The sequence below is a fragment of the Metabacillus sp. cB07 genome, assembly GCF_016839225.1.
Lineage (GTDB): Bacteria > Bacillota > Bacilli > Bacillales > Bacillaceae > Bacillus_P > Bacillus_P indicus.
In genome coordinates, this window is the sequence record NZ_CP069296.1 from 1,086,913 (window position 1) to 1,143,428 (window position 56,516).

At 44.1% G+C, this 56,516-nt stretch carries 59 protein-coding genes (2 of these 59 only partly in view); 47 read left to right on the forward strand and 12 right to left on the reverse strand.

Annotated elements, in window-relative coordinates:
- Window positions 1-630, forward strand: partial view of an AraC family transcriptional regulator gene (locus tag JOJ89_RS05455; protein WP_242524665.1) — the 3' portion only. The gene continues 228 nt to the left of window position 1, outside the view; 630 of the gene's 858 nt are visible here — the last part of the coding sequence; the start codon falls outside the window, past its left edge; it ends in the stop codon at window positions 628-630.
- 78 nt (window positions 631-708) lie between these two features.
- On the opposite strand, the gene JOJ89_RS05460 is transcribed toward JOJ89_RS05455, so the two are convergent.
- Window positions 709-1,047 carry a hypothetical protein gene (locus JOJ89_RS05460; protein ID WP_035318952.1) on the reverse strand — a complete coding sequence of 113 codons (339 nt, stop codon included), beginning with the start codon at window positions 1,045-1,047 and terminating at the stop codon, window positions 709-711.
- Between the two features lie 260 nt (window positions 1,048-1,307).
- Here JOJ89_RS05460 and JOJ89_RS05465 point away from each other — a divergent pair, with 260 nt between their 5' ends.
- Together JOJ89_RS05465 and JOJ89_RS05470 are read left to right on the forward strand one after the other, a co-directional pair.
- Window positions 1,308-2,156: an STAS domain-containing protein gene (locus JOJ89_RS05465; protein WP_035318955.1), complete on the forward strand. Its 849-nt coding sequence runs from the start codon at window positions 1,308-1,310 to the stop codon at window positions 2,154-2,156.
- 106 nt (window positions 2,157-2,262) lie between these two features.
- Window positions 2,263-2,880: a DedA family protein gene (locus JOJ89_RS05470; protein ID WP_203289778.1), complete on the forward strand. Its 618-nt coding sequence runs from the start codon at window positions 2,263-2,265 to the stop codon at window positions 2,878-2,880.
- Window positions 2,881-2,952: 72 nt separating this feature from the next.
- Here the strand turns inward: JOJ89_RS05470 and ftsW are convergent, their stop codons facing one another.
- The gene (ftsW, locus tag JOJ89_RS05475) at window positions 2,953-4,125 is read right to left on the reverse strand and encodes a putative lipid II flippase FtsW (protein WP_203289779.1); all 1,173 of its coding nucleotides are present in this window, start codon (window positions 4,123-4,125) and stop codon (window positions 2,953-2,955) included.
- A gap of 296 nt (window positions 4,126-4,421) precedes the next feature.
- Between ftsW and JOJ89_RS05480 the strand changes: the two genes are divergently transcribed.
- From JOJ89_RS05480 to JOJ89_RS05525, 10 genes are all read left to right on the forward strand, one after another.
- On the forward strand, window positions 4,422-6,011 hold the full coding sequence (locus JOJ89_RS05480; RefSeq protein WP_203289780.1) for a long-chain-fatty-acid--CoA ligase: 1,590 nt from the start codon (window positions 4,422-4,424) through the stop codon (window positions 6,009-6,011).
- Between the two features lie 47 nt (window positions 6,012-6,058).
- Complete coding sequence (locus tag JOJ89_RS05485) at window positions 6,059-6,808, forward strand: hypothetical protein (protein WP_203289781.1); 750 nt, start codon at window positions 6,059-6,061, stop codon at window positions 6,806-6,808.
- Window positions 6,808-7,440 (forward strand): NUDIX hydrolase, encoded by a 633-nt coding sequence (locus tag JOJ89_RS05490; RefSeq protein ID WP_203289782.1) that lies wholly within the window; start codon window positions 6,808-6,810, stop codon window positions 7,438-7,440. Before JOJ89_RS05485 ends, JOJ89_RS05490 begins: the two co-directional genes overlap by 1 nt.
- Before the next feature lie 49 nt (window positions 7,441-7,489).
- On the forward strand, window positions 7,490-7,690 hold the full coding sequence (locus JOJ89_RS05495) for a hypothetical protein (protein WP_029282463.1): 201 nt from the start codon (window positions 7,490-7,492) through the stop codon (window positions 7,688-7,690).
- Between the two features lie 41 nt (window positions 7,691-7,731).
- Window positions 7,732-8,886 carry an FtsW/RodA/SpoVE family cell cycle protein gene (locus tag JOJ89_RS05500; RefSeq protein WP_203289783.1) on the forward strand — a complete coding sequence of 385 codons (1,155 nt, stop codon included), beginning with the start codon at window positions 7,732-7,734 and terminating at the stop codon, window positions 8,884-8,886.
- Window positions 8,887-8,901: 15 nt separating this feature from the next.
- Window positions 8,902-9,288, forward strand: a complete 387-nt coding sequence (locus JOJ89_RS05505) for a hypothetical protein (RefSeq protein ID WP_203289784.1) — start codon at window positions 8,902-8,904, stop codon at window positions 9,286-9,288.
- 263 nt (window positions 9,289-9,551) lie between these two features.
- On the forward strand, window positions 9,552-10,202 hold the full coding sequence (sigH, locus tag JOJ89_RS05510; RefSeq protein WP_029282458.1) for an RNA polymerase sporulation sigma factor SigH: 651 nt from the start codon (window positions 9,552-9,554) through the stop codon (window positions 10,200-10,202).
- Window positions 10,203-10,306: 104 nt separating this feature from the next.
- Entirely contained in the window at window positions 10,307-11,095 is a 789-nt protein-coding gene (locus JOJ89_RS05515; protein WP_029565193.1) for a DUF4240 domain-containing protein, read from the forward strand.
- Window positions 11,096-11,204: 109 nt separating this feature from the next.
- The gene (locus tag JOJ89_RS05520) at window positions 11,205-12,053 is read left to right on the forward strand and encodes a VOC family protein (RefSeq protein ID WP_203289785.1); all 849 of its coding nucleotides are present in this window, start codon (window positions 11,205-11,207) and stop codon (window positions 12,051-12,053) included.
- 275 nt (window positions 12,054-12,328) lie between these two features.
- Window positions 12,329-12,829 carry a DoxX family protein gene (locus tag JOJ89_RS05525; protein WP_029282451.1) on the forward strand — a complete coding sequence of 167 codons (501 nt, stop codon included), beginning with the start codon at window positions 12,329-12,331 and terminating at the stop codon, window positions 12,827-12,829.
- Between the two features lie 510 nt (window positions 12,830-13,339).
- Here JOJ89_RS05525 and JOJ89_RS05530 read toward each other — a convergent pair.
- Window positions 13,340-13,834: a DinB family protein gene (locus JOJ89_RS05530; RefSeq protein ID WP_347401517.1), complete on the reverse strand. Its 495-nt coding sequence runs from the start codon at window positions 13,832-13,834 to the stop codon at window positions 13,340-13,342.
- A gap of 218 nt (window positions 13,835-14,052) precedes the next feature.
- Between JOJ89_RS05530 and desA the strand changes: the two genes are divergently transcribed.
- The 3 genes from desA to JOJ89_RS05545 all read left to right on the forward strand — a co-directional run bounded on the left by desA (window position 14,053) and on the right by JOJ89_RS05545 (window position 16,912).
- Window positions 14,053-15,072: a Delta(5) desaturase DesA gene (gene desA / locus JOJ89_RS05535; protein ID WP_203289786.1), complete on the forward strand. Its 1,020-nt coding sequence runs from the start codon at window positions 14,053-14,055 to the stop codon at window positions 15,070-15,072.
- A 119-nt stretch (window positions 15,073-15,191) separates the two neighbouring features.
- On the forward strand, window positions 15,192-16,316 hold the full coding sequence (locus JOJ89_RS05540; protein ID WP_203289787.1) for a sensor histidine kinase: 1,125 nt from the start codon (window positions 15,192-15,194) through the stop codon (window positions 16,314-16,316).
- Window positions 16,313-16,912: a response regulator transcription factor gene (locus JOJ89_RS05545; protein WP_203289788.1), complete on the forward strand. Its 600-nt coding sequence runs from the start codon at window positions 16,313-16,315 to the stop codon at window positions 16,910-16,912. The genes JOJ89_RS05540 and JOJ89_RS05545 overlap by 4 nt, the downstream gene beginning before the upstream one ends.
- A gap of 430 nt (window positions 16,913-17,342) precedes the next feature.
- On the opposite strand, the gene JOJ89_RS05550 is transcribed toward JOJ89_RS05545, so the two are convergent.
- Window positions 17,343-17,828, reverse strand: coding sequence for a DinB family protein (locus JOJ89_RS05550; protein WP_203289789.1), 486 nt, complete (start codon window positions 17,826-17,828; stop codon window positions 17,343-17,345).
- A 127-nt stretch (window positions 17,829-17,955) separates the two neighbouring features.
- Here JOJ89_RS05550 and JOJ89_RS05555 point away from each other — a divergent pair, with 127 nt between their 5' ends.
- The 10 genes from JOJ89_RS05555 (at window position 17,956) to JOJ89_RS05600 (ending at window position 31,732) form a co-directional block, all read left to right on the forward strand.
- Entirely contained in the window at window positions 17,956-18,768 is an 813-nt protein-coding gene (locus tag JOJ89_RS05555; RefSeq protein ID WP_029282437.1) for a GNAT family N-acetyltransferase, read from the forward strand.
- Between the two features lie 21 nt (window positions 18,769-18,789).
- Entirely contained in the window at window positions 18,790-19,329 is a 540-nt protein-coding gene (locus tag JOJ89_RS05560) for a DinB family protein (protein ID WP_203289790.1), read from the forward strand.
- Window positions 19,330-19,427: 98 nt separating this feature from the next.
- Entirely contained in the window at window positions 19,428-21,287 is a 1,860-nt protein-coding gene (locus tag JOJ89_RS05565) for a sensor histidine kinase (RefSeq protein ID WP_029565199.1), read from the forward strand.
- Between the two features lie 16 nt (window positions 21,288-21,303).
- Window positions 21,304-22,845, forward strand: coding sequence for a response regulator (locus JOJ89_RS05570; RefSeq protein WP_029282431.1), 1,542 nt, complete (start codon window positions 21,304-21,306; stop codon window positions 22,843-22,845).
- A gap of 120 nt (window positions 22,846-22,965) precedes the next feature.
- On the forward strand, window positions 22,966-24,318 hold the full coding sequence (locus JOJ89_RS05575) for an extracellular solute-binding protein (protein WP_203289791.1): 1,353 nt from the start codon (window positions 22,966-22,968) through the stop codon (window positions 24,316-24,318).
- Between the two features lie 176 nt (window positions 24,319-24,494).
- A complete protein-coding gene (locus JOJ89_RS05580; protein ID WP_203289792.1) occupies window positions 24,495-25,493 on the forward strand; it encodes a carbohydrate ABC transporter permease in 999 nt (332 codons plus the stop codon).
- Between the two features lie 14 nt (window positions 25,494-25,507).
- Window positions 25,508-26,827 carry a carbohydrate ABC transporter permease gene (locus tag JOJ89_RS05585; RefSeq protein ID WP_203289793.1) on the forward strand — a complete coding sequence of 440 codons (1,320 nt, stop codon included), beginning with the start codon at window positions 25,508-25,510 and terminating at the stop codon, window positions 26,825-26,827.
- Between the two features lie 40 nt (window positions 26,828-26,867).
- On the forward strand, window positions 26,868-27,968 hold the full coding sequence (locus JOJ89_RS05590; RefSeq protein ID WP_203289794.1) for a Gfo/Idh/MocA family protein: 1,101 nt from the start codon (window positions 26,868-26,870) through the stop codon (window positions 27,966-27,968).
- Between the two features lie 113 nt (window positions 27,969-28,081).
- Window positions 28,082-31,084 (forward strand): glycoside hydrolase family 2 TIM barrel-domain containing protein, encoded by a 3,003-nt coding sequence (locus JOJ89_RS05595; protein WP_203289795.1) that lies wholly within the window; start codon window positions 28,082-28,084, stop codon window positions 31,082-31,084.
- A gap of 141 nt (window positions 31,085-31,225) precedes the next feature.
- Window positions 31,226-31,732 (forward strand): GNAT family N-acetyltransferase, encoded by a 507-nt coding sequence (locus JOJ89_RS05600; RefSeq protein ID WP_203289796.1) that lies wholly within the window; start codon window positions 31,226-31,228, stop codon window positions 31,730-31,732.
- Window positions 31,733-31,748: 16 nt separating this feature from the next.
- Here the strand turns inward: JOJ89_RS05600 and JOJ89_RS05605 are convergent, their stop codons facing one another.
- Together JOJ89_RS05605 and JOJ89_RS05610 are read right to left on the reverse strand one after the other, a co-directional pair.
- Window positions 31,749-32,009, reverse strand: a complete 261-nt coding sequence (locus JOJ89_RS05605) for a hypothetical protein (RefSeq protein WP_203289797.1) — start codon at window positions 32,007-32,009, stop codon at window positions 31,749-31,751.
- A gap of 725 nt (window positions 32,010-32,734) precedes the next feature.
- Window positions 32,735-33,490: an alpha/beta hydrolase gene (locus tag JOJ89_RS05610; RefSeq protein WP_029282418.1), complete on the reverse strand. Its 756-nt coding sequence runs from the start codon at window positions 33,488-33,490 to the stop codon at window positions 32,735-32,737.
- A gap of 159 nt (window positions 33,491-33,649) precedes the next feature.
- On the opposite strand from JOJ89_RS05610, the gene JOJ89_RS05615 reads away from it, so the two are divergent.
- Window positions 33,650-34,882: an MDR family MFS transporter gene (locus JOJ89_RS05615; protein WP_029282416.1), complete on the forward strand. Its 1,233-nt coding sequence runs from the start codon at window positions 33,650-33,652 to the stop codon at window positions 34,880-34,882.
- Window positions 34,883-34,949: 67 nt separating this feature from the next.
- Window positions 34,950-35,486 carry a hypothetical protein gene (locus JOJ89_RS05620; RefSeq protein ID WP_029282414.1) on the forward strand — a complete coding sequence of 179 codons (537 nt, stop codon included), beginning with the start codon at window positions 34,950-34,952 and terminating at the stop codon, window positions 35,484-35,486.
- A gap of 23 nt (window positions 35,487-35,509) precedes the next feature.
- On the opposite strand, the gene JOJ89_RS05625 is transcribed toward JOJ89_RS05620, so the two are convergent.
- Window positions 35,510-36,247, reverse strand: a complete 738-nt coding sequence (locus JOJ89_RS05625) for a YwaF family protein (protein WP_203289798.1) — start codon at window positions 36,245-36,247, stop codon at window positions 35,510-35,512.
- A gap of 141 nt (window positions 36,248-36,388) precedes the next feature.
- Between JOJ89_RS05625 and JOJ89_RS05630 the strand changes: the two genes are divergently transcribed.
- From JOJ89_RS05630 to JOJ89_RS05650, 5 genes are all read left to right on the forward strand, one after another.
- The gene (locus tag JOJ89_RS05630; protein WP_242524666.1) at window positions 36,389-36,910 is read left to right on the forward strand and encodes a helix-turn-helix domain-containing protein; all 522 of its coding nucleotides are present in this window, start codon (window positions 36,389-36,391) and stop codon (window positions 36,908-36,910) included.
- Window positions 36,911-36,932: 22 nt separating this feature from the next.
- Window positions 36,933-37,712, forward strand: coding sequence for a CPBP family intramembrane glutamic endopeptidase (locus tag JOJ89_RS05635; protein WP_203289799.1), 780 nt, complete (start codon window positions 36,933-36,935; stop codon window positions 37,710-37,712).
- Window positions 37,713-37,736: 24 nt separating this feature from the next.
- Entirely contained in the window at window positions 37,737-38,660 is a 924-nt protein-coding gene (locus tag JOJ89_RS05640; RefSeq protein WP_203289800.1) for an ABC transporter ATP-binding protein, read from the forward strand.
- Window positions 38,629-39,456, forward strand: a complete 828-nt coding sequence (locus JOJ89_RS05645) for an ABC transporter permease subunit (RefSeq protein WP_029565208.1) — start codon at window positions 38,629-38,631, stop codon at window positions 39,454-39,456. The genes JOJ89_RS05640 and JOJ89_RS05645 overlap by 32 nt, the downstream gene beginning before the upstream one ends.
- 721 nt (window positions 39,457-40,177) lie before the next feature.
- A complete protein-coding gene (locus JOJ89_RS05650) occupies window positions 40,178-40,825 on the forward strand; it encodes a cysteine hydrolase family protein (RefSeq protein WP_242524699.1) in 648 nt (215 codons plus the stop codon).
- A 102-nt stretch (window positions 40,826-40,927) separates the two neighbouring features.
- On the opposite strand, the gene JOJ89_RS05655 is transcribed toward JOJ89_RS05650, so the two are convergent.
- Window positions 40,928-41,695 carry a SurA N-terminal domain-containing protein gene (locus tag JOJ89_RS05655; RefSeq protein ID WP_203290264.1) on the reverse strand — a complete coding sequence of 256 codons (768 nt, stop codon included), beginning with the start codon at window positions 41,693-41,695 and terminating at the stop codon, window positions 40,928-40,930.
- Window positions 41,696-41,897: 202 nt separating this feature from the next.
- Between JOJ89_RS05655 and JOJ89_RS05660 the strand changes: the two genes are divergently transcribed.
- The 5 genes from JOJ89_RS05660 (at window position 41,898) to JOJ89_RS05680 (ending at window position 47,095) form a co-directional block, all read left to right on the forward strand.
- Window positions 41,898-42,266 (forward strand): VOC family protein, encoded by a 369-nt coding sequence (locus JOJ89_RS05660; RefSeq protein WP_203289802.1) that lies wholly within the window; start codon window positions 41,898-41,900, stop codon window positions 42,264-42,266.
- Between the two features lie 3 nt (window positions 42,267-42,269).
- On the forward strand, window positions 42,270-42,779 hold the full coding sequence (locus tag JOJ89_RS05665; protein ID WP_203289803.1) for an acyl-CoA thioesterase: 510 nt from the start codon (window positions 42,270-42,272) through the stop codon (window positions 42,777-42,779).
- 9 nt (window positions 42,780-42,788) lie between these two features.
- Window positions 42,789-43,331: a GNAT family N-acetyltransferase gene (locus JOJ89_RS05670; protein ID WP_203289804.1), complete on the forward strand. Its 543-nt coding sequence runs from the start codon at window positions 42,789-42,791 to the stop codon at window positions 43,329-43,331.
- 144 nt (window positions 43,332-43,475) lie between these two features.
- A complete protein-coding gene (locus tag JOJ89_RS05675) occupies window positions 43,476-43,943 on the forward strand; it encodes a MarR family winged helix-turn-helix transcriptional regulator (protein WP_203289805.1) in 468 nt (155 codons plus the stop codon).
- Window positions 43,940-47,095, forward strand: coding sequence for an MMPL family transporter (locus JOJ89_RS05680; protein ID WP_203289806.1), 3,156 nt, complete (start codon window positions 43,940-43,942; stop codon window positions 47,093-47,095). The genes JOJ89_RS05675 and JOJ89_RS05680 overlap by 4 nt, the downstream gene beginning before the upstream one ends.
- 56 nt (window positions 47,096-47,151) lie before the next feature.
- On the opposite strand, the gene JOJ89_RS05685 is transcribed toward JOJ89_RS05680, so the two are convergent.
- Entirely contained in the window at window positions 47,152-47,493 is a 342-nt protein-coding gene (locus JOJ89_RS05685; RefSeq protein ID WP_029282390.1) for a YflT domain-containing protein, read from the reverse strand.
- Between the two features lie 168 nt (window positions 47,494-47,661).
- On the opposite strand from JOJ89_RS05685, the gene JOJ89_RS05690 reads away from it, so the two are divergent.
- From JOJ89_RS05690 to JOJ89_RS05705, 4 genes are all read left to right on the forward strand, one after another.
- Window positions 47,662-48,378 (forward strand): YebC/PmpR family DNA-binding transcriptional regulator, encoded by a 717-nt coding sequence (locus JOJ89_RS05690; RefSeq protein ID WP_203289807.1) that lies wholly within the window; start codon window positions 47,662-47,664, stop codon window positions 48,376-48,378.
- 145 nt (window positions 48,379-48,523) lie between these two features.
- On the forward strand, window positions 48,524-49,870 hold the full coding sequence (locus JOJ89_RS05695; protein WP_203289808.1) for a copper amine oxidase: 1,347 nt from the start codon (window positions 48,524-48,526) through the stop codon (window positions 49,868-49,870).
- A gap of 113 nt (window positions 49,871-49,983) precedes the next feature.
- Window positions 49,984-50,952 (forward strand): class F sortase, encoded by a 969-nt coding sequence (locus JOJ89_RS05700; protein WP_203289809.1) that lies wholly within the window; start codon window positions 49,984-49,986, stop codon window positions 50,950-50,952.
- A gap of 154 nt (window positions 50,953-51,106) precedes the next feature.
- Window positions 51,107-52,573: a phospholipase D family protein gene (locus JOJ89_RS05705; protein WP_203289810.1), complete on the forward strand. Its 1,467-nt coding sequence runs from the start codon at window positions 51,107-51,109 to the stop codon at window positions 52,571-52,573.
- Between the two features lie 420 nt (window positions 52,574-52,993).
- Here JOJ89_RS05705 and JOJ89_RS05710 read toward each other — a convergent pair whose 3' ends face one another.
- Together JOJ89_RS05710 and JOJ89_RS05715 are read right to left on the reverse strand one after the other, a co-directional pair.
- A complete protein-coding gene (locus tag JOJ89_RS05710; protein WP_029282377.1) occupies window positions 52,994-53,260 on the reverse strand; it encodes a YiaA/YiaB family inner membrane protein in 267 nt (88 codons plus the stop codon).
- Between the two features lie 121 nt (window positions 53,261-53,381).
- A complete protein-coding gene (locus JOJ89_RS05715) occupies window positions 53,382-53,774 on the reverse strand; it encodes a DUF948 domain-containing protein (protein WP_051826979.1) in 393 nt (130 codons plus the stop codon).
- A gap of 355 nt (window positions 53,775-54,129) precedes the next feature.
- Here JOJ89_RS05715 and JOJ89_RS05720 point away from each other — a divergent pair, with 355 nt between their 5' ends.
- From JOJ89_RS05720 to JOJ89_RS05735, 4 genes are all read left to right on the forward strand, one after another.
- Entirely contained in the window at window positions 54,130-54,264 is a 135-nt protein-coding gene (locus JOJ89_RS05720) for an FbpB family small basic protein (RefSeq protein WP_203289811.1), read from the forward strand.
- An 11-nt stretch (window positions 54,265-54,275) separates the two neighbouring features.
- A complete protein-coding gene (locus JOJ89_RS05725; RefSeq protein ID WP_203289812.1) occupies window positions 54,276-54,671 on the forward strand; it encodes a sporulation protein in 396 nt (131 codons plus the stop codon).
- Between the two features lie 3 nt (window positions 54,672-54,674).
- Window positions 54,675-55,448 carry a TerC family protein gene (locus JOJ89_RS05730; RefSeq protein ID WP_203289813.1) on the forward strand — a complete coding sequence of 258 codons (774 nt, stop codon included), beginning with the start codon at window positions 54,675-54,677 and terminating at the stop codon, window positions 55,446-55,448.
- Window positions 55,449-55,568: 120 nt separating this feature from the next.
- Window positions 55,569-56,156 carry a YdcF family protein gene (locus tag JOJ89_RS05735; RefSeq protein WP_203289814.1) on the forward strand — a complete coding sequence of 196 codons (588 nt, stop codon included), beginning with the start codon at window positions 55,569-55,571 and terminating at the stop codon, window positions 56,154-56,156.
- Here JOJ89_RS05735 and JOJ89_RS05740 read toward each other — a convergent pair.
- Complete coding sequence (locus tag JOJ89_RS05740) at window positions 56,141-56,344, reverse strand: hypothetical protein (protein ID WP_203289815.1); 204 nt, start codon at window positions 56,342-56,344, stop codon at window positions 56,141-56,143. The two genes, JOJ89_RS05735 and JOJ89_RS05740, sit on opposite strands and share 16 nt — an antisense overlap.
- Before the next feature lie 166 nt (window positions 56,345-56,510).
- Here JOJ89_RS05740 and JOJ89_RS05745 point away from each other — a divergent pair, with 166 nt between their 5' ends.
- A protein-coding gene (locus JOJ89_RS05745) for a DUF1206 domain-containing protein (RefSeq protein ID WP_203289816.1) crosses the window boundary here: on the forward strand, window positions 56,511-56,516 show its start. Its footprint extends 843 nt past the window's final position; only the first 6 of its 849 coding nucleotides appear in the window; it begins with the start codon at window positions 56,511-56,513; its stop codon lies beyond the right edge, outside the window.

The following is a 56,516-nucleotide window of genomic DNA, read 5'->3' on the forward strand; positions in this document are numbered from 1 at the left end:
CTTGCTTTGAAATATGGCTATGACACTCCTGAATCGTTTGCTAAGGCTTTCAGAAGGCAGCACGGAATTTCCCCGAGCGAAGCTAAAAAAGCCTCATGCTGTTTTACAAGCTACAGCCGCCTGGTAATTCAGGTGAGTTTGAAAGGAGCAGATCCGATGAAGTACAGAGTGGAAGAAAGAGAGAGTTTTCCTGTTATAGGGGTAAAGAGAAGCTTTTCCTGTGCAAATGGGGAGAATCTGATTGGTATTCCGCAATTGTGGAAAGACATTCATGAGAACGGAACCAATGACAGGCTGCTTGCGCTGAATAACGGCGGTATTAAAGGGATCATGGGAATATGTGAACCGGGTCCTGACAGTATGATGACGTATTGGGCTGCATGCAGCTACAGCGGCGAAACTCCGGAAGGACTTGCTTCAACGACGGTCCCTGCTTCAAAGTGGGTGATCTTTGAAGTAAGAGGCGCGATGCCCGATGCGATGCAGGAGGCGTGGAAAAAAATCTATTCAGAGTGGTTTCCGGCAAGCGGCTATGAACATGCAGGAACCCCGGATCTTGAAGTTTATACGGAAGCTGATGCATACAGCAGCGACTATTATTCAGAAATTTGGATTCCGGTAAAAAAGTAAGGCATGACAAAAAACACTCTTGATGAGTGTTTTTTGCGTTTTGACGAAAAGGCGGGATAACCTTATTTTGATGAATGGTTAGTTTTCAAACCATCTTTGCCATAATTTTGGCTTTGGAGAATCTTCAAGGCCTGCCGCAGCCGCAGCCACAGTTTCTGCAGCCTGCTCAGCGAGCGGTTCCAGTACACCAGGATCACCTTGACTGCCAATGTCTACAATAGCGCTCAGCTGGTTCGCATTTTTACCGTTTGCCCCTGCAATCTGGCCGCCCTGATTTGCATTCTGCCCCTGATTTCCTGAGATTTGACCGCCGCCTTCTGCTTTTACCTTGTTTGCAGCAAAGCTTCCACCAGTCGCAGTGACAATATTAATGTCTTTAACAGAGACTTTTACATTGACTTTTACTTTAATGCTCAATGTTTTCCCTCCTTTATGTTTTGTTAGTACATGTTATGTACATGCTTGAGATTCCGATTATGTTCTTGTCCACGTATAGATAACCATTTTTACAGAATTCGACATTTTTCTTGGTGAAGACAGCCGGACATATGAAAAATGAATGTTTATACATGACTAAGATGGTAATATTTTTTGAAGTGAATTGGCATAAATGGTTTGAGATTCTAACTAAAACGTACTATCCTTAATAAAAGAATATTGTTTTGGAAGGGAGAACCATGCAAACAAAAAACAATTTAGTAGAAACCCTGAAAAAAATAAATGAAAAAGTAATAGATGAAAAACAAGTCCTAATTAACGCAATAAAAAAAGAAAGAACGATTAAATATCCGAACAGCATTCAATCAAACAGCACAGAAGTTGCGGAGTGGAGAAACAAGCTGATTGATGTTTATGCAGAATCGTTAACACTTCCAAAAGAGAATGCAGTGGGTCTGATTAATAATTGGGGAAGAGAGACGGCTAATCTTCTGGTTACGATTCAGTTTCCCCTTGATCTTGCTGTTGAGGAGATCAGGTTCTACAGGGATCTTATCGGAGAAATGATCAAGGATCAGGCTTCAGCAGACAATCTTTCTTTAGATGAGTTTTATTTGCTGCTTTCGGCGTTTGATTATGTAGTGGACCACGCTATCCATTTAATCAGCGTTTTTTACATGAAGAGCTATTCAGCCAACATTGATTCTGCTAAAAGTGCGGTAGATGAATTATCTGTGCCGATTGTGAATGTTTCTGAAAAGACAGGCGTTCTTCCGCTGATAGGAGATCTTGATACACAGCGTGCCCAGGTGTTAATGGACGTTGCTTTAACAAAGAGCGCTGAGTGCGGCTATGAATATTTGATCATTGATTTATCAGGTGTTCCGGTTATCGATACAATGGTTGCCAATCAAATCTTCAAAGTGCTCGATGCCCTCTCACTTCTTGGCGTTGATACAAAACTCAGCGGAATCCGCCCTGAGATTGCTCAGACAATGACAAGTCTTGGACTTGATTTCAAAGGAACAGAATCATATTCAAGCCTCCATCTGGCACTGAAATCGATTGGTTTTGAACAGGTGAACTGAAAAAATGGCATCTCTTTACAGAGGTGCCATTTTTATAATGACGTTTTAAAAGGTGATTCAAAGGGAAGGATTTTATCAAAAAAGCTTCACGAGAGGAGCAGTCGTTTTGGAAAACTGGATTACAGATTTTATGGAGCAATACGGTTATTTTGGCATTTTTCTGATGATTGCTCTTGAAAATATTTTCCCTCCCATTCCTTCTGAGGTCGTTTTGCCTTTTGGAGGATTTATGACAACCAATTCGGATTTGACGATTCCGGGTGTCATTCTTGCTGCCACAGCAGGATCTGTTGTCGGTGCGGTCATTCTGTTCTGGATTGGCCTTCAGCTTGATGTTGAGCGCCTTGAAAAAATCATCGACAAGTGGGGGCATATCCTACGGGTAAAGAAAAAAGATGTGCACCGGGCAGATGCCTGGTTTGACAAGTACGGCATTTGGACCGTTTTTTTCTGCCGGATGGTCCCTCTGCTGCGAAGCCTGATTTCCATTCCGGCCGGGATGTCCAATATGAACTTTGTAAAGTTTCTGCTCTTTACGACTGCCGGAACCCTGATCTGGAACATAGCCCTTGTGCTGCTTGGAGCATCCTTAGGCGAAGCATGGCCCAAGATCAATGATTACGTAGGTGTTTATTCATCCGTGATCTACGCTGTGCTCGGAGTCGCAGCCGTTGCGGTGATCATTTGGTTTGTGCGCAAAAGAATGACAAATCGGACGAGTTAACAGGAAAAGCCAGATCCATTGCGGATCTGGCTTTTTTTAGACGGGTCTAAACGGGCGGTTCCGCATTTCAGGTCAGGCAGCCGTTCTTTCCTCAACATAAGTCTCTTTAAATTTATTCATCATGGAAATATTCACAAGCATGCCGGCTGCTATGCAAAGCAGGATGAGGGATGAGCCTCCGTAGCTGACAAAAGGAAGAGTCACGCCGGTAATCGGAAGAAGCCCTGCTACGGCACCGAGGTTAATGACAGACTGAATGCCAATCATCGAAGAAATGCCGATGGCAAGCAGCGAACCGAACGGATCTTTGCACGATCTGCTTATCAAGAATCCTTTTAACACAATAAAAGCAAGTAGTCCAATAACAATCAGCACTCCAATTATCCCTAACTCTTCACTGATGACCGCCATGATGAAGTCAGTATGGCTTTCCGGGAGATACCCATATTTTTGGATGCTGTTTCCAAGACCAAGTCCTGTAACACCTCCGCTGCTGATGGCAAAATAGGAGCTGACAAGCTGATAGCCGGAATCGGCCATATTTTCAAAAGGATCCATAAATCCAGTAAACCTTGAGATCCTCTCGGGTGAAAACACGTCTGCCAGTTTATCCGACACATATAAAAGCAAAAGTCCGAGACCTGCAGCCGCGATGGAAAATACGAAAAGTCTCATAAAACTTCTAAACGTCATTCCCGAGCACAGAAGAACAATGAATGCGTTCAAAAGAAGGATCAGGGCCGTTCCGAAATCAGGCTGTATCAGGATAAGGACAAACACAATCACGACAAAAATGACGGGGGGCAGAATCGCATGCCCGAAATCATCCATGTACCGCTGTTTTTTAGCAAGCAGGGCTGAAAGGTAAATGATGACCCACATCTTGGCAAATTCAGCAGGCTGAATGGCCATTCCTCCAAGCTTGATCCAGCTCTGGGCATTGCCGGCCGTATGTCCGAAAACAAAAACAACGAGCAAAGACCCGATGGTTCCATAGAATAAAAGCTTGATGATCCCTTTTTGGAGAAACAGCTTATAAGGGATGATGGCTATAACGATAAAAGCGGCCGTTCCGATAAAAAGAGACAGACTCTGCTTTTGAAAGAAATAGCTGCTCGTAACTTCGTACCGCAGGATGGATGTAATCATACTTGAACTGTATACCATGACAAGGCCGAAGGCACTCAGCGCGAATACAGCGGCAATCAGGGAATAATCGTAGGATTTTACTATTCTGATGAACATGGTGCAGCTCCTTAAGGTTTCATAATGACCAAGATTGTATACCCAAAAACGTTCTGTCACTAACAAGTTTTAAGAAAAAAAGTGATCCTTCTTTTGTATCGGCACGGTGGAACAGCATTTAAGGTAATTGTAAGGAATGCAAACAATTAAATAGGAATTTTTGTAATCATAGCCAGGTTTATGGATTTTCTTTCGATTTTCAGTAAGGCTGAAACCTTGTTATATAACACATTTGAGCACTTATGGTATACTAGCAGTGTAAAATATTGAATATTTCGACAAAGGGGATGCGGACGATGAAGGTGCCTTTGCTGCTGGCAGATTTTCTGGATCGGGCTGTAAAGCTTTACGGGGGGAAGACAGCCATCATTGATGATGGGAAAGAGTTTACATATGCACAGGTTGGAGAGAGGGTAAACCGGCTTTCACGGGGACTTGCAGATTTAGGGGTGCAAAAAGGGGACCGGGTTGCGTATCTTGCGCCGAATTCATCTGAGATGTATGAAGGTTTTTATGGTGTCCTGCAGCTTGGGGCTGTGATGGTGCCTCTGAATACACGGCTGATTCCGGATGATTATGTGTACATTTTAAATCACAGTGAAACAAAAGTATTGTTTGTTGATCAAGAATTATATGCTCAAATTGAACCAGTCCGGGACCAATTGAAAACGGTTAAATCCATTCTTGTCCACGGGCTTGAAACCGGGAATGACAATACGTTTGCTTATGAGGAATGGCTCAGTTTATATGAGAGCAGCGATATCGGCCGCCCGGAAATGGATGAAGAGGACCTCGCCACTCTTTTATACACAAGCGGAACGACCGGCAAACCTAAAGGTGTCATGCTGACTCACCGCAGTAATTACCTGCATGCGCTGACCTCTATGCATCATCTCAGAGTGTCGGACAGAGATGTGCTGCTGCACGTGCTCCCGATGTTTCATGTTAACGGGTGGGGATCTCCTTTTTACTACACGGCAAATGGGGCAGTACAGGTTTGCCTGCGGAAAGTACAGCCCGCAGACATTTTCAAAAAGATCAATGCCTATGGTGTAACGGTCATGCATATGGCACCGACGGTCTTAAACAGCCTGCTGCAGTATGCAGATGCTCATGGCTATGAAAAACAGGCGCAGGAAATGAGAATTGTTGTCGCAGGCTCTGCTCCTCCTCCTGCTTTTGTCAAAAGAGTGGAAGAAGAGCTGCAGTGGGAATTTATCCAGGTGTATGGCATGACGGAGGCTTCACCGCTCATTACTACGTCCATCATCCGGGATACTCAAAAGCACTTGGAGCCTGAAGCAAAATACCGTTTGAAAGCAAAAGCGGGCTATGCGTTTATAGGCAGTGACGTGCGTGTTTTTACCGAGACCGGTGAAGAGGTGCAGCACAATGGCCGTGTGATCGGGGAAGTGGCAGTCCGCGGGAACGGCGTCATGGAAGGGTACTGGAACAACCCGGAAGGAACGGCTGAAGTCATCCGGGACGGCTGGTATTTTACAGGGGATATGGCAGTGGTTGATGAAGATGGCAATATTGAAATTGCTGACAGGAAAAAAGATATTATCATAAGCGGAGGCGAAAACATTTCGTCCATTGAAGTGGAAGGCGTCTTATATGATCATCCTGCCGTGCAGGAAGCTGCCGTTATCTCCGTGCCTCATGAAAAGTGGGGAGAAACGCCGCTTGCCATCGTTGTTATTAAAGAGGGACTGCTCACAAGCGAAGAAGAGCTGATTGCCTTCTCACGCAGCAAACTGGCTCACTTCAAGGCGCCTACAAGAGTCATATTCGCAGACGAGCTCCCTAAAACCGCCTCAGGAAAAATTCAAAAAGTGCATCTGAGGAAGGAATTTTGGAGAGAAAAAGAGAAATTTGTCAATTGAGACATACAAGAACCAGGGAAGCCTGGTTCTTTTTCAGGAGGAAAAAAATGAAAGCACCAAACGAAATCATACAAGTATGGAGAAAATTTGACGGTTTTCCGATGGAAACACTCACCAAGGTCTGGCACCACAGGAGAGCAGGCCGGAAAAAACAGCGCTCCCTTTCAGAGATGAAAGAGCACAGGGACCAGTACGGCATCTCAGGCAATTGCTTTGATTTATCCATCTGGCTGCTTGATGAATTCGACAGGGCGGGAATAGAAGCGTATCCGATTGGCCTTGACCACGGTGCGGTGATAGCACGCGATCAAAATGGCAGGCGCTTCCTGTGTGACCTCGGGGATCAGTGGCTCATGCCGATTTTAATAGACACGGATGACGAACAGTTCACAAATGCACGATTGAAAGAGTTTTTTCCGGGTGCAGAAATATCAGTGGAGCCTGCGGATGACGGGGTGAAGATCACCTATCACCGCCCGAACGGAAAATACTCATCCCAGATCTATCAGACGGCACCGCTTGACCGGAATGAGTTTCTTGCTGCAGCCGAGCATTCCCAAAATACCATTCACCCTAAGCCGCTTGTTGAGACACGCGTGCAGCTGCCCGGAGAAACCGCACACTGGGAGTTTTATGACTGGAGGAGCTTCTTAAGCACAAACTCCGGTCTGGTGCATGACAGGGATGCAGATTCCCTTGAAGAATGGACAGAAAGAATTTGCGCAAAAACCGGGTATGATGAGGCATTCGTGACAGAGGCCCTCTCAATCTATGAAAAAATGACAGGAGAAAAATAATGGAACAGGAACTGCTTCGCATATTTAATGAAAATAGAGAGCCAGTGGGTACAGCCCCGCGGGAAGAAATACATAGAAAAGGCTATTGGCATGAAACCTTTCACTGCTGGTTTGCTAAAGAAGAGAACGGGAAAATCTTTCTTTATTTTCAGCTTCGAAGCGCAAATAAAAAAGATTATCCAGGCATGCTCGATATTACAGCCGCCGGACATTTGCTGGCAGATGAATCTGTGAGGGATGGCATTAGGGAGGTAGAGGAAGAAATCGGTGTCAAACTGATGTTTTCAGAGCTGAAATTGCTGGATATCGTTGATTATTCTGTTACAAGCGGTGAACTCCGCGACAATGAAATTGCCCACGTCTTTTTGTATCACTTTCATGGAGCAAGCTCTGACTTTGTTCTGCAGAAAGAAGAAGTATCGGGGATTTACAGAACAGAACTGGCCGCGTTTAAAGAGCTGATTGAAGGAGTCAGAAAAGACATTGTCATAGATGGGTTTGAAGAGGACTTAGATGATAACCGGTGCGACAAGCAAATGACTGCAGGGATGAAACGGTTTGTTCCGCATGAAGATTCATATTATAAGAAGGTTTTAACTTTAATTGAGCAAAGAATGGCTGGTGTTCTTTGAAACTTTTTATCCTGAATATTCGTATGTAATGATAGGGAGGTGCATGAAGATGATTCCAATGTGGGCTGTCATACTAAGTGTAGTGATTCCGGCCATTCCGGTGTTTTATTTTGGCAGAAAAGTAATGGACCAGCTCTATGATGTGAAGCCGGTTATTTGCCAGGGCTGCGGAACGGCCATTGTTCAGACTCAGAATTATATAAATGCCCCCGGTAAAAGAGACTGCGGCAAGTGCGGTACGTCGTACTGACAGAATTGTAACAGCTCTGCATGCGAAAGGATTTGCAAAGTATGGAGAAAAATGAACATCCTTTTGATTTTAGTCTTGTCTTTATTATTTTCCTGTTTTCCATCATCAGCTTTCTCTCAATCAGCACGGCTCAGGAATTTGGGCAGTATAACGAAAATTTCCTTGTGAAACAGATTGCGTGGTATATAGTCGGATGCATCATCATTTTAACCGTTATGTATTTTGATATGGAGCAAATACAGCGGATTCAATGGTTTGCCTACGGATTTGCGATGCTTCTTCTGATCTTTCTTATAGTGGCACCCGAATCCATTGCAAGGCCGGTCAATGGGGCGAAAAGCTGGTTTCAGATTCCCGGAATCGGTTCCCTCCAGCCCTCGGAATTGTCGAAGATTGCTTTGATCCTGGCCCTCAGCCATCTCATTTCAGCTCATCATGAAAAAATAGTATTCAGCGACTGGAAGAGCGATCTGCAGCTGTTTGCAAAAATGCTGCTGGCAACGTTTGCCCTTATTGCCGTCATCATGCAGCAGCCTGACTTGGGAACATCGCTTGTCCTGCTTGCCATTTTCAGCGGAATGATTCTCGTTTCGGGCATTACATGGAAATTGATTGTGCCCATTTTTCTGTTCATGCTCTCAGCGGGAAGTCTGATCATCTACCTCATCGTCTTTCAGCCGGACATGCTCAGCATCATCGGTGTCAGGCAGTATCAGCTCGGAAGAATCTATGCATGGCTTGACCCTGAGACATTCAGAGACGGTGAAGGCTATCATCTTTATCAGTCTATGCTTGCCATCGGGTCCGGATTGATTACGGGAAAAGAAGCGGGGCTTGGCAACGTGCATTTGCCTGAGAGGCACACTGATTTTATTTTCAGTGTCATTGGAGAAAAATACGGCTTTGCCGGCGCAAGCTTTGTGATCAGCCTCTATTTCCTGCTGATCTACCGGATTGTCAGTTTGTCGCTGGATGTGAAAGATCCGTTTTCTTCTTACGTTTGCACAGGAGTCATTTCCATGATTGCGTTTCACGTCTTTCAGAATGCGGGAATGACAATCGGACTTTTGCCGATCACGGGGATACCGCTGCCGTTCATCAGTTACGGCGGAAGCTCGATGATCAGTAACATGCTCGCAATCGGACTTGTTTTCAGCATAAGCTTCCGCAACAAAAAATATTTTTTTGATTCGTAGGAAAAGAGGTTCATTATGAAAGTAGTCCTGGGTATCATGAAATTCTTTGTCTTCCTGGTTCTTTTCGGGATGCTGCTGTTTTCAGGGTTGATGGCTTATGAATCCGTTTTGCTGGGAGATCATTTTGAAGCTGTGTTTTTCTCCCTGACCGCCATATGCTGCATGTATTTTCTCGGCATGCTGATGGAGAGGTCAAACTTTGACGACGGTCTCGGCATTGGCGATATTGGGGCTGCCATTGCTTTTATTCTATTCGTTCTCCTCGGCGGACTTGTGTATCACGGAATAAATGCAGCGGGGAAAAACCTGTACTGGATGTTTTTTCCCGGAAGGAAGCCCCAGCCGTCAAAACATAGAATGAGCCATCAAAAACCTTACAGACAAAAGGGAAAAAACCGGTGATGCAGTCAAAACTCGAAAAATCCAAACTCTAAACCTCTTTCGTATACAAAATAGCGACATTTCATCCATTTGTTCTGCACCATTCGACAGCTTTTTTATCATTTCTTGCCTTGTTTTCTATTTTTATGGCTCCCGCTGTAAACAACAGTCGATAACTTTGAATATCTTTAAGGTTATATCTGGGTTATTATAATCATACTCATTGTTGCTAGTTTTTGGATAGGGACCGTCATCATCATCACGAAGTCTGCGGAGGGATCTGTATGAGTGTTACATTAGAAGCGAGGAAAATTGAGAATTATGCTGACTTGCCAGATGAAGTATTGCTTGAGCTCGTTCAAAAAGGAGATTCAGAATCGACCGACTTTTTAATCAGCAAATACCGCAATTTCGTCCGTGCAAAAGCGAGCCGCTACTTTTTAATCGGCGGTGAAAGAGAGGATATTGTGCAGGAAGGCATGATCGGCCTCTATAAAGCAATCCGTGATTTTAAAGTGGACAAGCAGGCATCATTCAAGGCTTTTGCAGAATTGTGCATTACAAGACAAATCATTACAGCGATCAAAACAGCGACGCGTCAGAAGCACACCCCTCTAAATTCCTATGTCTCTTTGTACAAGCCCCTGTTTGAAGATGATAACCATACGCTGCTCGATGTGATTCCCGGAACAAAAACAATGGATCCGGCTGCCTTGATCATCAACCAGGAAAAAGCGCTGGATATCGAAATGAAAATGGCTGAAATGCTGAGTGATCTCGAACGAAAAGTGCTCGCCCTCTATATGGACGGCCAATCATACGTTGAAATTTCAGAAGAGTTGAACAAGCATGTCAAATCCATTGACAATGCTCTGCAGCGGGTGAAAAGAAAGCTTGAAAGATATATGGAAATGCGTGATTACAGCCTTGTATAAAACAGCTAAATAGAAGGTAAATCTGAGGGCATGACTTTAACCGGTGATGCTTTTATTTTTGCATATAAAATCCCACATCCATACAGGAAAAAGGAGAATAATGAATGGAAGTACTCCTCATTTATAAAGACAATTCATCAAATAAATTCTGGGAAATTCGCACAAACGGAGAGAGTTTTACAGTAACCTACGGCAAGACAGGGACAAGCGGCGCAGTGAAAACAAAAGCTTTTCATTCAGAGAAAGAGTGCCTGAAGGAAGCAGAAAAGCTGATAAAAGCAAAAATGAAAAAAGGCTACGTCCCTGTCCAAAAAGCAGACGGGATCGTAAAAGAATCATCCATGACTGAGGAGGCTTTCTGGAATCTTCTCTCTCAAGCAAAACGAAGAGGCGAAGACATAGAGGAGCAGATGGAGTGGCTCATCAGCGCCTTATCTAAAATGCCAAATAAAGAAATAACCCGTTTCGATGCCATCCTGCAGAAACAGATGAACAGCTCATTCTCGTCGAATTTGTGGGCAGCTGCATACATTATTATGGGCGGATGCTCAGATGACTGCTTTGATTATTTCAGAGCCTGGCTTATTTTTCAGGGAAAAGAAACATTTGAAGGAGCCAAAGCTGATCCTGAACAGCTGCTTCCGCTGCTTGAGCGGATGGAAGAAGATGGTGACTTTCCGCAGGCTGAGGACCTGTTATATGCCGCATGTCTTGCATTTGAAGAAAAGACAGGCCGTGATGATGAAGAATATCATGAGCTTTTTGAACAACTTGAAGGCTATGCACCATACCCGGAAATCGAGTTTGACTGGGAAGAAGATGATGAAGAGGGACTTCAGCGCAAATTTCCAAAACTCTGGAGAAGGTTCGGGGAGGTTCCCATGGAAGGATAGAGATCTGCGTTTAGCGCAGGTCTATTTTATATGGAATAAGTCATTGACTTTTAATACTTACTAAAATATAATTACTTACATAAAGTAAGTTAAATTAAGGAGGTTTACCATGGGCTTTCATAAGGCGCCAAATACGTATACAGGAGAAGTAAGAATAAAAGTAAAGGATGTAAAGCGTTCTTTAGCATTTTACAAAGAAGTCATCGGGTTCAACGTGCTGAATGAAACAGAACACACAGCAGATCTTACGGCTGATGGGAAAAACGTGCTTCTTTCAATCGAGCAGCCGCCGAACATTGCTCCCAAACAGCAAGGAACCGCTGGTCTTTATCATTTCGCCCTGCTTCTTCCTGACCGTTCAGACCTTGGAAGAGTGCTGCAGCACCTGGTCCATTTGAATATTCCGCTTGGTGCCTCAGACCATCATGTGAGCGAGGCTATCTACTTAAATGATCCCGACGGAAACGGCATTGAAATCTATTCAGACCGTGATGCATCCAAGTGGATTTGGCAAGGCAGCCAAGTGGCAATGACAACAGAAACACTTGATGTGCAAGGCGTGCTCGCAGAAGCAAAGGGTGAACCATGGCTTTCTTTGCCTGAAAATACAGTTATGGGGCACATTCATCTGCATGTTTCCTCCTTAAAAGAAACGGAAGCGTTTTATGATCAGGGACTTGGATTTAAAACCGTTGCCAGGTACGGAAGACAGGCCATGTTTATGTCCACAGGCGGCTACCATCATCACCTCGGCCTGAATACTTGGGCAGGCGAAGGAGCACCTGCACCATATCCACAAAGTGCCGGACTGGATTGGTTTACACTCATCTATCCTGATGCAGATTCACTTGAACAGGCTGTTGCACGGTTAAAGAACATGGGTGCGAAAACCTTTATTGAAAATGGCTTTGTGATGACTGCTGATCCGTCAGGTAACCGGATTAGATTAACATATTGATGTGATGAACCTTGGCGGCTGTGGCTGTTGGGGTTTTTTTGTTCTGGGGGATGGAGTATCTGACTGGGAGACTTGAGTGGTCTGAGCTGTATAAATATAAAATATTTTGAACACTATGTGAAAGCGGTTGAATAGTTGATTCTGGAGGAGTATAGTAAGAGTAAGGAAAGTTAGTGAAAAACTTCACAAACTTTCCGGAGTATAACCAGCTGGCAGGGCTCATATATTTTTTTAATTACTTTTGTGAAAGATTTCACAAAAAGGAGATGGAAATGATGGCTTGGTTAAGAGGACCGAAAATGGCGATTGTTTGGACCGTTCTTCGCATTTGGCTCGGCGTTCAATGGTTTGAAGCAGGAATTGCGAAAATAGCAGGAGGCTTTGATGCCACAGGTTATCTGCAAGGTGCTATTGCAAAAGCAGGCGGCGAGCACCCGGCTGTACAAGGCTGGTACGCTGCATTTTTGAAGCATGCGGCGCTCCCGAATGCTGACCTTATCAACGTTCTTATTCCTTGGGGAGAATTACTGGTCGGAATAGGCTTGATCATCGGACTTGCAACACTTCCGGCATTGCTTGCCGGAGCGTTTATGAACCTCAACTTCATGCTGGCAGGTACAACAAGCACGAATCCGGTCCTCTACACCGCAGCTTTTCTCCTGATAGCGGCTGGTGCAGCAGCCTGGTTTTACGGATTAGACAGACTGGTCTTGCCTTACTTTAAAAATGAGTTTAAACATAAAAAATGGAATAGAAAACATGCAGTTGTTCATTGAAGATGAAGGCTGGGAAGGAAATTTGGAAGTTGCGCCAGAAATGGTGTTTGTGGCTAGAGAAAAGTTGCATCACTAAGGCGAGTAGTGCCACAAATGGTGGCTGGGGTCAGAGAAAAGTGGCAGTACTAAGGCGAGTGGCGCCACAAATGGTTGCCGGGGCTAGAGAAAAGTGGCGTCACTAAGGCGAGTGGCGCCACAAATGGTGGCCGGAAACAGAGAAAAGTGGCAGCACTAAGGGGAATAACGCTAGAAATGTTGATCGGGGCCAGAGAAAAGTGGCAGCACCAAGGTGAGTGGCGCCAGAGATGTTGCTCGGGCCAGAGAAAAGTGGCATCACCAAGGCGAGTACTGCCAATAAGTGTGGAGCCAGAACAAATGAGCACCACTAATATAAGTCCAGCCGCAAATCTCTGCATCAATACAGAATGAATAGAAAAAATCCGAACAAATTCCTCATTAAAAAAGGAATGCAGTTCGGATTTATTTGGTTAAACTATCCAATGTACTTGTTTAAAGGGACGGGATATTCATTTCAGCCCATTCTTCCTTTGATGGTCCGTACGCGCCGTAAACAGGAAGTCCGGCCTGACGCATCAGCACGGTCAGCTGTCCGCGGTGATGAATTTCATGCTTGAGGAAAAGGGACAGTGTCAGTCCGTTTTGCCACTCGTAGCCAAACACTTCATTTGTTTCCTGAAGTTTTTCGTCGTCCCATTTGCTGACAGCTTCAATGACTGAATCTGCTCCGATCCGGTATTGCTCTGCTATGTCAGAAGCACTTGCAGGCACCTCGCTGCTTCCTGGATTTTTAATGCTCAGCCCCATCGGTTTGAACATGGAATCGTTCGGAACAAGGTGCCATGCGAGTTCCCCGAGTGTCCGGTAACCGGGAGCGGTTTCCTGTTTTAAAGAGGCATCTGTCAGGGCATCAAGCAATTTTTTTGTCAAGACTGCCTCATTTTTGTAATCTGCGAGAAAATTTTCTACGGTAACAAACATCATCATCTCTCCAATTCAATTAGTTTTTAAGAACGTATGTGCTGTTCCGTGAACTAATTCTCCGCAGAATCTTTATTTTCCTCCTAAAAAATATAAAATTTATAAAAGTGTGGAAAAGCCTATATGACATTTATCATGTATGGTCTATGACACATATGTCTGCACAGACGTTTGAAACCCCTTTATAATTTGAAGTACCTTATTGAGAAGGGAATCAATAACCTATGAGCAAAGAATTACAGAAAAACTTACGAAAACAAGTAGCCCCATATGAAAAAGCCAATACGAAAGCAAGCATCATACAGATGATCAACACACTCGGACCCTTTTTTCTTCTTTGGATTCTGGCTTATCAGAGCCTGCAGATTTCTTATTTCCTGACGCTTGCCTTTACGACAGCAGCCGCCTTTTTTCTGACGCGGATTTTTATCATTTTCCATGACTGCTGTCATCACTCGTTTTTCAAAAGCAGAAAAGCAAACAAGTTTGTTGGAACCATAACTGGCGTTTTAACTCTTTTTCCTTACAGCCAGTGGCAGCACGATCATTCCATCCATCACGGAACAAGCGGAAATTTAGACAAGCGCGGAACCGGTGATATTTGGGTTTTAACAGTGGATGAGTATCTTGCTGAGCCGGTGTGGCGCAGAATTGCCTACCGTTTATACCGCAATCCGCTCGTTATGTTCGGACTCGGACCTACCTATGTATTTCTTTTGAAAAATCGTTTTAATAAAAAAGGTGCTAGACGCAGCGAGCGTATAAATACCTATCTTACAAATGTTCTGATTGCCGCAGCAGTTGCTGTGCTTTGTTTAACAATCGGCTGGGAAGCATTTTTGCTCGTCCAGGCGCCGCTGTTTTTGATCTCAGGTTCCCTTGGAGTTTGGCTGTTCTACGTGCAGCATACATTTGAGGATTCTTATTTTGAAGAAGATGAAAACTGGGATTATGTGAAAGCTGCAGTTGAGGGAAGTTCTTTTTATAAGCTTCCAAAGCCGCTGCAATGGCTGACTGGTAACATCGGCTACCACCATGTTCACCATTTAAGCCCGAGAGTCCCTAACTACAACCTGGAAAAAGCACATGTGAACACAGAGCCGCTTCAAAACATCCCGACCATTACCCTTAAAACAAGTCTTCAGTCTCTGAAGTTTCGTTTATGGGATGAGCAGGGGAAAAAGTTTGTCGGCTACAAAGAAATCCGCGCTTACGCAAAAGTTCGAAGAAGTCAGACTGTATAGATGAAAATGGCATGCAGCCAGTAGGCTGCATGTATTTTCTTATGATGTCAAATAACAAATGTATTGCGGGAGCTTCCGCTTTTCTTGTGATAAAATAGGTAAAAAAAGGAGTTTCCACCATGCTGAAGAAATACATTAACAACGGAATATCTCCTTATATCTGGGCCGTCCTCAGCATATTGCCATTTTATTTCATTCTGCAGTCTTCATCTACAGCTGAAATTGCAGTAGGTATATCGCTGACCATTTTGTTTTTTATTATTTTCCGTCTCGCTTTTATTTCAAAAGGGTGGCCTGTCTATCTTTGGAGCTGCCTCTTAATGGCCATCTCCTTCACATCGATGTACCTGTTTACTTATATTTATTTTTCTTTTTATATCGCCTACCAGATCGGCAATATTAGAGACAGGGTGGCTTTTATCACGCTTTATGTCGTTCATCTTGTCGTGACAACTGCAGCCATAAATTTCAGCCTGATTTTAAAAGAATCCTCCTTCCTGCAGCAGCTTCCGTTTATTATCATTACATGCATCAGCGTTATTCTTCTTCCATTTAATATTTATAATAAAAAGGAAAGAGGCCAGCTTGAGGAAAAGCTTGAAGATGCGAATAAGAAAATTTCGGAGCTTGTAAAGCTTGAAGAACGTCAGCGAATTGCACGGGATTTGCATGATACGCTTGGACAGAAGCTCTCGCTGATCGGACTGAAAAGCGACCTTGCCAGAAAACTTGTGTACAAGGATCCCGAAAAAGCGAGAGAAGAGCTGAAGGACGTACAGGCGACTGCCAGAACCGCTCTTAACGAAGTGAGAAAAATGGTTTCCCAAATGAGGGGCATCCGGCTGAAAGAGGAAATAGTCCGGGTCAAGCAGATTTTAATGGCTGCCGAGATTGACTTTAAGATTGAACAGAATGCGGCACTTTCCAATGTGAGTCTTCTCACTGAAAATATATTGAGCATGTGCCTGAAAGAAGCTGTAAACAATGTTGTCAGACACAGCGGGGCAAAAACGTGCTATTTCAAAGTGGAGCAAACCTGGGACGGGATTATCATGACCGTCAGGGACGACGGAAAAGGCGCTATCACCGAAGGCGATTTTACAAAGGGCAATGGTCTGAACGGCATGAAAGAACGGCTTGAGTTTGTAAACGGAAGTCTTGATATTCAGTCTGAACAGGGGACCGTTCTTATCATAAAAGTGCCGAACGATGTGAAACAAAAGGAGAAGGAGGATCTCATATGATCCGGATTGTAATTGCAGAAGACCAGCAAATGCTGCTCGGTGCTTTAGGATCGCTTTTGAACCTTGAAGATGATATGGAGGTCGTTGGAAAAGCAAATAACGGGGAAGATGCAGTCTCATTAGTAAGAAAGCTTAAGCCGGATGTGTGCATTACAGATATAGAAATGCCCGGCATGAACGGTCTTGAGGCTGCTGAGGCGCTAAAAGAAGATGCGTGCAAAGTCATTATTCTGACGACCTTTTCACGAACCGGGTATTTTCAGCGGGCGATTAAAGCCGGCGTCAGTGCATACCTCCTGAAGGACAGCCCGAGCGAAGAACTGGCAAACTCCATCCGCAGCGTCATGGAAGGAAGAAGAATTTATGCCCCGGAACTGATGGATGACGTTTACAGTGAAGAAAATCCGCTGACAGAGCGGGAAAAAGAGGTGCTGGAACTGGTCGCTGACGGCATGAACACAAAAGAAATTGCAGAAGAGCTCAGCATCAAAGCAGGCACCGTCAGAAACTACATTTCCACCATCTTTGAAAAACTCGAAGTCAAAAACAGAATCGAAGCCATCTCACAATCGAAAGAAAAGGGATGGTTTAAATAAACGTGAAAAACCTTGAGAACCTGGCATTTAGGGGATTGAGGTTTTTTGTTTTGGCTGCTAGAAAAACATGAGTTAAGTGCACTATCCCACTGAGCCGGAAGCTTGAAAGTGTTGCTAACCCAGTTTAAGAACACTTTTCCGCAGAGCAGAAGGGTTGAAAGTGTTGCTAACCCAGTTTAAGAACACTTTTCCGCAGAGTAGAAGGGTTGAAAGTGTTGCTAACCCAGTTTAAGAACACTTTTCCGCAGAGTAGAAGGGTTGAAAGTGTTGCTAACCCAGTTTAAGAACACTTTTCCCGTGATCAGGAGAGTTGAAAGTGTCACAAACCCGAGCTAGGAACACTTTCCGCTGATCAGGAAACCCGAAAGTGTCCCAAACCCAAGACAATAATCCCAAAGTTACATCCCTCACTCAAAAAAAGCAGCCCCCGTCAAACGGCTGCTTCTTCTCTTTTAATCGCTTTATGAATCTGCTTGATGGTTTCAAGGTGCATGGCTTCGTGGAAGAAGCTGAACAAAAAGGTTTCTCCTACTGTATTGAATGTGATGCCTGCACTGTTCGTAAACGGCTGTTTTAAATCTTCATGGTAGTGCTCCGGGATGAACGCTTTGATGCGGTTTGTCTGGTCCTGAAGTACGGCTCTGATCTCACTTAGTGATGGAACGTGCTCTCCCCAGTCGGAAGGAGATGTTCCTGCACGGAATAAATCCTTGTATTCGGCAGGAAGCTCGGGTGTTCCGCCTGAAATGCCGAAGACGATTTTCTCCTGAACGAAGGCAATGTGCCCGAGATTCCAGCGGATATTGTTGGTGAAGCCTTGCGGAATGATATCTGCCCGCTCTTCTTTTATTTTTCCAAGGGTATTCAGCGTAATATCCCTTACCGTTTCCATATGCTTGATCATAATTTGATCCACTCGAATCCCTCCTCATCTTCTTCAATTCTAGCTTTATCCGCTATTTCCTTCCTGTTCATGAAAAAGGAATTTTCGGTAGTGATACAGAATACTTTTAGTGAAAATATTTATACAGCGGAGGATTTACATGCTTACAGAGACGCAATTAAAGGAAATAAAGGAGCTTCAGTCAGAATGCGAGGAGCTTGACAGCATTCAGTTGAAGCTGAACTGGGATATGCTGAAAAGCGGGGGAGATGAACACCTTCTGCATTACGAGGACGGGGTACTTGCTGCTTTCCTTGGAATTTATGGCTTTGGGAGCAAAGCAGAGCTGTGCGGGATGGTGAAGCCTTCTTTCCGCAGAAAGGGCATTTTTACCCGCATGCTGAATCAGGCGCTCGCTCACTGCAAAGATACCTATAGAGAGATTCTCTTAAACGCTCCGGCTGAATCACAGGCTGCAAAGGAATTATTGAAAATCATGCCTTGCACATATTCTATTTCTGAATACCAGATGAAATGGGCTGAAACGCCGCTTGAAGAAGATAATCTCGTCAGTCTGAGGCCTTCTGAGCCTGAAGATTTAACGCTTGAGACACAGCTTGATGTTCTTTGTTTTGGATTCCTTGAACACGAAGCAGGTCCCTATAATCGTTCTCTTAAAAGAGAAGAAAATCAGGATTTTATCATTATTGAATATAAGGGTAAATCGGTCGGAAAGCTTCGCGTCTCCCATTCTTCAGGAGAAGCGTGGATTTATGGCTTTGCCGTTCTTCCAGACTATCAGGGAAAGGGTATTGGGAGAGACACACTGAAGAAAATTGTCTTAAAAGAAACAGGGGCAGGCTTTCCTGTTTTTCTGGAAGTGGAAGCTGAAAATGAACATGCTCTGAGACTCTATGAATCATGCGGATTTAAAGCATTTCATGTCCAGGATTATTATCAGGTGCAATTTTAGAAAAAGAAAAGGATGAAGACGATGAACACTCGCCCAGAGCAAAATGAATTCCCGGTCTATTATAAAGACTATATCGGACTTGTTCCGGAAGGTGATATTGAATATAACCTGAAACACCAAATCTCAGAGACGTTAAAGCAGCTGAATGACTTATCGGAAGAAGAAGGAACCTTCAAGTATGCTCCCGGAAAATGGAGCATCAAGGAAATCATCGGCCACATAACGGATACTGAGCGGATCATGGCGTACCGCATGCTATCTATCGCAAGGGGGGAAGCTGCAGAGCTTCCGGGATTTGACGAAAATGAGTATGTTGCGAAAGCTGATTTTAACAAGGTAAGCATGGACGACCTGCTGCAGAATCTTTTTGTTGTAAGAGAAGCCACTCTTCTCCTGTTTAAAACACTCGGTGATCCAGACTGGAAACGGACCGGGATTGCCTGCGGCCAGACTGTTTCTGTGAGAGCCATCGCCTATATCATCGCAGGTCATGAGCTTCATCACAGGAGGATTCTTGCTGATCGATACTTGATCGTCCAGAGTGTTCCTAAATCCTTTTAATATGATTTTTTTAAAACCGTGCCTTTCAGGCGCGGTTTTTTTCAGAAAATAGGATCAATTCATCTACCATTCTTTCGGAAAATTGGTACTATTAAATCATGAAGACTATCAAAAATCCTCAAAATCGGACAAACACTCTAACGGGAAAGGTTCGCAGCCTTTCCATTTTTCACAGGCTATTACTGGCTTTTTTCCTCGTGATTATTATTTTCAGCACGGTGATTATTACGGTTGTTTATGATGTTGTCGAAGACAGGATTTATGAAACAAATATCAATTATGTTTCACAGAATGTCGAAGCCGTTAAAAGGCTGATCAATAAAGAACTTGATTCGTACATGTCAGGAGCAGCAGAATTTGCCCAGGAGGCCTCTGCTGCTTTAAAGTCAGCTGAAGAACTGGATCCGGAATCAGAAGAATTTCGGGAAAAGGAAGCTGAAATCAATGATAAGCTGTATTCTTTTTTCTCCAATCCCTATGTGAAAAACGCGCAAATTGTTACGAAGGAGAATGAATATGTTCAGCGCTCAATAGAGGGAGAGGAAAGAGGGGCGCGTCTTGCTGATGCCGCTCAATTTGCACAATCACAAGTATACAAAAGGGGAGCGTCCATCCCCTATCAGCCGGCCTTTCATAATACGATAAGGGAAACGGGAGTTTACTATACGGGCAATAACATTTCTCTTGGAAACTATCTCACGATAACCACCCCTGTTCTTTCCGATTCAAAAGAATATCTTGGTCTGCTCATTTTAAATGTGGACATCTCGTTTTTAACAGGATCGATGGATTTTAAAAAGCAGTTTAATCAGGATTTGTACATTGCGGATCAGAAAGGCATTATCTCATCGTTAAGCAATCATTATTCGTTCCTCTATTATCCGGAAGAGATCTGGGAACGCATTTACTCAGAAGATGTCGGGGTTGCTGAATTTTCCCTTGAGAAGGGGAACAGGATTGCTGTATATGACCAGCTCGGTGTAAGGGACTGGAAAGTGATCAGCCTGTTGAACGTTGACGATTTGATGGCGGATGCCCATACAATCAGAAACCGTATTCTCCTCCTTACTTCAATTGCCCTCATCCTGTCAGCCGGCATTTGTATTTTTGTCACCTCTACCATTTACAATCCGCTGAAAAAACTTGTGCAATCCATGAAAAGCTTTGGGGAGCACAATGTGGTGACGGTGTACGATGATCCGTATCAGGATGAGATTGGAAGTGCGGGAAGGCAATTCCTCACAATGGTCAAGCAAGTGAACAGGGCTGTACAAAAAGAACTTGAAATAGAAAAGCTGCATCACAGCGAAAAACTGAAAAGAAAGGAAGCAGAGCTTAAAGCACTGCAGATGCAGATAAATCCTCATTTTATCTACAACACGCTTGATATTATCAGATGGAAAACAATGCGCCTGGAAAATGGAGCAGGTCCCGTAAGCAGTACAATCGGCGGATTTGCCAAGCTTCTCAGGTATAACATTTCAATAGATGAGGGACTGGTAAAAGTCCATGAGGAGCTTGCGCACATTGAACAGTATGTCGGCATTCTTTCTCTGCTGCATGACACTGAGATCTCGCTCCAGAAAAAAATGGAGCCGGAGGAAATAGAAAGCTGGCACATTCCGAAATTTATTTTTCAGCCAATAGTTGAGAACGCTGTCATTCATGGGAAAATCCATCAATCCGAAAATGGAGCGATCCACTTGATGATGAGAGAAGAGAAGGGTGCTCTCTATATTGAGTTCAGCAATAACGGCAAATCCATCACAAGAGAAAGAGCAGAGCATATCCAAAACAAGCTCATGAATCCGGAACATGAAAAAGGGAGCATCGGCCTTGTAAATATCCATGACCGAATACGTCTATTGTTCGGAGAGGAATACGGTATTAAGGTGAATCTATCAAACGAAGAAAAATTAAAAGTCACAATCAGGCTGCCCATTATTAAGATCAACTGACAGAGGAGGAAGGCGCATGCTGAAAGTAGTCATTGTCGATGATGACAAAATTGTGAGAGAAGGCTTAAGAGAATTCGTTGACTGGAAAGGCATGGGGTTTGAAGCGGTTCAGACGCTTGCTTCTGCTGAAGATGCGCTTCATTTTCTTGAATCAAATGAAGCAGATGTGGTCCTGACTGACATCGTCATGGATGAAAAAAACGGAATTGATCTTGTCAGGGAATCGGCGAAACAAAATGAGCAGCTGAAATTTGTGCTGCTGAGCGGACACGGAGAATTTAATTATGCGAAGGAAGCGTTTAAACTCGGAGTGTTTGACTATTTGACGAAACCGGTTCAATTCGATGAACTGCAGGAAACCTTCGAAAAACTGAGAGATGTTGTCACAAAAGAAAAGATGAACATGATTAATCATAAGCTTTACCGGAACGCACGGATCAGCCAGCTGCTGAATCAGCTGGTTTCCAATCATTATGACCTGACGCATTCAAAACTGGATGAAATGTCCCTGTTATTCGGAGGCAAGTCATTTACTGTCATCAGACTCTACATCACCAACCTGCATTCCATTTCTCTTTCCAAGGAAGAAATAGAAGCTTCCCTGCAGAAAATGATTTCAGCTCACCCTTATTGTTATCTTTTCAATAACAGACTGTCTGAACTTGCCATATTTGCCTCATCAGATTCCAAAGACCGCATTATTCAGAAGCTTTCCGGTCATTTAGAGGAGCTTGAGAGAAACTCCGGGGCGGCAGTCTCCGCGGGGATAGGCAAAAGCTATGATTCTCTCGAAAAGATCGCTCAATCATACAGAGAGGCAGGAGAAGCCATCACTTACAGGTACTACCTCGAAGATGAGAAGTTCATTGATTATGAGGCGATGGAGAAGCAAAAGATGAATATCTATATGCCTGAAGAAGCAAAGGAAAAGATCATCGCCTTTTTAAATCACGGGGAATTCACTGATCTTCAGGAGTATGTCAGGGGGATGATTGAAGAAAACGCACGGATTAACAGCGAAGACAGGAGTATTTTTTATGATATCAGCATGGAGCTGCTAAGACTTGTCAGAGAGTTTCTTGAAAGCAGGTCACACATTGATTCAATCACCGGTGAAATGGAACGGGAATTTATGTATACCGTTTTAAAGAAACAGACGGCAGGAGAGGTGATGGAGTACCTCGAGTCCTTTATTAAAAAGCTTCATCAGTCTCTGCAGCGCTCACAAAATGATTCGTCCCATGCGATCATCCATCATGTGAAAAAATACATTCATGACCATTTCGGGGATGAGCTCAGCCTGCAGAGGCTCGCAGAGGTTGTCTATGTTCATCCAGCGTATTTAAGCGCGTTGTTTAAAGATAAAACAGGCGAAAACATCCTGCACTATATTTCGAAAGTAAGAATGGAAAGGGCGAAAATCCTATTAAAAGATTTGTCACTCAGGATTTATGATGTCAGCAGTTTAGTAGGCTATGAAAGTTCAAAGCACTTTTCAAAGGTGTTTAAACTGTTCACAGGAATGACGCCCAAGGAATACAGGAACAGCCTTTCTTGAAAATGTCCGCAGAGCAACAACGTTAAAAATGAGGACCAAATCTTAATTTTGTGCCATTGTAAGCGCTTTCTCACCTTCTTATAATTGGAGTATCAACGTTTATAAGGGGTGGAATGGGGGATGAACGTATTGAAGAAAAAGGGGATCATCATGATTTTGGCCGCTGTACTATTGCTTGCAGCAGGCCTCGCAGGCTGTTCTAATGGAACGTCAGGATCAGCAGACAGCAAAAAAAGCGGCGGTAAAAACGGGGGATTTGAGCTTACCTACTGGGTAGGTCCAGATGGTCTTGACGAGTACGAGCAGTCTGTTGTCGATGAGTACAATGAGCTGTATCCGGAACACCCGATTAAACTAGTTACAATGCCTGAGGGCGAAGGCGGCGAGCTGATGGCGGCCATGATGTCCAGGACGGCTCCAGACGTACTGATTCTTGCGTACGGAGAGATTGAAAAGTTTGCTTATGCAGGTGCACTTCGTCCGATGGATGAGTTTTTTGACAGCTGGGATGACTACAAAAACATCAACCAGGACATGGTGGAGAAATTCAAGCTGAATGGCAATCGCTACGCTCTTCCTGCAGGTGAATACGCGATGGGCTTCTTCTACAATAAGAAAAACTTTGAAGCAGCAGGCATCACTCCTCCTGAATCCTGGACATGGGAAGACTTGATGAAAACGTCTGAAAAATTGACAAAGCCTGAAGACGGGCAGTACGGGTTTGCTTTAAACTGGGGCCAATGGGCTGACTGGTGGTTTAATATGTTTGTATGGGGAGCTGGCGGAGATTTGACGAAAGCAGGTCCTGACGGCGAACTGATTCCAACTTTTACAGATCCTGCAGTCATTAAAGCAGCACAGTTTTACCGTGATTTGAAAGAAAGCAAATCCATTCAGACTGATATGTCAAGCAAGCTTGATCAGCTTCAGCAGGACTTTGCTTCCGGAAAAGCGTCAATCATTTATCACGGCATTGATGATGTGAAGAAATTTGTGCAGCTTGGCATGAATCCAGATGATTTCGGCGTTCTTCCTATTCCGGAAGGACCTGCGGGAGTAAACCCTACACAGGTAGGCGGCTCAGCTTATGTTATTCATTCAAAAGTTCCAGAGGAAAAAATTGACGCTTTGACAAAGTATTATGAACTTGCTTCAAGCAAAAAGTTCTATGAAGGAAAGATTGAATACTTCCAGGATCAGGGCTTCAGCTTAACAAATACCCTTCCTCGCACAGATATTGATACAGATAAGTACTTTGCAGACACAGCTCCGGATATCCTGAAGGCGATGGAAAACTCCTCAGGAAACGGAAAATTATCATGCTACGGGTCATCGGTTGTATCGCAGTTTATTGACCAGGCCGTGCAGAAAATGTTTGTAGATACAGATCTCGCCATCGAAAAAGTGTTTGCAGAAGCTGAAAAAGAGGCAAATAAACAGGCAATACCAGAGTACAATAAAACCATCAAGTAAAAACACAGCCGGGCCAAACAGGTCCGGCTGTTTCGCTTTTTCAACGGTTTTCTATACCTTTAAAATGAGCACCAAATCTTAAAATGGCGTCATTGTAAGCGTTTTCTTTTACTCCTATACTAGAAATATCAAAGAATTAACTTACAGCAGCTGAACTAAAGAAACGGGGTGGGGGCTTGTCAAAAACAAGAGACGGGGGAAATTTGCACGCATTGTCCAATACAGAAATGGTGCCTGCTGCACCTGAGCAGCCGCTTCAATTGAACAAGAGCCTGATTGCGGCAAAGAAGCGAAACAAAAGAGAATACATCACAAATAAGCGGGTGGTTCCATGGCTGTTTCTGCTGCCTGGTATCTTAGCAACCCTATTGCTTAAATACGTCACGATCGGCACAAGCGTTACATGGTCTTTTTTTAATGTCACCGTCCAGGACATGCCGGGGGAATTTGTCGGCCTGCAGAACTATATCAATCTCTTTACAGCTCCGGATTTCGGCATCACGTTCGGAAATACGCTTGTCTATCTCGGTCTGACCCTTTTATTATGTTTTCCGGTTCCGATCATTCAGGCAGTCATTTTAAATGAGATCAGAAGCAAAAAGCTGAAAAACTGGTTCTCGACATTATACATCCTGCCTGCAGTTATTCCGGGCACAGTCATCATTGTCATCTGGAGATGGATCTGGAATCCGGAATATGGGGTGGCAAACTACATCTTCGGCTTGTTCGGTCTAGAAAACCAGGCGTGGCTCAGCGATCCTGAACTTGTCAAACTGTGCATCGTGATTCCCGGAATACTCGGAGGCGGATTATCCGTGCTTCTGTATTATGCAGCTATTCTTGGGGTCCCGAAAGATATTTATGAAGCAGCAGAGCTTGACGGCTGTTCAGGATGGAAAAAAGTCAGGTATATCATTCTGCCAAATATCAAATTTATCATTCTTGTTCAGCTGATCATGACAGTTATCGGCACATTTCAGATTATGGATGTCATATTCCAGTTTACAAACGGCGGCCCTGCAGGGGCATCGAATTCACTGGGTCTGAACATTTACAAGCTGTTCAATGAACAATTCCAGTACGGACAGGGCAGCGCATTATCAACTGTCTTGCTTCTCATCATTGCCATCATTACACTCATTCAGCTGAAAGTCAGCAAAACGGATGCAGACTAAAAGAGGAGGGCCAAATGAAAAAGCGAAATTGGACACAATATGCGACGGTAAGTGCAACGGTCATCATGATAGCGGCTCTTCTTTTTCCATTGTTTTATGCGCTCAGCATTTCACTGCAGGATGAATTTTCAATCTATAAACCAAAGCCGCAGTTCCTCCCCGAGAAGGGCAAAAATGTTGTGCTGGAAGTGGACCTTGCTTCTCTTAAAAATGAAGGCAATTTAGAAGATGCCATCCTTCAGGATGCGACTCTGGCGATTTTCTCAACCTTTATCGAACAGAGAAAAGAAGGAATTACAGAGATTGATTTTATTGGAAAAATGGATGGCAAAGTCATCTTCCGTTCCGAGGCCCATACGTCAAAGCTGGCACTTGAAAATGATTATGGAGTCTACAAACGAACAAACCCGACGCCAAAAGTTCTCCTTGGAAAAGACCGCTACAAACAGTTCATGGAGAATATGGGCTACGAATTTGATCCAGGCGGAATACAGGCTGAAAACATAGAGAAAAGTGAAAATGAATCCGGTCTCGTTCAGTCAGTAAGCGAAAACTTTAAAGAGAAATATCCGCTGAAAGGCGAGCTTGCAAATGTTGGAGTTACGTATTCATGGATGCAGGTCATTGAAAAATATGCCTACTACTTTACGCTGCCTAAATACATGTTCAGTGATTCAGAAGCCGTTGCAAAATACGGACTTTTCGCCTTCGCATTCAATACGTTTCTGACAACGGTTTGGGCCATTTTGTGCCAGGTATTCCTGCCGGCCCTGACAGCCTATCCGCTTGCGAGACTCCTGAAGAAAAAAACATCAGACGCCGTGACGATGTTTTTCCTGATCACGATGATGATTCCGTTCGTCAGCATTATGGTGCCGCAGCTCATTCTCATGAAAAGTGCGGGAATGTATGACAACTATTGGGCGATGCTTGTTCCGTGGCTTGTGCCGTCACCGTTTTATATTCTTTTGTACAAGGCATTTTTCCAAAGAATCCCGCACAGCTTGTTTGAGGCGGCAAGAATGGACGGGGCAGGAGAATTTTATATCTTTACGAAAATCTGCATGCCCATCTCAAAGCCAATCATTTCGCTTATTGCCATTCAGGCGATTATTGCAGGCTGGTCCGATTTCTTCTGGTATTTTATTTCAACTAAGCAGGCTTCACTCTGGACCTTAAATGTGGCAATCTTCAACATGAGCGAATCCCAGGCAATCAAACAGAATTTCCTTATGGGCATTTCGGTTGCTTCCGTTATTCCAATCATTATCTTCACCTTTATTTTTGCAAGACAGCTGAAAGAGGGAGCGCTTGGTTCTTCTGTAAAAGGCTGAAAAACTGTAACGAACCAAACTTGAACTGGAGGAAAACACGATGTCAAACAAAATTCTTAAGGTTGGAATCATTGGATGCGGGGGAATTGGAACTCAAAAACACCTCCCTGCTCTTTCAAAACAAAAAAATGTGGAACTGACCGCTTTTTGCGACCTGGTTGAAAGCCGTGCACAAGACGCTGCTGAAACGTTCGGAACAGCAGGAGCGAAAGTATTTACGGATTATAAAGAGCTCCTAAAAGAAGAGCTGGATGTTGTGCATGTCTGCACGCCAAATAAATCGCATTCTTTTATTACAATTGATGCCCTTGAATCCGGCAAACATGTCATGTGCGAAAAGCCGATGGCAAAAACGGCTGATGAGGCTAGAGCAATGGTAGAGGCAGCAAAAAGAACCGGAAAAAAACTGACGGTCGGCTATCAGAACAGATACCGGGATGACAGTCTGCATTTGAAGAAAGTATGCGAATCGGGCCAGCTTGGGGACGTTTATTACGCAAAAGCACATGCGGTCAGAAGACGGGCAGTGCCGACCTGGGGAATCTTTTTAAACAAAGAAGAACAAGGCGGGGGACCGCTCATTGATATCGGTACGCATGCTCTGGACCTGACGCTGTGGCTGTTAAATAATTACGACGTGAAATATGTGGTCGGCAATACATACAAAGCATGGGACGGCCGTACAAGCGAAGCAAATATATTCGGTGCATGGAAACAGGAAGAATATGAAGTGGAAGACTCGGCATTCGGATTTATCACCATGGAAAATGGGGCAACCATTGTGCTTGAATCAAGCTGGGCTTTAAACACGCTGGATATTGGCGAAGGACAGACAACTCTCTGCGGGACAGAAGGCGGTGCCGATATGAAGGACGGCCTCAGAATCAACGGAGAAGAATTTGGAAAGTTCTTTATGAAAAAACCTGAACTGAATGACGGATCGGTCGCTTTCTTTGAAGGGAAGACAGAAGAACCTCAGGACAGAGAAGCAAGAATGTGGATAGAGGCCATTTTGGAAGACAGGGAGCCTCTTGTAAAACCGGAAGAAGCTCTCCGCGTGAGCGAAATTCTCGAAGCCATCTACGAATCGGCCAAAACAGGTAAACCTGTTTATTTTAAAAAAGAAGAAGCATTTGCCTGAAGAATAAAGGAAACCGGCATAATCTAAAGAAATAGGAAAAGAGCTATCCGCTGCCGATAACGGGGATAGCTCTTTTCAGTCAATCAAAAATACAGCAGAAAGAGGCATCTGATATGACCCTTGAAAAAGTATGGGAAAACCCTCAAATTCTTCAGATAAACCGTGAAAAACCGAGAGCGTATTACATACCTTACCATGATGAGCGCGCAAAAAGCAGAAACCGCCATCTTTCAGATCACTTTCGCCTCCTGAATGGGGAATGGAAATTCAGTTATTTTTCAAATGTTAATGACATTAAGGATGAGCATGTTTCAAACGGAATAGATGTTTCGGACTGGGACCGCCTGCTGGTTCCATCATGCTGGCAGACAAACGGCTATGATCAGATGCAGTATGTAAACGTCAGATACCCCTTTCCATTTGACCCGCCGCACGTTCCGAATGAGAATCCGGCGGGAATTTACGTAAAGGACATTCAGATATCTGACCTCAGTGAAAGCAAAGAACAATTCATCGTTTTTGAAGGAGTCAGCGCCTGCTTTTATTTATATGTAAACGGGACATTTGCCGGATACAGCCAGGGTAGCAGAATGCCTGCCGAGTTTAACATCACTCCTTATTTGAAAGATGGAAGTAACAGACTGACTGCCGTTGTCCTGAAGTGGTGCGACGGAAGTTATCTTGAAGATCAGGATATGTGGAGGTATACAGGAATTTTCAGAGACGTTTACTTGCTCAGCCGGGATGTATCCCGCATACAGGATGTGTTCAACAGGGCTGTCTTATCTGAAGACCTCACTCAGGGAGAGCTTCAGATCGATCTAACGGCGAAGGGACGCTGCCATACAGAGGTTCTGCTGAAGGATGAAAGAGGGGAAACAGTCGGTCATATAGCCAGGGAAATAAAAGGAACTGAATCATTAAGCATGACTGTGGACAGTCCTGCTCTCTGGAATGCTGAAAATCCTGTCCTGTATGATCTTTATGTGAAGAGCGGAGAAGAGGTCCTCCATTTTCATATTGGATTCCGGCGGATCACGGTTGAAGACGGAGTCTTTAAGATTAATAATGAAGCAGTCAAATTAAAGGGTGTGAACCGCCATGATTCTCATCCGAAACTAGGCCATACAATTCCTCTGAATCATATGAAAAAAGATTTGCTGCTCATGAAAAAACATAATATGAACACTGTCAGAGCTTCGCATTATCCGAATGATCCAAGATTTTTGACCCTTTGCGACCAGCTTGGTTTTTATGTTATTGATGAAGCGGATCTTGAATGCCATGGTGCAGGAGAAGCGGGTGATATTCACTGGCTTAGTAAACAGGAGGACTGGCAGGCTGCCTTTTTGGACCGTATGGAAAGGCTGGTCGAGAGAGATAAAAACAATCCTTCTGTCATCATTTGGTCACTCGGAAATGAGGCAGGATACGGGATCAATCATATAAAAATGGCGGAATGGGCGAAGAAAAGAGATGCAACAAGGCTCACACATTACGAAAGTGCGGCAGAAGGATACAAAGGGCATGAAAATACAGAAGCCCTTGATATGGAAAGCAGAATGTACCCGACTCTTCAGTATGTAGAGGACTATGCCAATAATGAAAACAAGACAAAGCCGATGTTCCTATGTGAATACTCGCATGCCATGGGAAACGGGCCGGGAGATGCGGCTGACTACTGGGAGCTGATTTACAGGTATCCAAAGCTTATGGGCGGCTGCATCTGGGAATGGAATGACCATGGAATCAGCAGGACAGATGACAGCGGAAACGTGTCGTATGCCTATGGCGGGGATTTCGGCGAACCCATTCATGACGGAAATTTCTGCATCGATGGACTCGTTAAGCCGGACAGAACCCCTTCAACCGGCCTGAAGGAAATAAAGGCCGTGTATAAACCGGTCCGTTTTACAATGAAGAGCGCCGAAGAAAGATTGGTTGAAGTAACGAACCTGTTCGACTTTACCAATCTCTCAGACTATGAAATTCAATGGATGGTGGAACGGGACGGTGAAGTGGTTCAGCAGGATGTCATTTATGATCTGGACCTTGACCCGAAAGCGTCAAAAGTCATTCAGATTCCTTATGACATTCCGGAAACATCAGTCAGCAGCTATTACCTGACAGTTTCCCTCCTTCAGAAAAAGACAGCACCATGGGCTGAGAAAGGCCATGAACTCGGTTTTGAACAGTTTCTCCTGCCGGTCATCAGGCAGGTACCGGAAAAACGACCAGGAAAGCATCCTCTCAAAACAGAAAAAAACGGCAATAGCCTTGTGATTTCAGGTCTCGATTTCACCTATGTCTTCAATCTGGAATCCGGCCAATTTGAAAAAGTGTCGCTCAATGACTATGAATGCCTTGCTGGAATTCCGTCCTTTACTGCTTGGAGAGCTCCGATTGATAATGATGCACCAATTTTACAAGAGTGGAAGAAACATGGTTTTGACAAGCTGAATATGCACACATACAAGGCGGAAGTTGTGCAGGAAGATGAAAGCTTGATTGAACTGCAGGTCCATTTTTCATTAAGTGCATTCAGCCGTTTTCCGGTGGTAAAAGGAACAGCAAACTGGAAGGTGCACAGCAGCGGAGCCATTGCCGTTACCTGCCAGGCTGATGTAAACGGTGCAGTTCCTTATCTTCCGAGATTCGGTCTTGAAATCCCGATGCCAAAAGGAAATGATGAAGTGGAGTATTTCGGATACGGACCGCACGAAAGCTATGTCGATATGAAGTCATCCGTACGGAAAGGCAGGTATCTCACAACCGTTCAAGACTTGCAAGAACATTACATTTTTCCGCAGGAGAACGGCTCACGGTACGGAACAGACTGGGCGATTGTGTCCAATGAACTTGGGATGGGGATGAAGTTTTCTTCAGACGAAGGCTTTTCATTTAATGTTTCCAGGTATGCTCTTGCAGAGTTGACGGCCACTTCACATGATCATCAATTACAAGAAGACAACAGCAGAACATGGGTGTATATTGATTACAAAATGAGCGGTGTCGGCTCGGGAGCATGCGGGCCTGCGCTTGCTGAAAACTATCAGGTGAATGAGAAAAGTATCAGCTTTTCATTTGAAATGGAGCCGGTATTTAAAGAGCATTAAGAGTCAGGCGAAAAGACCAACCGGAAAACGGCTGGTCTTTTCGCTTTTCATACAGTGTCCGGCATTCTCTGTTAATGAGTAAAATAGACTGATGGTATAAGAACTTCATAAAACCAAGAGTTCGGACGGGGGAAGCGGAATATGGATGTTTTCATTGAAAAAGTGGACCGCCAGACGGCTGTTGAAATTTTGGGGTGGCGCTATGAGGCACCGTATGATTTTTATAACATGGAAGTAAGCGAAGAGAACATTCATGGAATGCTTACACATCCCTACTATGCAATGAAGAGCAAAGCGGGGGAGACAGCGGGCTTTTTCTGTTTCGGCATCACGGCCCAGGTTCCAAGCAGATACATGGCTCAAATCTATTCAGCAAACATGATCGATATCGGACTTGGCATGAATCCTCACTTAACCGGGAAAGGGCGGGGATCTGCCTTTTTTGCCTACATTCTCAATCAGGCAAAAGCAGGTTTTCCGAATACCCCGCTCCGGCTGACGGTGGCCAGCTTTAATGAAAGAGCTTCACGCATATATGAGAAAGCGGGCTTTAAAGAAGCAGTAAGGTTTGAGAAAGAGAGGGTCATTTTTAAAGTTATGGTGCTTGAGGAGCGTGGGTTTAAAAGCATCCAGCAAGCTCAGATATGATTGAGCTTGCTGGTTTTTATCCTTTAAGTGATCCGAAAAAATACAGGATCCCGAAGATAAGAAATGCTCCAACAATAGTCAGCAGCACAATGATGCTTAAGAGAATCCATCCAAGTTTTTTTCTGCCGGTCCGGATAAAGAAAGCGCATAGAGCGAAAATGGTAAAGAAATAACCAAGTACAGCCCACAGCCACCTGTTTTTATTGTATTTCGGAGCTTTAATGAATAAGTAAACAGCAAAAACAGCACTAAAAAGAAAATTGTATATCCATTCCATGCATCAAAACCTCTATTTCTGTTTTGTTATGAATCTTAATTTCTACTGAAAATAATGACTTCTGTTAAGAGAGGCAGATCCTCCTAAATGTAATCATACCCGAATCGCCCTTGCTATTCATTCATTGTACCGTTTGCTTCCTGAAAACGGCAATAAAAAAAGAGTACAAACCATGGTAAGGGCCATAAGGAAATGAGAAATTGACCTTTCAGTGCTGCTGGAATGATGTGAAGGGTTGTAAAGAAGTGAGAAATGACCCTTTAGTGCAGCTGTAGTGATGTGAAGGGTTATAAGTAAGTGGAAATTGACCCTTTAGTGCAGACGGAGTGATGTGAAGGGTTATAAGTAAGTGAGAATTGACCCTTAAGTGCAGCTGTAGTGATGTGAAGGGTTATAAGTAAGTGCGAATGGACCCTTCAGTGCAACCGTAATGATGTGAAGGGTCATAAGGAAGTAAGAAATGACCTTTCAGCCTAGCCGTAGTGATGTGAAGGGTCATAAGGAAGAAGGAATTGACCCTTCAGCCCGGCCAGAGCGATGCGAAGGGTCATAAGCCAGTGTGAAATACCCCTTTAGCCCAGCCAGAGTAGTGTGAAGTGTCATAAAACAACAAGAAAAAACCCTCCAATCCGGCTCAAGCCTACTGAAGGGTCCTAAAGCATGATCTAATCCTTAAGCCGGAAAAAGTCACGAAAGCCGCCTGCTCCCCGCAACATCCAGCCTTCCTAAACAGCCGTCTGATTCAATACATGCTCGATAAACTTAAGCGTCTGATCAATGATGATTGGCTGATCATGGTCAAGTGTTGCCACATGGTAGCTGTTTTCAAGCACAATCATTTTTTTATGCTCAGAAGAGATTTCATCCATGATGAGTCTGGAGTTATCCGGCGGAACAACGTGGTCTTCTGTTGATACAAAAACGAGTGCCGGGCATTTGATTTCATGTAAGTTTTGTCTCACAAGCGCCATAAGCTTATTAATTTCTTTTATGGATTGAACAGGCGTTTTATCGTAAGCAAGCTCGGTAACGGCAGGATTCTTAATGTCAGATCCGATGGCATCGAGAAAGCGGGCCTGAATCTGCTGGGCGCCTGCCATTGTCGGGATGTCGACCGCTGCGTTGATCGGTATAATCGCTTTGATTTCCGGGTGCTTTTGGGCAAGGTAGAGTGTCAGGGTGCCGCCCATGGACAAGCCGGTGACGAAAATGGTGCTGCAGCGGTCTTTAAGCCACTGGTAGCCTTCTTCTACAGAAGCGGTCCAATCCTCATATGTGGTTCCTTCCATTTCCTCGTAGTGCGTGCCATGTCCTTTGAGCCTCGGACCGCATACGGTGTATCCGGCTTTCGCATATGCCTCGCCAAGAGGACGCATGCTCTGGGTGGAGCCGGTAAATCCATGCGATACGAGAATTCCGATCGAATTGCCTTCAAAGTAAAATGGTTCTGCTCCTTCTAATACGGGATAACGTTCTGACATCCTCATTCCTCCTTTAAAAATGAAAACCCTTTCTCAGAACGATTCGATACTGGGCATAGAATCTCCTACTTAAGAATGAGATTCTTCGTTCCATTTAAGGATTCGAAAACTGTGAAATTGTGGTAAACTTTCTCTTATTACAGGACGGAGGATACAGAAATGAAGCAGCTTAAACACGTTCATCCGCTCGGCTGGAACATCCTGATCGGAACCATTTTCGGGCGCATGGCCACATCAATGAGTCTTCCATTTTTAGCTATCTATTTAACTCAGGTGAAGGGCGTATCGGCCGCTATGACCGGGACGATTATCGCCGTAAGCTCGCTAGCCGGCATTTTATCAAGTTTTTACGGCGGATATCTGTCAGACAAACTGGGCAGGAAAAAAGTGCTGATCACATCTATTTTCGGATGGGTCTTCGTCTTTATTGGCTTTGGCGCTGCAGATACAGTTCTCGCATTTTTCATTATGAATGCGCTGAACGGAGTATGCCGCTCCGTCTTTGAGCCAACTTCAAGAGCCCTTTTATCCGATCTGACAGAACAGAAAAACAGGCTTCTTATCTTCAATTTAAGGTACGCTGCAATCAATGTGGGAGTCGTTTTCGGGCCGCTGCTCGGCATTTATTTAGGTTCGGCAAAAACAACGTCGCCGTTTTTTATAGCCGCGATTATCTATGCTCTGTACGGATTCTCCCTTCTGATTACGTTCATGAAAACATCACATAAAACGGAAACGAAGGAGGCTGCGCGGATATCTTTTAGAGAAGCCGTGCACGTGACAAGAAAAGATAAATTGCTGCTCCTGTCCCTGGTCGGCATCATCCTGTGCATCACCGGATTTTCCCAGCTGACCTCGACGCTGCCACAATTTTTTGCGATGTCGCCTGACATTAAAGACGGGGCTAAAACATTTTCGATCCTGCTGTCTCTAAACGCCGTCACAGTGCTGCTGATTCAATATCCGATTGTAAGAGCGGCCAAGAATCATCCGCCTATTTTCTCTATTATTCTAGGGAACTTGCTTGTCGGACTCAGCCTGTTCAGTTTTGCATTCGCGCACAGCATCTGGCTTATTGCACTGGTCGTGATTTTGTTTACAGTAGGAGAGGTTCTGCTCTTTTCCATGATGGACGTCCTAATTGATGAACTGTCAAACCCTGAAATGAAGGGAACGTACTTTGGCGCCATGGGCTTTACCCAGCTTGGAAATGTCATCGGCCCCTGGATTGGCGGTGTCCTGCTTGATGCATATGGAATAAGCAGTCCGGCGGCCGTCTTCAGCTGCCTCATGCTTGTGACCCTTTCTGGTATTCCGGTTCTTTTTCTGGTGAAAAAAGAGATGGAGAGAAAAACCGAAGCGAGCGTTCTTAACCAACAGGCACACATTTGAAAAATGTTAAAAAATTGAAACTTATGGAACCCTCTGAGCGTATTACATAAAAAAAGGGGGACGTAACATGAAAAAACTTGGCGCATTTTTTGTTATTGCTGCTGCACTGCTTTCGGGAGGATGTTCGCTTGAGGCGAATGCCGTGCCGAAAGACGTTAAGAGTGATATCCAAAAAGAATTCGGAAAAGACATCTATGTCCCGGAGTTTGGTGACTACCCGGTGACGCATGCTGCTGTTATTTATCCGCCGGCTGGCATGGAAACGAAAAAAAAGGATCTTGTACTATCTTATGGCAGCAAGCTTGGGAAGCTGGAAGAAGTGGCGGCGAATGAAGAAATCAAAGCTCTTTACGGGCCTTACAATGGAAAAAGACAGTTCACCCTGACATACAGCACCTATAAAATAGATATAGACAAGAATGAAGAACGGGAAGTTGATGGAGAAAAGATTCAATACTCCGAGTCGGACGGAAAGTATGTGTTTGCTAATTTTAATGCAGACGGCGGCTCCTACCGGCTGGAGTTTATCCTGGATAAAGAATTTTCAGAAGAAGATGCGCTTGATGTCATAGAGGATGTGCTTAAGCATACAGAAGAGAAGTGATTTCGGTCACTTCTCTTTTTTGATTACAAAGATCTTTCTGCCTTGCTGTCTTTCATTTTTTCAATGTAAAACGGAAGGACAAGAAGCACAAACAGGCAAAAGGCAACAGCCTCAAGAGACAGAAGATACCATGGATACGGTCCGAGGAAATCAATAGGTGTCGGATTCACTGGCTTTTGCGTGAGGAACATATAATTTCCACCAAGTGCGCGATTGACGAAAAAGATACAGACAGCGGCTATATTCAGAAAGCCCATCGTTTTAAAAACCGACTTGAATGTGACCTGATATCCCTCCGTCCATACAAAAAAGAAGCAGGTCATCATGATGACGGAATGGGTCAGGAAAAAATGGAAATAGCGCAGATGAGGGAAGCTGTAGTTAAGTTCAGGAGTCAGGAGCGCAAGTCCTGCGCCAGCGATTCCGATGAAATAAACGATTTCAAAAATACGTCTGTTTTTTGTGATCAGCAGGATAATGCACAAAAACAGACTCATGCTGCACAGTTCAAGCGGCAGGGTATAGGCGGCGTTCCACGTTCCATTCCAAAGCAGCCAGATATGGTAGGCGGCTTCAAACAGCACTCCGGTCCCTGCAAGCAGAAGTCTGAACCCCAAATTCCATTTCCTTTGGAGGAGTGCATGCCGCATCGCATACATACCGGCAAGCAACAGAAGCAGAAAACCAAGTCCTGCAAGATGAGCTGGAGAAAATAACGAGAAGGGATTCTGATCATAGGCTGTGCTTAAAAAAGAATTCACCGGATTCAACTCTCTTCATTTTTCTCTTCATTATAAGGTTTTCAGAGTTTAATAAACAGATAAAATTTGGAAAATAAGTTGAATATTATCACTTTGTATATTATTATTAAAAGTGATAATAAAAGTTGGAGGGTTTTTAAAGTGAAGAGAAAAATGGACTTGATTCTTCATCCTGTCCGGTTAAAAATTGTCCAGTCCCTTTTAAATGGAAAAACGATGACAGTGCATCAGCTGGCTGAACGGACTCAAGATGTTCCACAGGCTACGTTATACAGACATCTGAATAAGCTTCTTGAAGCAAACATCCTTTCTGTGGTTCAGGAAAATCAGATCAGAGGAACAGTTGAGAAAGTATATGCGCTGAATGAACCATCCATTCAGTCCCATGAGGATTTGCTCAATCTCACGAAGGAGGAGCATCTCCAAATGTTTATGCATTTCAACACTCACCTTATGGGGATGTATGAAAATTATTTAGAGAAAGAAAAGCCTGACCTGGTAAAGGACGGCGTAACCTACAGGGTGGCAAATGTCCATCTATCAGACGAGGAGTATATGGAAATGGCACAAGAAATCGGGAAGGTCATTTTGAAAGCAATGAAAAACGAGCCTTCACCTGAACGAAAAAGCAGAAACATCGCAACGATTGTCATACCTGAGTAGAAGCCATTGGGGGGAATCTCTTATGAAAAAATTGGATGTAAAGCTTGCATTGTTTATTGGAGTTATTTGTTTTGGAGCAGGTTTTTTGCTCCTGCCTTACCAATTAGAGACTTTAAAGTCAGCGCTTCCGCAAAACGAGTTTGAGAAGATGACAGCGGATATGCCGATGGTGATTACGTCTCTGGCTTTTTCCGCGCAGCTGTTTGTGATGAGTTTCCTGTTAGCCTGGGCAGGGTTTAATCTTGCACGCAAAATGGGTTTTTCGTTTGATATTCTGCAGTCCTTTTTTGAAAAAGGGCAAAAGAAATCGTTCGGGGGTAAACCTTTCTTGCTTGCAGTCCTTTTTGGAGTGATAACAGGATTTCTTATTGTTGCTTCGGATCGTTTTTATTTTGAAAACCGTATTCTTCAATTAAATGAGTTCAGTCCCGAATTTTCATGGCTTGGTTTGGCTGCGGGTGTAATAGGGGGAGGCGTTTTTGAAGAAACTCTACTTCGCCTGTTTTTTGTCTCCTTACTTGTATGGGGATTCCGCAAGATTCTAAAGACAGATAACAAGGCAGTTTATTGGGCGGCCATCCTCATAGCTGCTTTCGGATTTGCTGCGCTGCATTTGCCCTTTACATCCGTCGTGTTCGGAGAGCTAACAGGGTTAATCGTGTTCAGAAGCTTTTTGCTCAATAGCATCGGGGGAATTTTCTTCGGTTATCTCTATTGGAAAAAAGGATTCGAGTACGCAATCATTTCACATATGTTTGCTCATATTTCCATGCAGCTGCTGTTTATTCCACTATTCTACTAATGGGAGAAAAGGAGATTTACAAATATGATTAACGTCACGGGTGCATCAAAATCGTTCGGCAGTCACTCAGTGCTGAATGATGTGAATTTTAAAGCGGAAGAAGGCAGGATTATCGGGCTGCTCGGTCCGAACGGTGCTGGAAAGACGACATTTATCAGAATCCTGAACGGAGTCATCAAACCTGACAGCGGTGAAATCTCCATTTTTGGCCATGATCCTGTCACAAATGGAGATGAAATCAGGAAGCTGTCAGGTGTTGTGACAGAAAGTGCCGGCCTATATCACCAGTTAAGCGGACAGGAAAATCTCTCGTTTTTTGCTGACTTATACGGCGTAAAAGAAAAAGCGAGAACGGCAGAGCTTCTTGAGCTTTTTGATCTTGCCGAACATAAAGACAAACCGGCCGGAACCTACAGCACAGGCATGAAAAAACGCCTCGCACTGGCGAAAGCCCTCCTGCATAAACCAAAGCTTCTTTATTTAGATGAACCAACAAACGGATTGGATCCGGACGGCATTAAAATGGTCCTTTCCTATTTGAAAACATACAACAAAGAAACAGGCACAACCATCATCATCTGTTCCCATGTTCTCCATCAGCTGGAACCTGTGTGCGACTCTTTTGCGTTCCTTGAAAATCGGACGATTGTTGAACAGGGCACGGCATTAGAGCTAGCAGGTAAATACCTGAATGAGGTCAAAGTAAAAGTGGTAACGGAGAAGGCTATGATTCAAAGGGATGCAGCCAGTTTTCCTTTTGACCAGCTGAAACCGGGAGAAGCGGTGTTCACATTGCCTTCTAAAGAACACATTTCAGAACTGCTGAGGGAACTGTTAAAAAAGCATTCTATTTATTCAGCTGAGATGGTAAACAGCGGACTTGAGGCCATTTATTTTAAAGTAAGGGAGAAGCACAATGAACAGCACAATCATGAAGGCCATCATTAAAAAAGACCTGAGAGACATTATCCGCAGCAAGAATCTGTTTGCCGTACTGATCATTATCCCTGTTCTTTTTTCAAGCGTCATCCCTGCAGCCATTCTTTCTGCCGCTCTCTTTTTAGATCTTGAGGAACTTGCCGGGAGTGACGCGGAGAGGATGATCTCGAGCTTCATGACCCAGCTGAACCGGGAAAGCATTGCTTTTGAGACAGTTGAACAGCAGTTTGTCTTTTTATTTTTAAATTATATGCTTCCATCTCTTTTTCTTCTCGTTCCCATTATCACAGCAAGCGTAGTCGCTGCGAACAGCTTTGTTGGCGAAAAAGAGCGGAGAACACTTGAGAGTCTGCTGTTTTCGCCAGTGTCTGTCAAAACGCTGTTTGTGAGCAAGATCATTGGATCATTTCTGCCATCGCTGCTTGTATCGTTAGCTAGTTTTGTTCTAAGCGGGATTATTATCAACAGTCTCGGCTATCAGCTGTACGGACAAATGATATTCCCATCAGCCAACTGGCTTGTTCTTATTTTCTGGCTGTCTCCGATGGTGTCCCTGCTGACAGTCCTGCTGAACGTGCTGATCTCCTCACGGGTGAAGACGTATCAGGAAGCGCAAAACATCGGCGGGGTCATTGTCCTGCCGGTGGTGGCAATGATGGCCGGTCAGGCAAGCGGACTCTTTCTTGTTGGGGCTGGTGTTACGTTCATAATCGGGCTTGGCCTGCTCCTTGTTAATCTGCTTCTGGTAAGCAGAATGGCAAAGTTCAGCGACCGGTATATGCTGTTTGAGAAGCAGATTCATTGATGTTGTTGAAATTTTAAACGGAGCACTTTCTGACATAAGACTTGATGGCACTTGTTGGGAAGAATTGTGTCCTTCATGAAGTGTTCCAGGGCGTGAAGGACAGAAAACGGGAAGGAGTGTGTCCTTCGTGAAATGTTCCAAGGTATGAAGGTCACAAAACAGGAAGGATTGTGCCCTTCGTGAAGTATCCCAAGGCGTGAAGGTCACAAAACAGGAAGGATTGTGCCCTTCGTGAAGTGTCCCAAGGTATGAAGGTCACAGAGCAGGAAGGATTGTGCCCTTCGTGAAGTGTCCCAAGGCGTGAAGGTCACAAAACAGGAAGGATTGTGCCCTTCGTGAAGTGTCCCAAGGCGTGAAGGTCACAAAACAGGAAGAGTAGTGCCATCAAGTGGAAGAAATCCGGGGGTTGATGGCACTTATTCGTCAGAAAGGAACCATCAAGCGGAGAGATCTCATAGTTGATGGCACTTATCCGGCAGAACAGAACCCTCAAGCAGAGAAATCACAGAGTTGATGGCACTTATCCGGCAGAACAGAACCCTCAAGCAGAGAAATCACAGAGTTGATGGCACTTATCCGGGAGAATGGAACCCTCAAGCGGAGAAATCAAAGAGTTGATGGCACTTATCAGGGAGAATGGAACCCTCAAGCAGAGAAATCTTAGAGTTGATGGCACTATCAGGCAGAAAAGAACCCTCAAGACGGAGGAACTCCTGACTTGATGGCACTTATCCGCCAGAAAGGAACCCACAAGCAGAAAAATCTCAAAGCTAATAGCACTAATCAAACAAGGGAGAGCGAAGAAATGGATACAGCTATACTTGTACTTGATATTCAAAAGGGCTTTATCAGCCAAAAAGCTCGAATGCCCGCAGCAGCACATCAAATAGAACCGATGCTGGAGAATGTAAATGACATTGTGAAGAAAGCTGATCATAAAAAAATACCTGTAGTGTATATTGGCAATGAATATGAACCAAAACAATTCCTGGCCAATTTTTTAACGAAAAAATCAGCATTAAAAGGGAGCGAGGGTGCTGAGCTGGATGAGAGGCTTATGAGGGTGAATAATTGTTATTTTTCGAAAAACAAATCGAGTGCGCTAAGCAATCCGGAGCTTGTTGCCTATTTAACGGCTAACAGAATAAAACATTTAGTTATTGTTGGTTTGTTTGCAGAAGCCTGTGTAGCAGCAACTGCACTCGATTCCATCCGGAAGGGGTTCACTGCAGCAGTTGTAAAAGATGCAATAGCAAGCATGAGTGATGCAAGGAAAGAGAAGTCTTTAAAGTACATGCATTCAAAAGGGGCTGCAATCATTGATTCCTCTCAGTTATTCAAGAATACCTTCATGGAAAACTTGGGATAGTTCTTTAAAGTTTCTGTCAATCAAATCGTACCGGGCGAACTGGTCCTCAGACTGTATAACTATAAAACAACCCCCGCTGATAGAACAGCGGGGGTCTTTACATTAAATCTTTAGATCAATCTTTGCATTTTTCTTAAGTTCTTCCACTTTTTGAGCCAGAAGCTCCTGTTGTTTTTGCTGTTTGAGCGATTGCTCGATTTGCGGTTTTACTTCCTCAAGCTTAGGTACTTCCTGTTTAGCTGCTTTTCCTTGCTCTGCGTACTGGTCATACGTTTTTTGAATCTCTTCATCAGAGATTTCGCCTGCAGGCACTTCTTTTTCGATATACTGTCTGAATTTGATGTCATCAGCAATCTGAGACTCAAGAGTATTCATGTCCATGCCTGATTTTTTGAGTGCTGCTTCAAATTCTTTTTCTGTTTTGAATTGTTTTTTCGTTTCATCAAGCTGTTTTTTTACGTCTTCATCAGATGCTTTGTAGCCTTTTTTCTCGGCTTCCTGCATAAGAAGTGTTTGTCCTACTAAGCTGTCAAGCGTCTGCTTTTTCACTTGTTCGGCAGCTTCCTTAGACGTTGGATCCTGTCCCATTTGCTGCATTTGTCCTTGAGTTGCCTGAAGGACGCTGTTGTAGTCTTTTCCAAGAATCTTTTCATCATTAACGAGAGCGACCGTCTTCTTTTCATCCACTTGCTGTTTTTCTAATTTTTTCTGCATTTCTTCCATTTGCTTTTGCTGTTCCTTCTGCTGATCGGTTTCGGCTGTTTTTGCTTTATCTTCCGTTTTAGCCTCTTTGCTTTCTTCGTTGCCTCCGCATGCGGCTAAAACAACGGCCATCAGACCTGTTATGAGTGAAAACATTATTTTTTTCATCATCGATCTCCTTCCTTTAAGCTAGAAGTATAATTTTTTCTAAAAAAAATCATCTAGTGCGCATTATAAAGGAAATGAATTGAAAAAGAAACCTTATGGGGCAGTTGTAACGAGATGTAATAAGATTGAAACCTTTTTTACGGGCAATATGATGCCGGAAGATATGTTAGAATATGGGTATTGAAAAGGGGGAATCAATCATATGGGAAAAGTGGTCGGTTTTGAATTAAGCAGCCAACATCCGGAAAAAGCGGCAGCATTTTATGAAGCGGTATTCGGATGGGAATCATTGGAACCGGTTTGGGACTATAGAGAAGTAAAGACTGGACAGGGTGCAGCTGAAATTACCGGGGGAATCAGCAAAGGACCGGAGGATTTTCCTCATGGAACAAGAATTCAGATAGAGGTAGATTCAATTGATCAGACACTTGCTGATGCTAAAAGGAATGGAGCTGTTATCGTCAGAGAGAAGATGGAATTTGACGATTTTTATCTCGCGTATGCAACAGACCCTGCAGGTATCGGGTTTGGTCTAATAGAAAGAAAGAATTCTTTACATAAAGGAGATTGACCAATGGCTAAACTGCCTCCAAAACCATGCTCAGAATCACGCGTTTTTCAAACAAACCGCGTGCTGCCTCCGGATACAAACAATCATCAGACCCTGTTTGGAGGAAAGCTGATGGCCTATATTGATGTTGTAGCATCCATTTCAGCATCCAAGCACTGCCGAACAGAATGCGTCACAGCCTCAATGGATTCGGTTGATTTCCTGCACCCGATTCGTCCGGCAGATGCGGTCCATCTTGAATCATTTGTGACATTCACTGGAAGATCGTCGATGGAAGTGTTTGTAAAAGTGACGGCAGAGGATTTAAAAAGCGGGAAATCAAAGGTCGCAGCAACAAGCTTCATCACGTTCGTATCCCTTGATGAAAATGGCCGGCCAAAAGAAGTTCCAGCTGTCTTTCCGGAATCCGATGAGGAAAAATACTTATTCGCATCAGGTGATGAGCGCTCGCAGATCAGAAAATCGAGAAGAAAAGCGAGCATTGCCTTCTCTGAACAAATTAAACAATATTGAGGAATGATCATGTCCATCCTATACAGAAGCCTTCTTGAAGAAGATGTCAAACCGGGGCTGCTCGACCATTTTGTCCGTTATCAGAAAACGGAGCGGGTATGGTACGCAGAAAATGGCCAGTTCAGAGACAAGGAAGATTCCTTTACCGATGATTGGGACCGTGAAAAGAAGAATGAAGTCATTCAATCCCTCAAGCAATGCATGCAGGGTGGAGGCACTGTCATTGGCGCCTTCCTGGGAGAGCGCCTGATAGGTTTTGCCGCGGTTGAAGGAAAGAAGTTCGGGAGAAGCCTGCACTATCTTGAACTGTCATATATCCATGTCTCAAAAGAGACGCGGGGCAGAGGGACAGGTCTTGAGCTTTTTAAACTTGCCTGCACATATGCCAAACAAATGGGTGCTGAAAAACTGTACATTGGCGCGCATCCATCCGCGGAAACGCAGCATTTTTACCGGAAAGCAGGCTGCGTGCCTGCTAAAGAATTGAATCGGGAGATATACAGGCGCGAGCCGCTGGATCTCCAGCTTGAAGTGTCACTTGATCCTTTTTAAGGATCTTTTTTTTGTTCAAATTCTTAACACAATCTTCATTGACTTTTTTAACTCGGAACCATATAGTTAAATACGTTAAAAGTTAAATTGTTGAACTATTATTTTTGATAGAAGACGAACCTGATAAATAAGGAGGGACCTAGCATGTCATGCAGCAAGATAACGGAGCTTGTAGACCGGTACATAGCGGTTTCCTATTCTGTGACGAATATCGCGGAAACGCTTGTGAAAGAACAGATTGGCAGTGATCTGACGAATGATCAGCACTATATGCTGAGATACATGAGCGGGGCAAAGACCTGTACATCCACTGAACTGGCAGCTGCTTTTAATGTGAAAAAAAGTGCCATAACGGCCATCATTACACGTCTTCATGAAAAGGGACTGATTGAACGCGACCGTGATGAAAATGACCGCCGCGTCGTTTATTTAACGCTGTCTGATAAGGGACATGAGCTGTTTGAAAAAGCGGAAAACCGCATACATACGCTTGTGGAATCATTCATTAATAAATTTGATCCAGAAGAAATCACGCAGTTTATTGAAACCTATGAAAAGCTGAACAGACTTCTGATTGAAAACAAAGAAATGCATACGGGGGAATCTGAGTGAATACGATTATTAAACAAAAATGGCTTGTCCTGATCCTTTGGATTGCCGTGGTTGCCGGACTGCTGTTTACAGCTCCGAACATGGCGGACCTGGTCAGGGAGAAGGGGCAGATTGATGTTCCGGAAGGCTATTCATCATCCTACGCATCTGAAATTCTTGATGAGGTGCAAAAAGAAGAAGGCGGGGAAGATTCAAGCTCTGTGGCTCTTGTCTTTTACAGCGATAAAAAGCTGACGAAATCAGAGATTTCCGAAGCGGAAAAGGCCATCCGCACGCTTGAAAGAGAAGAAGATAAACTCGGTATAACCGAAATTCTCACCCATTTTAACGAAGAAAGCCTCAAAGAACAGCTTGTCTCAAAAGACGGGAAAGCAATTCTTGCATCTGTCAATGTCGCATGGAACGACCGCGAACCGGAAGAAGTGAGAGATGCTCTCTATGAAGCAATCAGCGATGTGAACGTTGATTATGACTATACCGGCAACTGGATGATCAATGAAGATTTGATCAAGAGCTCTGAAGAAGGGCTGAAAAAGACAGAGGGCATCACGGTGATCTTTATACTCGCAGTGCTACTTCTCGTCTTCAGATCCATCGTCGCGCCTATTATCCCGCTTCTTGCGGTAGGCTTTACTTATCTTGCTTCACAGTCTATCGTTTCGTTTTTAGTAGATTCATTGGATTTTCCTATTTCCAATTACACTCAAATATTCCTTGTAGCCGTTCTCTTTGGAATCGGAACAGACTACTGTATTTTGATTCTGAGCAGGTTTAAAGAAGAACTTGCCACAAGTGAGACGGTGACTGATGCCATTGTGGCAACGTATAAAAATGCGGGCCGGACGGTCTTTTTTAGCGGTGTTGCCGTTATGATTGGCTTTGCTGCCATCGGATTTTCACAGTTTAAACTCTATCAGTCTGCATCGGCGGTTGCAGTCGGTGTGGCTGTGCTGCTTATCGCGTTATTTACGATCGTGCCGTTTTTCATGGCCGTGCTTGGCGGGAAGATCTTCTGGCCGTCCAAAAGCAAAGCAGAACATGGTGAAAGCAGGCTTTGGAGCATCCTTGGAAGATTCTCGCTTGCCCGTCCGCTGCTCTCCCTGCTGATTGTTGCAGCCATCTGTGTTCCGTTTCTGACCGTTTATGACGGCGAACTGTCATTTGATTCTCTGGAAGAAATCAGCGGGGATGTATCCTCGATCAAGGCATTTAATGCCATCGCTGACAGCTTTGGCCCGGGTGAATCCATGCCCACACAAATCGTGATGCAAAATGATGAGGAAATGGATTCAGCAGAATATGCGGCATTGGCCGAAAAAATCAGCCAGGAGGTCGAAAAAGTCGACCTGGTTGATAATGTCCGGTCCGTTACCCGTCCGGCGGGAGAGCCGATTGAAGACTTCTTTGTTGCCAAACAGGCGGAAAACCTGAGTGATGGACTCGGTGACGGCAAAGAAGGAATTGACGAGATCAGCAAAGGATTGAACGAAGCGGGCAGCGAATTGTCCAAATCGCAGCCGCAGCTTAATGACGCAACAGAAGGAATTAACGGATTGATCTCGGGAACGTCTGAACTCCAGTCGGGCATTAATGAGGTTCAGTCAAATCTCGTAAAAATTGAAGACGGTATCCGTCAGGGCAGTGCCGGCTCGGCGCAAATTAAAGATGGGCTTCTGAAAACGAAGTCAGAGCTTGAAAAGCTTTCGGCTGGGTATGAAGAGCTTGAGGCAAATTATAAGTTATTTGGATCTGGACTCGGCGATCTTACTGCAGGTTATAAAGAATTGGAAGCTGGTCTTTCATCATTGAATCAAGCTTTCAACAATCTAAATAGTGATGATTTTTCTGCATTGGGTCAGGAGTATGCAAAGCAAGAAGGTAATTCCAAGAAAAGTTTAGAAAGCGACACTAGATACCAAACGCTTGTAGGAACAGTTGCGACAGCAAAAGAATCCCTCAACTTACTGTCTCCCGGTCTTAGTGAGCTGAACGGAAAGCTATCCGCGGTCTCAGCCGGCATGACCCAGGCAAATACAGGCTTCACCCAGGCAAACAACGGCCTTGCACAATTCCCTGGCGGCATCGACGCTCTTATTAAAGGTATTGATCAGCAGCTTGCGGGACTGAATCAGCTTGCTGACGGGCAGGGGCAGATTGCCGGAAATATGCCGAAGCTTGCAAACGGGCTTGGAGAAGTCAATTCCGGTCAAAAGCAGCTGCTTGACGGGTTTGGTGATCTTGGCGGCCAGCTGGGTCAGCTGACGGACGGCTTAAATCAGAGCGCCGACGGGCTTAACCAAGTATCAGACGGAATCGGCTCTGCTCAGGATTACTTGACCGGTCTTTCCAAGTCCTCGGACCAAAATGGATTCTATCTTCCTGAGGAGGTTCTTGACAGCAAGGAATTTGCACAGGCGCTTGATGCCTACATGTCTCAGGACCGGAAAACGATGACACTGGATGTTGTGTTTGAAGCAAGTCCGTATTCCAATGAAGCGATTGAACAAGTGCCGGAAATTAAAGAAGCTGTAAGCCGTGCTGTAAAGGATACAAAGCTTGAAAATGCTAATGTGGCAGTAGGCGGCATTACAAGCACAAACGCAGATTTGAGTTCTGTTTCTGCACAGGATTACTCGCGTACAGTTATTCTAATGCTCGTGGGCATTTCTATTATTCTCATATTCATGTTCCGCTCTCTGATTATGCCAATCTACATTATTGGTTCACTCGTATTGGCCTACTTTACATCCATGGCGATCAATGAAGTGATTTTTGTAGACATTCTTCAGTACACGGGCATAAGCTGGGCTGTTCCGTTTTTTGGATTTGTTATTCTTGTTGCGCTTGGCGTCGACTACAGTATTTTCCTGATGGACCGCTTTAATGAATACCGCGATCTGTCAGTAGGCGAAGCCATGCTGATGTCGATGAAAAAGATGGGGACAGTCATCATTTCAGCAGCCGTTATTCTCGGAGGCACGTTCGCTGCAATGATGCCTTCCGGAATGCTTTCTCTGCTGCAGATTGCGTCCATCATTTTAATCGGTTTGTTCTTATACGCACTTGTGATTCTGCCGCTGTTTATACCGGTTATGGTAAAAACATTCGGATCAGCGAACTGGTGGCCGTTTAAGAGAGTATCGAACGAATAACAACAGACGCAAAAAAGCTCCGGCTGTCAGGCCGGAGCTTTTACTATATTTAAATGTCAGAATGTCACTTCATCCTGATTTCTAACCACAAGCAGCGTTTTGCCTTTATCAAGCTCTTCTTCAAGCTTTTCGGCCATTTCAGTATCAAACCCGATTTCTTCCATTTTTACGACGAGTTTGTCATCTTTGCTTCTGAACACATTTTTGATGGCCGTTCCGACTCCGGTTACACCTACGCCGATTTTATTGGCGTCTGTTTCTTTGCGGTCGCGTCTGACGTGATCATTATCGTGTGAGAGTATGTAAATATCCTCGTCCCTGATGCCGTCATGGCGCAATCTGTCAATCGATTCCTTCAGCTGTTCATCATCGTGAAAAACTTTGAATTTCGGTTTCATCTTTATCGCCTCCATGGTAAAAAGGTACCCGCTCTATGAAAGATTGAAACAAGGAAACAAGTACTCGAAAAAAACAGGAGGAATTTGCTATAATAGATTGAATGTCAATCATACACGTGCTTGTTTAAACAGGCATTTTTATAAGAATGGAAAGAGAGTGAAAAAATTATGGGCCGTAAATGGAACAATATTAAAGAGAAAAAGGCGTCTAAAGATGCAAATACAAGCCGGATTTACGCAAAATTCGGCCGGGAGATTTATGTAGCTGCCAAGCAGGGCGAGCCAAATCCGGAATCAAACCAGGCACTCCGCATGGTTCTTGAACGTGCAAAAACATACAGCGTTCCAAAAAACATCGTTGACCGTGCGATTGAAAAAGCAAAAGGCGGCTCGGAGGAAAGCTATGATGAGCTGCGCTATGAAGGATTTGGACCAAACGGTTCGATGGTGATTGTTGACGCATTGACAAACAACGTCAACCGCACAGCGTCCGATGTCCGTGCTGCATTCGGCAAAAACGGAGGCAACATGGGGGTTAACGGATCTGTCGCATACATGTTTGATGCAACTGCCGTTATCGGTGTTGAAGGCAAGAACGAAGAGGAAGTTCTTGAACTTTTGATGGAAGCAGACCTTGATGTGCGGGATATTCTTGAAGAAGAAGATTCTGTCATTGTCTATGCTGAACCGGAGCAATTTCATGCCGTTCAGGAAGCATTTAAAAATGCCGGTATTACAGAATTTACAGTAGCTGAACTTACGATGCTTGCTCAAAATGACGTTGAGCTCCCTGAAGATGCACAGGCACAATTTGAAAAAATGATTGATGCGCTGGAAGATTTAGAGGATGTTCAGCAGGTCTATCATAATGTTGATCTAGGATAATAGAAAAAAACAGGCGGAGATCCGTCTGTTTTTTTCTATACCCGCAATAAAAAATGATAAAAAAGTGATCCATTTAAAAAATCCTGTCGTTTCCTGTACAAGAAGTTCAAAACGAACTTTAAAAAACGACTGGGAGCGTGTACTCATGAAAATCAGAAAATTATTAGCACCTGCATTAGGCTTATCCTTGCTTGTACCAGCTTTCGGAACAGCCGTTCAGGCTGAAGAAATGAAGCCGACAGTCAACACACCTGCGGCGCAGCTCAGAGCAGATCTTGACTATCTATTGTCAGAGCATTTTGTTTTAGCTGTAACAGCCATGACAAAATCCTATGATGGAGCAAAGGATGCTGAGGCAGTAAATAAAGCTCTAGATCAAAACGCAGCTGACATGACTCCTGCCATTGCTTCAGTGTACGGGGAAGAAGGAGCAGCAGAATTTGAACGGATTTTCCGTGAACACAATAATTACACAGCAGATCTTGTAAATGCCGCAAAAGAAAAAGATGAAAATGCCCGTGCAGAGGCAGAAAAAGAAGTGGCTGCATTCGTTGAAGAATTTTCAACTTTCCTAGGAACAGCAACAGAAGGGAAGCTTCCAAAAGAAGCAGCTGAAGAAGCAGTGAAAGTTCACGAAGCACAGGTACTTGAAGTTTTTGATAACTACGTAGAAGGCGACTACAAAGAAGCAAATGAAACCTTCCGTGAAGGATATAAACATATGTATGTGATCAGTGACGCATTAGCGGGGGCCATCACGACTCAAATGCCTGAAAAATTCGAAAATACAAAATCTGATACACCTGCAGCAGACCTTCGTTCAACGCTAAACAGCCTTGCAGCCGAACACTTTGCACTGGCAGCAACAGGCATGCAAAAAGGCTACGACCAAAAAGAGGATTATGATTTTGTCAGCTGGGCAGAGGATGCCAACACAGCAGACTTTAAAGCAGCCATCGGCTCTGTATATGGAGAAGAGGGTGCCGCACAGTTTGAAAAAGTATGGCAGGGCAATCACATCAGTGCACAGGCAGAAATTACAGCAGCCACTCTTGAAGGTGATGATGCGAAAATTTCAGAAGCAAAAGCAAAGCTTGATCAATTTGCAATGGACTTTGGCGCATTCCTTGGTGCTGCAACGGGTGAAAACCTTCCTGCCAAAGACGCCGAAGCTGCCATTAAGCAGCACGAAACTCTTGTAACACAAACGTTTGACCAGTATGTTGCCGGCGACTACGATGCAGCTTACCAGTCATTCCGCGAAGGGTACAAGTTCATGTTTGGTGTAGGCCAGACTCTTGGAAATGCCATCGTTACGCAAATGCCTGATAAGTTCGAAGCCTCAGCTATGCCTGAAGATATGCCGAAAACAGGACTAGGCGGGACAAGTGAAACATTGCCTGCTTCTGCGATCGTATTCAGCGGATTAGGCTCGCTCTTAGCATTAGCAGCTCTGGTACTTTTCAGAAGAAAAACGGCTGAACAGCGATAAAAGAAGTTCGGTTTTGAACACATGAAAGAGATAGGATCAGCTGCACGTGCACTGATCCTTCCCCTCTTTTTTATTAGGACAAATCGATGTTTAAAAACGGGGTGCATGGAACTATGAAAAAAATCATCTTACTCGGCATAAGCAGCGTCATTTGTTTTATCCTCGCTGGCTACAGCTACGGGCTTTTCCCGTCTCAATCATCCTCTACCGAAAAACCCCCTCAAAAAGAAGAGCAGACGGCTGTGCAGACTGAAAATGCTTCTGCCGGGTCTGGTCAATCACTGAATGAGTTTACATTATTAAAATCCGAAGTGAAAAAACTGGTCGAAGCCCAGAAGCGAGAATCTGCCCAGATGAAAGGCATTGTTCCTGCATCAGTCCAAATTCCTTCGATTAATGTGAATGCCACGATAGAACAGGTCGGGATTCTTGATAACGGTCAGATGGGAGTTCCTGAAGATATAAATAATGTCGGATGGTTTGAACCCGGAGTTAAGCCCGGCAGCAGAGGAAGTGCAGTTCTTGCAGGCCATGTTGACAGCAAAACGGGCCCTGCCGTCTTTTTTGATCTGAAAAAAGTAAAACAGGGTGACGAAATCATCGTAAAGGATCAAAACGGAACAGCGCTTACGTTTATCGTAAAAAAGCAGGAAAGCTACGGCCGTTCATCAGCTCCAATCGATGAAATTTTCCAGACGTCAGAAGGACAGAATTTAAATCTGATTACTTGCTCAGGAACGTTTGACCGCTCTGCAGGAACGCATGAGGAACGACTTGTCGTTTTTGCAGAATTAAAGAAGGAAAAGAAAACGGCAAAGGATGCTCCTCCCCCTGCCCCTGATACTGTAGAAGTAAACGGAACATTTGTGACGTGGCATGCTGTCCGTAAAGACACGGTTGCAGGCTACAGAGTATACAGAGGAGACAAGAATGGGGAGAATTTCGAGCGGGTTGCAAGCATTTCCGCTCTTGAAAGAAAGAGTTATACGGATGAAGCTGCAGCAGAGCATACTTATTATGTGACAACTGTCGATGCCTTTGGTCAGGAATCAGAGCCTTCTGAAACCGCCTCAGTAAAATAAAGTACTTCAGCCAGCCTGCAATTGAGGCTGGCTTTATTTGGGGAATGTTTGAAAAAATGAAACTTTTCACCTAATGAAACGTTACATATAATAGGTCTGTTTATTTACTGTCATCAACATGCAGTTCCAATCGACTTATGTAAGGAGCGTTTTTATGGCCAACACAGTCATACATGAAAAAACAAGCGTGAAAAGGAAACGGAAGAGGAAGGTTTTTCTCGGCGTACTGCTGCTTTTCGCCCTTTTGGCTTCTGGCACAGCCGTCTATCATTATACAAAACCTCTCCCGGCAGGCATCTCCCATGAAGGTGATATTCATGCAGGACAGGTGGAATTTCTGTACGATCTGACGTATGAAAACGGGAAAGAAGTGACTCATAATCAGGTCATTTTTGACAGGATTGAAGATACCATTGAAGAGGCTGATCAGTTTATCATGATGGATATGTTCTTGTTTAACGATGAATACGACCGTTCTGCAAGCTATCCAGCCTTATCCCGCAGCCTTAAAGACGCTTTGATTGAAAAGAAACAGAAAGATAAAGAAGTCAAGATAACGGTGATTACCGACCGCATTAATACTTTTTATGGATCATACCCGTCACGGATTGCAGAAGAGCTGAAAGATAACGGCATTGAAGTTGTCTTTACGGATTTAAAGCCACTCAGGGATTCGAATCCCTTTTTCTCCGGGGGCCACAGGACGTTTCTGCAGTGGTTTGGAACCGGAGGAAGCGGCTGGATTCCGAATGCGTTCAGTCCTGATTCTCCTGATGTTACACTAAGATCATATCTTGATTTATTAAATTTTAAAGCAAATCACAGGAAAGTCATTGTGTCTGAAAAAGAAGGAATCGTGACATCCGCCAATCCCCACGACGGCAGCTCGCTTCATTCAAATATAGCGTTTGCTGTAAAGGGAGAGATCCTGAGGGAACTCGTCGAAACGGAAAAAGCGGTCGCTTCCTTGTCGGGCACAGATGTGGAAATGGATGAGAGCGCTGTTGTATTTGCACAGGCAGAATCGGGCGATTATGATGTTCAGCTTTTAACCGAAGGGAAAATCAAGAAACACTTAGTAAACGAAATGAAGCAGACCGGAAAAGGCGAAAAGATTAAAATAGGGGCCTTTTATTTATCTGACCGCGATATCATTAAGGAGCTTCTAGCAGCTTCAGAAAGAGGAGCAGAGGTCAGACTGATACTTGATGCAAACAAAGACGCCTTCGGCCGGGAGAAGAACGGAGTTCCAAACAGGCCTGCTGCTCATGAGCTGGTTTCAAAATCTGATGGAAACATCCAGGTGCGGTGGTATAAAACAAACGGCGAACAGTATCATACAAAGCTGATGTTTTTTGAGGGGGAGGAAGAGGATACGGTCATTGGCGGATCCGCCAATTTCACGAAACGCAATCTCGGAGACTTTAACCTTGAGACAGACCTGAAAATTACCGGCCCTTCCAATACTGGAATGATGGCGGAAATGGAAGCGTATTTCGATCAGCTCTGGTCAAACCAGTCAGGAACATACACAGAGGATTATGAGGTATTTGCAGATGATTCACTCTTTTTGACATTCATGTACCGTTTTCAGGAATGGAGCGGGATTTCAAGTTTTTGATGGGAAACGGCAGCTTGGTGCTGCTGTTTTTTTGTACCTATAAAAGAGGCTTGGACAAAACATGTTATATCAATAAATTGAGGTTCAATAAAAAAACGGAAAATGACGTCACAAATGAGCATCCAATTCTGGTGAAAGTGTCGGCACTACTTCGAATGACGCCACAAACGAACATCCAATTAAGGTGAAAGTGGCAGCACTACGCCGAATGACGCAAGCCATCGAGTTGGGATTGGGGTCTTAACATAAAAAAACCGGACTAGCTATAACCCTAGTCCGGTTCTTGCAAAGTTGCCACCGTCCAGCTGCAGCGCCTAGATCCTCCGTCAGAACAAATCCGAGGGAAAAGTCAAGTTCGGACTTTTCCCTCGGATTCTTTTCTGCCTGTCGGATCTGAGCAAGGCGCTTCCGCTTTTGTTATTATGAATCCATCGATTTTCCCAGACTCTGCTTGCGCTCCTGCTCTGCAATCAATTCATCGTCTTCGGCATTGTCGCGTGTAACTTTCTGCGTTAGAATCGCTCCAACGGCAACGAGCATCATGACAGCGATGTAGTAGCCTTTTTCATTAAGCTGAAGGTTATCGGCATTGTACAGTCCGATACAAAACAGCGCGACTCCGGCAAAGAATGTAAAGTAAGCAAGGAATGTAAAGGCCGGTGTATTTCTTCTTCGGTATTTTTGCATGGCAGATCGCCTCCTTTTAATAGGTAATATGGCAGTAATGACTCTGATATCATACCATAATTTCCCTAAAGTGAAACGTGTTATTTGTCATATTTACAGTTTCATTGTGGAGGAGGTGAACCTATTTAACATTTATATTGAGAGGTCCTTTGATCCGCACGGGAGGTTCATTGACCGAGATCTCTGTCCGCTGCTGGCGTTTGGCTCCGAAGACAGCTCCGACCTGCTTGATGGATGATGTGACGTTGTGGAGCATTTCACCGACATCATGGGCAGATTCAAGGAGCGGATCGACATTACGGATTTTGCCTTTGACATCTGATGTTAATTGATTTGCTGTATGGATCAGCTGCTCGGCTTCCTCTGACAGCCCGTTTACTGCGTTTCTGACTTCTGCAAGCGTCTTGTTCGTCTCATCCAGCGTAACCATCCCTTTTTTTAACGTTCCGATCAGATGGACAGCAAGACAGATGAACGCACCCGAAGCGCCTGCAACACTTAATTTGATTAACATGTTTTCCCTCCTTTTTATATCAATCTATGTTTTCTTTTTTACGGAAATGCCTTTGGCGGACAACCGCCTAATTATTATAAAATTTAGATTAGTTGTTGACATCTTTGCCGGTTTCTTATAGAATAGCAGTATACAAATCGAATAAATGAACCTCCTAAAGGGGAGTAGCTTTTACAATAGAGTCGTCACTTCGAAGCAGCGATGCTTCCGGCCCTATTGGCAACCATGACGTTGTTAGCAAGACCTTTACCTATTACCGGTAAAGGTCTTTATTGTTTTCAGAACAAAAAACCTTTGCCGAACGCAGGCAAAGGTTTTTTTTATTCGAAATTTCTTAAATGAGGTGTGAGAACGAATGAAAAAGATCCGATGGTCCATTGAAAAATTAACCCGTGAAAACAAAGAGGAGCTTCTGAGAGACAAAAGCCGGCTTGAAAAAATTGAACAGCGCATTGATGACAAGTACACCAAAAAAATAGGAATGAAATAGGAGGAATGAAGATGATTCTAAGAAAATATATGTCTATTCTAGGTATTGGTTCTGCTCAAATTGATTTGATCTTAACTAAGGAAGAGTTTAATCCCGGTGAGTGTGTAAAAGGTTATTTTTTAATAAAAGGCGGTGTGATTGAGCAGCAGCTGAAGCGGATTGACTGTGACTTGGTTGCGGCCGATCTGTCTGCAGGCAGTGAGAATGTACTTGAAACGGCCAACATTCTAACTTCAAAGCAAATTCAGTCAGATGAACAGAACCGGATTGATTTCTTGTTCAGGCTTCCTCAAGATCTTACGGAATCAAATGAGGAGAGGTCGTACTTCTTTAATACGAGGCTTGTGTTTGATGAAGGTGTCATCAGCAAAGATCAAGACTTTATCACAGTTGTAAAGGGGGACTAACAGATGGAATTAACAATGCTGATGGAATATGGATGGGTACTGCTGCTTTTGATTGCGATTGAAGGGCTGCTTGCTGCAGATAATGCGCTTGTGCTTGCGATTATGGTCAAACACCTGCCGGAAGAGCAGCGGAAAAAGGCTCTTTTCTATGGACTCGCAGGTGCCTTTGTTTTCAGGTTCGGATCCTTGTTTGCAATCTCCTTCCTGGTGGATGTCTGGCAGGTTCAGGCAATCGGGGCACTTTACTTGCTGTTTATCGCAGCAAACCATATCTTAAGAAAGCTTGTTTTTAAAAAGCAGGAGAAAGATGAAGATCCAAATAAGAAAAAATCAGGATTCTGGGCTACTGTACTGAAGATCGAGCTTGCAGATATCGCATTTGCTGTAGATTCCATTTTGGCTGCTGTGGCACTCGCAGTCACGCTTCCAAATACGAACCTTCCTCCAATCGGAGGTCTTGATGGCGGAAAATTCCTCGTCATCTTTGCCGGGGGGATTATTGGCCTTGTCATTATGAGATTTGCGGCAAACTTCTTTGTCGACCTGCTTCATAAACGTCCTGGCCTTGAAATTGCAGCCTTCGGAATTGTCGGGTGGGTTGGAGTAAAACTATCCATCTACACCCTGTCGCATCCTGAACTCGCTGTGCTGCCTGAAGGATTTGCAAAATCACCCGAGTGGAAAATCACATTCTATGCTGTACTCGTCGGAATTGCAGCAGCGGGCTGGTTCTTGTCAAAAGAGAAAAAAGAAGAACCTTCTGAAGTCAGTCAATAGGTTTGAAAAGCATCCATTTCAGTATGGATGCTTTTTTGCGTTTTCTTTAGAAAATCTTTACCTTTTTCCAAAATTTATCATGTATAGTGGAGGGAGATTACATATGAGAAACGGATGGTCATGATGAAAAAAATAATCAAGTACAGTTTGATCGGTTTGCTTCTTTCAGGATTAATCTACACAGCATTTCTGCATTACAGCATTCATACAGCAGCCTCCGGGCAGCCGGAAGATGGAGCGGATTACATCATTATCCTCGGTGCAAAAGTAAATGGGACGGTGCCTTCTCTCGCTTTGCAGTACCGGGCGGATACAGCAGCTGCGTATATGAAGAAGAATCCGGAGACCATTGCCGTCGCATCGGGAGGTCAGGGGCCGGGGGAAGAGATAACAGAAGCTGAGGCAATCAGCAGGATCTTGCGCGGGCATGGTATTGATGAAAAGAGAATTATAAAAGAATCTGTTTCAACGAGCACGATAGAGAACCTGTCTTTTTCAAAGAAAGTACTGCCTGAAAATGCCAAACAGGGACTGATTGCCACAAATGACTTTCATATTTACCGCTCATTGCTTGCAGCAGAACAGCTTGGCCTTGATGTGGAGGGGCTGCCGGCCAAAACTCCGGGTGTCGCCGTTTTGAAATCTTTCTCAAGAGAGTACTTAGCGATAACAAATTACTATGTAAGGGGACGCTATGAGGCAAAATAAAAAGAACCATCTTTTCCGCCGTCCCGGGAATGGTTCTTATGTTTTTCTCTATAAAGCTGTTCTTTTTTCGTTTTCGTCCGTTTTGTGCTCAAATCCTGCAGAGCAAATGGACTTCTGCTGCTTTCGGGATTCCGTTTTCCTTCGCGGACCATTTTCAGACGCTGTTTTTTTGCTTTAGATAAACTCATGGCATTCACACTCCTGCTATTATTTCTATCAGTATACGGTGTAACAAGTCAATTTGTACAGATGGATTAAACGCTTCTATGTATTTTTTTCCAGCAGGTTTCTTTTCGCTAGCCAATGGGAAATGTATAGTCAGATAACAACGACTGACGTGAGGGAGAGATAGATATGGAG

What these genes read in the sequence shown, in the direction of transcription:
- JOJ89_RS05465 (WP_035318955.1), top strand. Translation starts at nt 1,308, where the DNA reads ATGCAAACAAAAAACAATTTAGTAGAAACCCTGAAAAAAATAAATGAA.
- ftsW (WP_203289779.1), bottom strand. Translation starts at nt 4,125, where the DNA reads ATGTTCATCAGAATAGTAAAATCCTACGATTATTCCCTGATTGCCGCT.
- JOJ89_RS05480 (WP_203289780.1), top strand. Translation starts at nt 4,422, where the DNA reads ATGAAGGTGCCTTTGCTGCTGGCAGATTTTCTGGATCGGGCTGTAAAG.
- JOJ89_RS05485 (WP_203289781.1), top strand. Translation starts at nt 6,059, where the DNA reads ATGAAAGCACCAAACGAAATCATACAAGTATGGAGAAAATTTGACGGT.
- JOJ89_RS05490 (WP_203289782.1), top strand. Translation starts at nt 6,808, where the DNA reads ATGGAACAGGAACTGCTTCGCATATTTAATGAAAATAGAGAGCCAGTG.
- JOJ89_RS05495 (WP_029282463.1), top strand. Translation starts at nt 7,490, where the DNA reads ATGATTCCAATGTGGGCTGTCATACTAAGTGTAGTGATTCCGGCCATT.
- JOJ89_RS05500 (WP_203289783.1), top strand. Translation starts at nt 7,732, where the DNA reads ATGGAGAAAAATGAACATCCTTTTGATTTTAGTCTTGTCTTTATTATT.
- JOJ89_RS05505 (WP_203289784.1), top strand. Translation starts at nt 8,902, where the DNA reads ATGAAAGTAGTCCTGGGTATCATGAAATTCTTTGTCTTCCTGGTTCTT.
- sigH (WP_029282458.1), top strand. Translation starts at nt 9,552, where the DNA reads ATGAGTGTTACATTAGAAGCGAGGAAAATTGAGAATTATGCTGACTTG.
- JOJ89_RS05515 (WP_029565193.1), top strand. Translation starts at nt 10,307, where the DNA reads ATGGAAGTACTCCTCATTTATAAAGACAATTCATCAAATAAATTCTGG.
- JOJ89_RS05520 (WP_203289785.1), top strand. Translation starts at nt 11,205, where the DNA reads ATGGGCTTTCATAAGGCGCCAAATACGTATACAGGAGAAGTAAGAATA.
- JOJ89_RS05525 (WP_029282451.1), top strand. Translation starts at nt 12,329, where the DNA reads ATGGCTTGGTTAAGAGGACCGAAAATGGCGATTGTTTGGACCGTTCTT.
- JOJ89_RS05530 (WP_347401517.1), bottom strand. Translation starts at nt 13,834, where the DNA reads ATGATGATGTTTGTTACCGTAGAAAATTTTCTCGCAGATTACAAAAAT.
- desA (WP_203289786.1), top strand. Translation starts at nt 14,053, where the DNA reads ATGAGCAAAGAATTACAGAAAAACTTACGAAAACAAGTAGCCCCATAT.
- JOJ89_RS05540 (WP_203289787.1), top strand. Translation starts at nt 15,192, where the DNA reads ATGCTGAAGAAATACATTAACAACGGAATATCTCCTTATATCTGGGCC.
- JOJ89_RS05545 (WP_203289788.1), top strand. Translation starts at nt 16,313, where the DNA reads ATGATCCGGATTGTAATTGCAGAAGACCAGCAAATGCTGCTCGGTGCT.
- JOJ89_RS05555 (WP_029282437.1), top strand. Translation starts at nt 17,956, where the DNA reads ATGCTTACAGAGACGCAATTAAAGGAAATAAAGGAGCTTCAGTCAGAA.
- JOJ89_RS05560 (WP_203289790.1), top strand. Translation starts at nt 18,790, where the DNA reads ATGAACACTCGCCCAGAGCAAAATGAATTCCCGGTCTATTATAAAGAC.
- JOJ89_RS05565 (WP_029565199.1), top strand. Translation starts at nt 19,428, where the DNA reads ATGAAGACTATCAAAAATCCTCAAAATCGGACAAACACTCTAACGGGA.
- JOJ89_RS05570 (WP_029282431.1), top strand. Translation starts at nt 21,304, where the DNA reads ATGCTGAAAGTAGTCATTGTCGATGATGACAAAATTGTGAGAGAAGGC.
- JOJ89_RS05575 (WP_203289791.1), top strand. Translation starts at nt 22,966, where the DNA reads ATGAACGTATTGAAGAAAAAGGGGATCATCATGATTTTGGCCGCTGTA.
- JOJ89_RS05585 (WP_203289793.1), top strand. Translation starts at nt 25,508, where the DNA reads ATGAAAAAGCGAAATTGGACACAATATGCGACGGTAAGTGCAACGGTC.
- JOJ89_RS05590 (WP_203289794.1), top strand. Translation starts at nt 26,868, where the DNA reads ATGTCAAACAAAATTCTTAAGGTTGGAATCATTGGATGCGGGGGAATT.
- JOJ89_RS05595 (WP_203289795.1), top strand. Translation starts at nt 28,082, where the DNA reads ATGACCCTTGAAAAAGTATGGGAAAACCCTCAAATTCTTCAGATAAAC.
- JOJ89_RS05600 (WP_203289796.1), top strand. Translation starts at nt 31,226, where the DNA reads ATGGATGTTTTCATTGAAAAAGTGGACCGCCAGACGGCTGTTGAAATT.
- JOJ89_RS05605 (WP_203289797.1), bottom strand. Translation starts at nt 32,009, where the DNA reads ATGGAATGGATATACAATTTTCTTTTTAGTGCTGTTTTTGCTGTTTAC.
- JOJ89_RS05610 (WP_029282418.1), bottom strand. Translation starts at nt 33,490, where the DNA reads ATGTCAGAACGTTATCCCGTATTAGAAGGAGCAGAACCATTTTACTTT.
- JOJ89_RS05615 (WP_029282416.1), top strand. Translation starts at nt 33,650, where the DNA reads ATGAAGCAGCTTAAACACGTTCATCCGCTCGGCTGGAACATCCTGATC.
- JOJ89_RS05620 (WP_029282414.1), top strand. Translation starts at nt 34,950, where the DNA reads ATGAAAAAACTTGGCGCATTTTTTGTTATTGCTGCTGCACTGCTTTCG.
- JOJ89_RS05635 (WP_203289799.1), top strand. Translation starts at nt 36,933, where the DNA reads ATGAAAAAATTGGATGTAAAGCTTGCATTGTTTATTGGAGTTATTTGT.
- JOJ89_RS05640 (WP_203289800.1), top strand. Translation starts at nt 37,737, where the DNA reads ATGATTAACGTCACGGGTGCATCAAAATCGTTCGGCAGTCACTCAGTG.
- JOJ89_RS05645 (WP_029565208.1), top strand. Translation starts at nt 38,629, where the DNA reads ATGAACAGCACAATCATGAAGGCCATCATTAAAAAAGACCTGAGAGAC.
- JOJ89_RS05650 (WP_242524699.1), top strand. Translation starts at nt 40,178, where the DNA reads ATGGCACTTATCCGCCAGAAAGGAACCCACAAGCAGAAAAATCTCAAA.
- JOJ89_RS05655 (WP_203290264.1), bottom strand. Translation starts at nt 41,695, where the DNA reads ATGAAAAAAATAATGTTTTCACTCATAACAGGTCTGATGGCCGTTGTT.
- JOJ89_RS05660 (WP_203289802.1), top strand. Translation starts at nt 41,898, where the DNA reads ATGGGAAAAGTGGTCGGTTTTGAATTAAGCAGCCAACATCCGGAAAAA.
- JOJ89_RS05665 (WP_203289803.1), top strand. Translation starts at nt 42,270, where the DNA reads ATGGCTAAACTGCCTCCAAAACCATGCTCAGAATCACGCGTTTTTCAA.
- JOJ89_RS05670 (WP_203289804.1), top strand. Translation starts at nt 42,789, where the DNA reads ATGTCCATCCTATACAGAAGCCTTCTTGAAGAAGATGTCAAACCGGGG.
- JOJ89_RS05675 (WP_203289805.1), top strand. Translation starts at nt 43,476, where the DNA reads ATGTCATGCAGCAAGATAACGGAGCTTGTAGACCGGTACATAGCGGTT.
- JOJ89_RS05685 (WP_029282390.1), bottom strand. Translation starts at nt 47,493, where the DNA reads ATGAAACCGAAATTCAAAGTTTTTCACGATGATGAACAGCTGAAGGAA.
- JOJ89_RS05690 (WP_203289807.1), top strand. Translation starts at nt 47,662, where the DNA reads ATGGGCCGTAAATGGAACAATATTAAAGAGAAAAAGGCGTCTAAAGAT.
- JOJ89_RS05695 (WP_203289808.1), top strand. Translation starts at nt 48,524, where the DNA reads ATGAAAATCAGAAAATTATTAGCACCTGCATTAGGCTTATCCTTGCTT.
- JOJ89_RS05700 (WP_203289809.1), top strand. Translation starts at nt 49,984, where the DNA reads ATGAAAAAAATCATCTTACTCGGCATAAGCAGCGTCATTTGTTTTATC.
- JOJ89_RS05705 (WP_203289810.1), top strand. Translation starts at nt 51,107, where the DNA reads ATGGCCAACACAGTCATACATGAAAAAACAAGCGTGAAAAGGAAACGG.
- JOJ89_RS05710 (WP_029282377.1), bottom strand. Translation starts at nt 53,260, where the DNA reads ATGCAAAAATACCGAAGAAGAAATACACCGGCCTTTACATTCCTTGCT.
- JOJ89_RS05715 (WP_051826979.1), bottom strand. Translation starts at nt 53,774, where the DNA reads ATGTTAATCAAATTAAGTGTTGCAGGCGCTTCGGGTGCGTTCATCTGT.
- JOJ89_RS05720 (WP_203289811.1), top strand. Translation starts at nt 54,130, where the DNA reads ATGAAAAAGATCCGATGGTCCATTGAAAAATTAACCCGTGAAAACAAA.
- JOJ89_RS05725 (WP_203289812.1), top strand. Translation starts at nt 54,276, where the DNA reads ATGATTCTAAGAAAATATATGTCTATTCTAGGTATTGGTTCTGCTCAA.
- JOJ89_RS05730 (WP_203289813.1), top strand. Translation starts at nt 54,675, where the DNA reads ATGGAATTAACAATGCTGATGGAATATGGATGGGTACTGCTGCTTTTG.
- JOJ89_RS05735 (WP_203289814.1), top strand. Translation starts at nt 55,569, where the DNA reads ATGATGAAAAAAATAATCAAGTACAGTTTGATCGGTTTGCTTCTTTCA.
- JOJ89_RS05740 (WP_203289815.1), bottom strand. Translation starts at nt 56,344, where the DNA reads ATGAGTTTATCTAAAGCAAAAAAACAGCGTCTGAAAATGGTCCGCGAA.